A 57,671-nucleotide genomic window follows, 5' to 3' on the forward strand; every position below is an offset into this window, starting at 1 on the left:
GCCGAGAGATCCGCGCCGACGAAACCCAGCACCAGGACCTGCTCTGGGCCAGCAAGGGAGGGGGCGGCAACTTCGGTGTCGTCACCGCGATGGAGTTCCAGCTGCACCCGGTCGGTCCGATGATCATCGGGGGGCTGATGGCCTGGCCCGCTGCTCGTGGACCCGAGGTGTCGCGGGTCTTCCGCGACTGGGCGAACGACGCTCCGGAGGAGCTCGGCCCCGGTCTGGTGATTCTCACCGGGCCGCCGGAGGAGTTCGTCCCGCAGCACCTGCAGGGCCAGCCCCTGATCGCGATCGCGCTCTGCTGGACCGGGGACGAGGCGACTGGTGCGGAGTTGCTCCACGTCGTGCGCGAACTGTCACCTGAGATCGACCTGGTCGGCCCGAGGCCCTACGCGGAGCTGCAGTCGATGATCGACGACCCGCCGGGCTTCCGGCAGTACTGGAGCGCCGACTATCACGACTCCTTCCCTGACGACGCCCTCGACGTCTTCCTCGACGCGGGCGCACGCCGTGCATCGCCGATGACGCAGCACCTGCTGCTCCCGTGGGGCGGCGCGCTGGCGCGCGTCGACGATGACGCCACACCGTTGAGCCAGCGCTCGGCGCGTTGGGTGAGTCATCCCTTCGCGACCTGGGAAGACCCTGCCGACGACGCCGCCAACATCGCGTGGGTCCGCGACTACCGGCAGGCGAACGCCCCCTTCACGACCGGAGGCGTCTACCTCAACTTCATCGGCGACGAGGGTGACGAGCGCATCAAGGCGGCTTTCGGCGCCGAGAAGTACGAGCGACTGGCACAGATCAAGTCCGAGTACGACCCCGGCAACGTCTTCTCCGGCAACCAGAACATCCGCCCCACAGTGCCTGCCTGACCACCGCGCACGCTGGCAATCCGGCTCCGAGCTCGAGCGGTGACACACCCAGTCACGCGCCAGTGGAATGGCGGTGCCGGTTGCTTCCGCTTGGTCACTTCGGTGCCGAAGGCGGGACTTGAACCCGCACGCCCTTTCGAGCAGAGCATTTTGAGTGCTCCGTGTCTGCCATTCCACCACTTCGGCTTGCCGAACATTGGGTTCAGCGGCTTGCCGAACCTCAGTTCAGCGGGCGGCCACGTCAGCGGCCTCGGAAAGGATAGCGGTGCGGTGCGCCCGGACCACAAAGCGGCCGGGTTTTCGACCGCGGACGATCAGGGACGGTCAGGCGCGGGCTCCGCACCCTGGTGAGCAGACGGCATACGGAACAGAGCGTTTGCCTGTCGTCCGGCGGCAGGCGCCTCGCCGGCCCAGCTGCTCAGTCGGCGAGGTCCTCGTAGGCCGGGGCCACCTTGTTGATGGCGTCACCCATCTTGTGGACGCGCAGCGCGTTGGTCGACCCGGGGATGCCGGGAGGCGAACCGGCGACGATGACGACGAGGTCGCCCTCCTTGGCGCGGCCGCTCGCGAGCAGCGACTTGTCGACCTGCTGGGCCATCTGGTCGGTGTGCCGGGCCATGGGGACGAGGTAGGTCTCGATGCCCCAGGCCAGCGCCAGCCGCGAGCGGGTGTGCGGCTCGGGGGTGAACGCGAGCATGGGGATCCGCGGGCGGATGCGGGACATCCGCTTGGCCGTGTCGCCGGACTGGCTGAAGGTGATGAGGAACTTGGCCCCGAGCAGCTCGCCGATCTCGACGGCAGCCGCAGCCACCGCTCCGCCCATGGTGTGCGGCTTGGTGCCGAGCGGTCGGATCCGCTCCAGGCCGTGCTCCTCGGTGCTCTCGATGATCCGGGCCATGGTCTGCACGGCGATGATCGGGTAGGCACCGACGCTGGTCTCCCCCGACAGCATCAGGGCGTCCGCGCCGTCGAGGACGGCGTTGGCGGCGTCCGAGGCCTCCGCGCGGGTGGGGCGCGGGTTCTCGATCATCGACTCGAGCACCTGGGTGGCCACGATGACCGGCTTGGCGTTGCGCCGCGCGATCTCGATGGCTTCCTTCTGGACGATCGGCACCTCCTCCAGCGGCAGCTCGACACCGAGGTCTCCGCGAGCGACCATCACGCCGTCGAACGCCTCGATGATCTCGACCAGGTTGAGCACGGCCTGGGGCTTCTCGATCTTGGCGATGACAGGGAGCCGGACGCCGACCTCGTCCATCACGGCGTGGACGTCGTCGAGGTCCGCGGCGGAGCGCACGAAGGACAGGGCGATCATGTCGGCGCGCAGCCGCAGTGCCCACCGCAGGTCTTCCTTGTCCTTCTCGGACAGCGCCGGCACGGAGACCGCGACGCCCGGCAGGTTGATGCCCTTGTTGTTGGACACCGTGCCACCAACGGTGACCACGCAGCGGACGTCGGTGTCGGTGACCTCGACAGCCTGCAGGCCCACCTTGCCGTCGTCGATGAGGAGGGCGTCCCCCGGGCTCACGTCACCGGGCAGACCCTTGTAGGTCGTGCCGACCTCCGACGCCGACCCGTCGACCTCACGGGTCGTGATGGTGAACTCGGCGCCGTTGACCAGCTCCACCGGACCGTCCTTGAACCGCGTGGTACGGATCTTGGGACCCTGGAGGTCGACGAGGATGCCGACCGCGTGACCGGTCTCGTCACTGGCCTTCCGGATCTCCTGGTAGATCTTCTCGTGGTCGGCGTACTCGCCGTGGGAGAGGTTCAGCCGGGCAACATCCATACCCGCGTCGACGAGCTCGCGGATGCGCTCGGGAGTGGAGACTGCGGGGCCGAGGGTGCAGACGATTTTGGCGCGGCGCATGGCATCGACCCTATCGGTCGCCCACCCCCGAACGTGACCCCGGTCACCCTGCGGACACGGTGCGCGGCGCAGGCGGGGAGGTATGCCGCGTGGGCGGCGCCCAGCCCCGCCGAACCTGCACTTCTGGCCACCCATGTCAGGTCAGCCGGCCAGATCTGGCCCGGGACCTGGCACCGGTGGCCAGAAGTGGGAACGTCAGACGACCAGCGGGCGGTCGTTCGGGTTGATGGGGCGTGGCAGGGCGGTGTCGCCCGTCAGGAACCGGTCGACTCCGGCTGCGGCCGAACGACCTTCGGCGATGGCCCACACGATGAGCGACTGTCCACGACCGGCATCCCCGGCGACGAAGACACCGGRCACGGACGACATGTAGTCCTTGTCGCGCTTGACGTTGGACCGCTCGTCGAGCTCGACCTCGAGCTGCTGCACGACACCCGGGCCCTCAGGCCCGAGGAAGCCCATGGCCAGCAGGATCAGCTGGGCCGGCAGCACGCGTTCGGTGCCCTCGACCTCCTCGAACCCCTTGTCTCCCATGCGCACGTCGACGACCCGGATGCCCGACACCTTGCCATCCGTGCCGATGACCTCCTTGGTCGAGGCGGCATACACCCGGTCGCCGCCCTCCTCGTGTGCGGAGGCGACGCGGAAGAGCATCGGGTAGGTCGGCCACGGCTGGCCCGCGACCCGCTCCTCCCCCGGCTGCGGCAGGATCTCGAGGCTGGTGACCGAGCGAGCACCCTGGCGGTGCGAGGTGCCGATGCAGTCGGCCCCGGTGTCGCCACCCCCGATGACGATGACGTCCTTGCCCTCGGCGGTGACCTGTCCCTCGACGGTCTCGCCGAGCGCCACGCGGTTGGCGGGCGGCAGGAAGTCCATCGCCTGCATGACACCGTCGAGCTCGCGGCCCGGGACCGTCAGGTCACGCGGCACCGTCGCCCCGATGGCGAGGACCACCGCGTCGTAGCGGTCACGCAGCTGCTTGCCGGTGACGTCGCCGCCGACGTCGACCCCGCTGCGGAAGCGGGTGCCCTCGGCCTCCATCTGGGCGATCCGACGGTCGAGGACGGACTTCTCCATCTTGAACTCGGGGATGCCGTAGCGCAGCAGACCGCCGGGCTTGTCGGCACGCTCGTAGACCGCGACCGTGTGGCCGGCGCGCGTCAGCTGCTGGGCGGCGGCCAGACCGGCAGGTCCGGAGCCGACCACGGCGACCGTCTTGCCCGAGAGCCGTTCGGGGGCCTGGGGCTGGACGTAGCCGGCGTCGAAGGCGCGGTCGATCGTCGTGACCTCGATCTGCTTGATCGTCACGGCGGGCTGGTTGATGCCGAGGACGCAGGCCGTCTCGCACGGCGCCGGGCAGAGTCGACCCGTGAACTCGGGGAAGTTGTTGGTGGCGTGCAGCCGCTCGATGGCCTCGCGCCAGTCGCCCTTCCAGGCCAGGTCGTTCCACTCCGGGATGAGGTTGCCGAGCGGACATCCGCTGTGGCAGAACGGGATCCCGCAGTCCATGCATCGTCCGGCCTGGCGCTGCAGCTGTCCGAGCTCCTGCTCCTCGTAGACCTCTTTCCAGTCCCGGATGCGCACGGAAACGGGCCGGCGGGCCGGCAGCTCACGCTCACGCGTCTTGAGAAAACCCTGGGGGTCAGCCACGGGAGGCCTCCATGATCCGCTCCCAGACCTCGGAGCCGTTGACGTCGAGTCCCTCCGCCTCAGCGGCGGCGCGCACGTCCAGGACGCGCTGGTAGTCGCGCGGCAGGACCAGGGTGAAGCGCGAGCTTGTGGTGTCCCAATCCTCCAGAAGCCTTGCGGCGACAGGCGATTCGGTCCACTCGACGTGCTTGGCGAGCAGTTCGCGCACGACCTTCTCGTCGTCGGGCCGCAGGGCAGACAGGTCGACGAGCTCGGTGTTGACCCGACCGGGATCGAGGTCCAGCACGTAGGCCACTCCCCCAGACATGCCTGCCGCGAAGTTGCGACCGGTGGGTCCGAGCACGAGGACAGTGCCCCCGGTCATGTACTCGCAGCCGTGGTCGCCGACGCCCTCGACCACCGCGGTGGCACCGGAGTTGCGGACGCAGAAGCGTTCGCCCACGAGACCTCGCAGGTAGAGCTCGCCGGTGGTGGCGCCGTAGCCGATGACGTTGCCGGCAATGACGTTGGCCTCGGCCTGCAGCGGGGCAGCGCGGTCGGGACGGACCACGATCCGGCCACCCGACAGACCCTTGCCGACGTAGTCGTTGGCGTCCCCGAGCAGGCGCAGGGTGACACCGCGCGGGACGAACGCACCCAGCGACTGACCTGCCGAGCCCCTGAGGGTGAGGTTGATCGTGTCGTCGGGCAGACCCTCGGGGTAGGCCTTGGTGACCTCGTGGCCGAGCAGCGTGCCGATCGTGCGGTTGACGTTGCGGACCGCGACGTCACCCGTGACCCGGGTGCCGTCGTTGAGGGCTTCGCGGGCGATCGTGATGAGGTGGTGGTCGAGTGCCTTCTCGAGCCCGTGGTCCTGCGTCGTGGTGTTGCGGCGGGCCGAGCCGTCCGGGCTCTCGACGTCGGCGAAGATCGGCGACAGGTCGAGGCCTGCTGCCTTCCAGTGGTTGACCGCGCGGCTCGCGTCGATGGCCGACACCTGGCCGACGGCCTCCTCGATGCTCCGGAAGCCGAGTGCCGCGAGGTGCTCGCGGACCTCCTCGGCGACGTACTCGAAGAAGGTCTCGACGAACTCGGGCTTGCCCGAGAACCGGGACCGCAGCTCGGGGTTCTGGGTGGCGATGCCGACCGGACAGGTGTCGAGGTGGCAGACGCGCATCATGATGCAGCCGCTCACGACCAGCGGGGCCGTGGCGAAGCCGAACTCCTCCGCGCCGAGCAGGGCGGCGATGACGACGTCTCTACCGGTCTTGAGCTGACCGTCGCACTGCACGACGATGCGGTCGCGCAACCCGTTGAGCACCAACGTCTGCTGGGTCTCGGCGAGGCCGATCTCCCAGGGACCGCCGGCGTGCTTGAGCGACGTGAGGGGCGACGCGCCCGTCCCACCGTCGTGTCCGGAGATCAGCACGACGTCGGAGTGCGCCTTGGAGACGCCGGCGGCGACGGTGCCCACGCCGATCTCGGACACGAGCTTGACGTGGATCCGGGCCTCGGGGTTGGCGTTCTTGAGGTCGTGGATCAGCTGGGCGAGGTCCTCGATCGAGTAGATGTCGTGGTGCGGCGGCGGACTGATCAGGCCGACCCCCGGCGTCGAGTGCCGCGTCGTGGCGATCCACGGGTAGACCTTGGGACCGGGCAGCTGGCCGCCCTCGCCGGGCTTGGCGCCCTGCGCCATCTTGATCTGGATGTCGCCAGACTTGGTCAGGTAGAGCGACGTCACGCCGAACCGTCCTGAGGCGACCTGCTTGATCGTCGAGCGGCGCTCGGGGTCCATCAGCCGGTCGACGTCCTCGCCACCCTCGCCGGTGTTGGAGCGACCACCGAGTCGGTTCATGGCGATCGCCAGCGTCTCGTGGGCTTCCTGGCTGATCGAGCCGTAGGACATCGCCCCGGTGTTGAACCGCTTGACGATCTCGCTGATCGGCTCGACCTCGTCGATCGGGATCGCGGGGCGGGGCGACGCTCCGCCGAGCGTGAAGAGGCCGCGCAGCGTCATCAGCCGCTCGGACTGCTCGTCGATGCGCTCGGTGTACTGCTTGAAGATGTCGTAGCGCCGCTGCCGCGTCGAGTGCTGCAGCCGGAACACGGTGTCGGGGTCGAACAGGTGTGGCTCACCTTCGCGCCGCCACTGGTACTCGCCGCCGACGCCGAGCTTGCGGTGCGGGAGCCGCACCCCGTCAGGAGGGTATGCCGCGGCGTGCCGGGCCGCGGTCTCCGCGGCCAGGACGTCGAGCCCGACTCCACCAAGCTGGCTCACGGTGCCGGTGAAGTAGCGGTCGACGAGCTCCTGCGACAGGCCGAGCGCCTCGAACACCTGGGCGCCGCGGTACGACGCGACGGTCGAGATCCCCATCTTGGACATCACCTTGAGCACGCCCTTGCCGAGCGCCTTGATGAGGTTCTTGACGGCCTGCTCGGGAGTCACGCCGTCGATCGCGCCGGAGCGGACCAGGTCCTCCACCGACTCCATGGCGAGGTACGGGTTGACGGCTGCCGCGCCGTACCCGACGAGCAGGGCGACGTGGTGGACCTCGCGGACGTCGCCGGCCTCGACGACCAGACCCACCAGGGTGCGGGTCTTCTCCCGGATCAGGTGGTGGTGGACCGCAGAGGTGAGCAGCAGCGAGGGGATCGGCGCGTAGTCGCGACCCGAGTCACGGTCGGACAGCACCACGAACCGGGCGCCCTCGGCGATCGCCGCGGACACCTCCGCAAAGATCTCCTCGAGGCGCGCCGTCATCGCAGCCGCACCGCCGGTCACGTCGTAGAGCCCCCGCACCACGTGGGTGGCGTAGCCGGGCAGGTCGCCGTCGGCGTTGACGTGGACGATCTTGGCCAGCATGTCGTTGTCGATGACCGGGAACGGCAGGACGACCTGGCGGGCGTGGGCCGGACCGGCCGCCAGGGCGTTGCCCTCGGGACCGATCACGGTGCCGAGCGAGGTGACGAGCTCCTCGCGGATGGCGTCGAGCGGCGGGTTGGTGACCTGGGCGAAGAGCTGGGTGAAGTAGTCGAAGACCAGCCGCGGGCGGTCCGACAGCACCGCGATCGGGGTGTCGGTGCCCATCGAGCCGAGCGCCTCTCCCCCGGTGCGGGCCATCGGGGTGAGCAGGATCTTGAGCTCCTCCTGCGTGTAGCCGAAGGTCTGCTGGCGGCGGGCGACCGACGCCGCTGTGTGCACGATGTGCTCGCGCTCGGGCAGGTCGTCGAGGTGGATCAGACCCGCGTGCAGCCACTCGTCATAGGGGTGCTGGGCGGCGAGCTGGGACTTCACCTCGTCATCGGAGACGATGCGACCGTGCTCGGTGTCGACCAGGAACATGCGTCCCGGCTGGAGGCGGCCCTTGCGGACCACGCGGGTCGGGTCGAGGTCCAGGACCCCGGACTCGGACGCCAGCACGACGAGCCCGTCGTCGGTCACCGAGTAGCGGCCGGGGCGCAGTCCGTTGCGGTCGAGCACCGCGCCGATGAGCGAGCCGTCCGTGAAGGTCACGCAGGCGGGGCCGTCCCACGGCTCCATGAAGGTGGAGTGGAACTCGTAGAAGGCCCTGCGGGCCGGGTCCATCTCCTCGTTGTTCTCCCAGGCCTCCGGGATCATCATGAGGACCGCGTGCGGCAGGGGGCGGCCACCGAGGTGCAGCAGCTCCAGCGCCTCGTCGAAGGACGCCGAGTCGGATGCCTCCGGCGTGCAGATGGGGAACAGCCGCCCGAGGTCACCGGGGATGACATCGGACTCGAGCTGGCTCTCGCGGGCGCTCATCCAGTTGCGGTTGCCCTTGACGGTGTTGATCTCGCCGTTGTGGGCGATCAGCCGGTAGGGGTGCGCCAGCGGCCAGCTGGGGAAGGTGTTGGTGGAGAATCGCGAGTGGACCAGCGCGAGCTGGGTCTCGAACCGTCGGTCGGACAGGTCGGGGAAGAACGGCTCGAGCTGGCCCGTGGTGAGCATGCCCTTGTAGACGAGGGTGCGACACGACAGCGACGGGAAGTAGACCTCGGTCTCGCGCTCGGCGCGCTTGCGCAGGCAGAAGGCGAGGCGGTCCAGGCCGAGGCCGACCATCCGGCCCACCGCCGCCGACACGAACAGCTGGCGGAAGAACGGCATGCAGTCGCGCGCCGCCTGGCCGACCAGCTCCGCGGCCACGGGGACGTCACGCCATCCCAGGACGGTCAGGCCCTCCTCGGCCGCGAGCTCCTCGATCCGGGCCTCGATCCGGGCACGCTCGGTCTGGTCGCCGGGCAGGAAGGCGATGCCCACGGCATACGCACCCTGGACGGGGAGGTCGAAGTCCACGACCGCGCGCAGGAAGGCGTCGGGAACCTGCGTGAGGATGCCGGCGCCGTCGCCCACGAGCGGGTCGGCGCCGGTGGCGCCGCGGTGGTCGAGGTTGCGCAGCGCGGTGAGCGCGTGGTCGACGATGTCGTGACCTGCGCTCCCCCGCATCGTCGCCACGAGGGCGACACCGCAGGCGTCGTGCTCGAACTCACGGCGGTAGAGGCCCGTGTCGGCAGGCTGGGCGGAGAAGCGCGCAGGAGTCACGTTCGGGTCACCGTCCTTGGGGGGAGAAGTGCGTTGTGGAACCCAAGTTGGGCACACCAGGTCACGCGCGTGGACGGCCTTGGCCACGGCTGCAGGAAGGATAGCCCGAGTGCCGTTTGTCCCGCCATGTGAGCGCCCTCATTCCGTATGCTGAGATGGCACCGTACGCCGAAGCGCCACCTCGCGGCGCCTCCCGAACCAGACGATGGCGACGCCGATCAGGAAGACGATGATGCTCGTCCACACGTTGACGCGCGCGCCGAGGATCTTGTGCGCCGGGTCGCTGCGCATCAGCTCGAAGACGATCCTGCCCAGGGGGTAGCCCACGACGTAGAGGCCGAACAGCTGTCCCTTGCGCAGCGCCCAGCGACGGTCGGCCAGCACGAGCACCATGGCGAGCAGCAGGCACCACAGGGACTCATAGAGGAACGTGGGCTGGTAGGTGCCGAGCACCACCGCCTTGCCACTCGCGTCGCGCACGGCGTGACCGGCCGACTGGTCCCACTCGTGGATGGTCAGCCCCCACGGGACGTCGGTCGCGCGGCCGTAGAGCTCGTTGTTGAACCAGTTTCCCCACCGGCCGAGGGCCTGCGCCACCGCCACTCCCGGTGCGGCGGCGTCGATGTAGTCCAGGAACGGCACACCGTGGCGGCGCGCGCCGATCCAGCCTCCCAGCGCCCCGAGCGCGATGGCGCCCCAGATGCCCAGGCCGCCCTCCCAGATGGCGAACGCCTTGAGCGGGTGGCCCCCCTCGCCGAAGTAGGGATCCGGGGTGGTGATGACGTGGTACAGGCGACCACCGAGGATCCCGAACGGGACGGCCCAGGCCGAGATGTCGACGGCCTTCTCCTTGGCGTGACCGCGGTCCACGAGCCGCCGCCCGGTGATCCAGACGGCCACGACGATCCCCGCGAGGATGCACAGGGCATAGGCCCGGATCGGGAACGGGCCGAGGTGCCAGACTCCCGAAGTCGGACTGGGCAGGAAGTGGGGCACCACTGGAGGCTATCCAGTCAGGGGCGCGGGTAGTACGGCAGGTCGGGATACAGATCGGCCAACGCCGTCGCGAGGCAGTCTCTTCCAGCGTCCACGCGCGCCCCTCGAGCCTGCCCGTGCACCGCGCCCACCACGCCACCGAAGTCGGTGACGCCACGCACGGCGTACCCGCGCCGAACCATGCACTCCCCGACAGCGGACGCCAGTCGCGGCTCCATGTGAGGCGGCGTATCGGCTGCGTACACGGCCGAGACCGGGAACCAGTGGCTCTCCTCGCAGGCGTCGACCCTCTCGGCCTCGCCCTGGCTCATCACGCCGGTCGTCGGAGCCGAGGTCGCCGTGGTGGTCGCCGTGGTGGTCGCCGTGGTGGTCGCCGTGGTGGTCGCCGTGGTGGTCGCCGTGGCGCCGGCCCGCGCATAGGTGAAGATCCGAGTCGTGGTGGTGACCGGGTCCCAGACCGGTGTCGTCACCGCGAAGCCGGCTGCCCGCAGGCACTGGGCATAGCCCTCCCAGGCACGCTCGACCTCGGCCCGTGAGACGCGGCCGTCAGCCAGGACGACCCGCTGGGGCGAGTCAGGATCCAACCCGTCGACGATCCGTCGAAGCTCCGACGGGCCGACGCGGTAGACGCTGGGGTCGCTGTAGGTCGCGACGGCACTCGCCTGCACCGAAGGCGACTCGTCCGCCTCCGGTCCACACGCACCGGTCAGTCCCACCAGGAGCACGCTCACCACCGACGCTCGCCAGGGCGCGGCTGCCGCCCTCGCGCGACGATGTCCGCGCGCCATCTAGAGGACGTAGTTGTACTCGGTGCCGCTCCATTTCTGCAGCGTGTGGGTCGACTTGATCTGGAACACCGAGTACCCGCCGCGCGAGATGTCCACCCCCGAACTGCACTGACCGAGGAGCGACGACTGGGTCACGAAGCTCCCGTTGGGCAGGGTGATCGTGGTCTTGGCCCGCTTGACGTACAGCAGGCAGGCTGTCCCGGGGACGTTCGTCGTGGCGTACGCGAAGGTCCCGCTCGTCCCACCGCTGCCGTAGAAGTAGTAGGTCGTGCGGTTGGCGTCGTCGCCGCGCCACGGGAACTTGCCCGACCCCAGCGCCTCGGCCGATGAGGCGTTGCCACACACGCACAGAATCGCCATCAGGGCAGCGCTGAGCGCGAGTCGACGGTTGGCCCTGCCTAGGTTCCCCATGTTCATAGTCATGGGTGAACCATAGCCATCGACTGGCTAGGTCTGCACAGGTTTCTGGAAAGTTCTACTGGGTGGCGGCCTTGACCTCGGCGGCCAGCTTGTCGCGCGTGAGGCCCGTGAGCTCGACGGCCTTGCCGTTGAGCTTGACCGTCGGCGTGCCGTTGACGCCGTCCTTCTCGGACTGGGTCTGCACGGACTCGACCCACTGGTTGTGCGACTTGGCTGTGTAGCACTGGTCCCAGCTGGTGAGGGCCGTGCTGCTCAGCCCGGCCTGGACGGCGAACTGCTTGAGCTGGGCGTCGCTGTAGCCGGCACCCTCCTTGGCGGGCTGACCCTGGAAGGTCGCCGCGTGGTACTGCAGGAACTTGTCGGCGTCGGAAGCACACGCGGCTGCGTTGGCCGCCCGGTTGGAGGAGTCGTTGCGCAGGTTGTCGTCGAGGAATGACAGCGGGTGGGCGACCAGCTTGATCTGGTTCGCCTTCACCATGTCCACGAGCTGCAGCCCGAAGATCTCCTCGAACCGCGCGCAGATCGGGCACTGGAAGTCCTCGTAGAGGTCCACCGTCGGCACGTTTGCGGGGGCACCGGGGTTGACGACGATCCCGGCGCCCATGGCGGCGACGTTCTTGGGCAGCGTCGAACCCCCGGCCGTCGTGGCCGCCTGCTTGTCCTGGCTGCCGAGGATGACCGCCGTGATGACCGCTGCGAGCACCACGACGACCACGACCGTGGCCACCACGATGCGGTTCGCGCCCTGGCCACCGCCCTTCCCGCCACCCTTGCTGCCGCTGCGGATCGGGCCCTGGGGCGCGGYCGCCTGGATCTTGGCCTTGCGGCTGGCGCTGCTGCTGGTCATGCGTGGGGCCTCTCGTGCTGCGGGTCAGGACGGTGCTGCTCGGTAGGCAGGTCACCCTCGTACTGGTCGGTCTCGTGCTCAGGCTCGTGCTGTTCGGGGAACAGGAACCGCTCGAGGCCGAAGGCCGTTCGTGGGCGCACCACGAGCCAGGCGGCGCACACGAGCAGCCCGACGTCGCGAGCGATCTCCTGGGGATACTGCGTCTGGGAGGCCGCGATGGTTCCCCCGTGGCCGAAACATCCGCAGTCGATCGACAGACCGCGCGCCCAGGCTGACGCGATGCCCGCGATGAAGACGACCATGAGCATGCCGCCCACCACCGCGCTGAACCGAGTGAAAAGCCCCAGGACCAGGAGCACCCCCACCGCGATCTCGAGGATCGGCAAGCCGTAACCGAGGTAGCCGGCGACGTCGTAGGGCAGCAGCTGGTAGGCCCGGACCGAGCGGGCCGACGTCTCGAGGTGGCCGACCTTCAGCAACCCGGCGACGAGGACGACGCCACCGAGGACCAGTCGGGCCAGCAGCCCCACGACATCGCGAAACCGCGGGTTGGACAGGAGCGTCACGGTCAGCGCCCGCTCCGGACGCCCTCGGCCAGCTCGCCGACCAGCGCCCGAAGGCTCGCGATCCCACCCTCGAGGTCGTCCGCCTCCGTGAGGCAGCGCACCAGGGCCGAACCCACGATGACGCCGTCGGCATAGGCCGCCACCTCGGCCGCCTGCGAACCGCCGGAGACCCCGAGGCCCACGCACACCGGCTTGTCGGTGACCGCCTTGGTGCGGCCCACGATCACCGCCGCGGCGTCTCCCATGGACGTCCTGGCGCCGGTCACACCCATGTGCGACACGGCATACACGAAGCCACGGCACTGCGCCGTCACGGCGGCGATGCGCTGCTCCGTCGAGCTCGGGGCGACGAGGAAGACGCGGTCGAGGCCGGTCTCGTCACTGGCCGCGATCCACTCGGCGCCCTCGTCGGGGATGAGGTCGGGGGTGATGATGCCGGCGCCGCCCGCTGCTGCGAGGTCGTGGGCGAACGCAGTGGGGCCGTGTCGCAGGATGAGGTTCCAGTAGGACATGACCAGCGGGGGGGCTCCCGCGTCCCGCACCGCGCGAGTGGCCGTGAACGCGTCGCTCACCCGGACACCGTGCTTGAGGGCCTGGTCCGCCGCGTAGGCGATGACCGGGCCGTCCATGAGCGGGTCGCTGTACGGGATGCCGACCTCGACGATGTCGACGCCCGCCTCGACCATCGCGACCATCGCCTCGATCGAGCCCTGCACCGACGGGTAGCCGACAGGGAGATAACCGACCAGGGCGGCGCGGTTCTCGGCACGGCACTGCTCGAGCACCTCGCCGACTCCGATGCCCGTGGTCGTGGGGCTCACAGCTGGGCCCTTCCGTCGCCCTCGGCCCGCGGTTCCTCGGCGGTGCCACGGGGGGTCGCCTCGCCCTCGAGGAGCCCGAAGTACTCGGCGGCCGTGTGCATGTCCTTGTCACCGCGTCCCGACAGGTTGACCAGAAGCAGTGCCTCGGGGCCGAGCTCGCGGCCGACCTCGAGCGCACCGGCGAGGGCGTGGGCCGACTCGAGCGCGGGGATGATGCCCTCGGTGCGGCAGAGCAGCTCGAACGCCTTCATCGTCTGGTCGTCGGTGGCGTAGCGGTACTCGGCCCGCCCGGTGTCGCGCAGGTGGGCGTGCTCCGGCCCGACGCTCGGGTAGTCCAGCCCTGCGGAGATCGAGTGCGACTCGAGCGTCTGTCCGTCGTCGTCCTGCATGAGGTAGCTGAAGGTGCCGTGGAGCACCCCCGGCGAGCTGGCCGCGAACCGCGCCGCGTGCCGGCCGGACTCGATGCCCGCTCCCCCGGCCTCGATCCCGATGAGCCGGACGTCGGCGTCGTCGATGAAGCGGTGGAAGATGCCCATGGCGTTGGACCCGCCACCCACGCAGGCGATGACGGCGTCAGGCAGCCGTCCGGTGAGGTCGAGCACCTGGGCCCGCGCCTCGACCCCGATGACCCGGTGGAAGTCGCGGACCATCTCGGGGAACGGGTGCGGTCCGGTGACGGTGCCGAGGATGTAGTGGGTGTTGCCGACGTTGGTCACCCAGTCGCGCAACGCGTCGTTGATGGCGTCCTTGAGGGTGGCGCTGCCCGTGGGGACGGCGACGACCTCGGCGCCGAGCATCCGCATGCGGGCAACGTTGAGGGCCTGCCGCTCGGTGTCGACCTTGCCCATGTAGATCACGCACTCGAGGCCCATCAGGGCCGCGGCCGTGGCCGTGGCCACCCCGTGCTGCCCGGCGCCGGTCTCGGCGATGACGCGCGTCTTGCCCATCCGCTTGGTCAGCAGCGCCTGGGCGAGGACGTTGTTGATCTTGTGGGAGCCGGTGTGGTTGAGGTCCTCGCGCTTGAGGATGATCCGGGCGTTCCCCGCGTGCGCGGCGAACCGCGGCACCTCGGTGATGATGCTCGGACGCCCGGTGTAGGTGCGGTGCAGTCGCTCCAGCTCGCCCATGAACTCGGGGTCGACCATGGCCTTGCGGCGGGCCTCGTCGAGCTCCTCCAGCGCCGGGATCAGCGCCTCGGGGACATAGCGGCCACCGAACTCGCCGAAGCGGCCCGGGCGGGCCAGGGGTTCGGGGGTCAGGTCGGTCATGATTTCTCGCTTCCGCGCTCGCTCCGCGCCTCACTCGTGCCTCGTTCGGGTGCTCGCTTCGCTGTCAGCTCGGTCATGGTGTGGCTCCTGCCGCGATGAGTTCGTATGCCGCGCGGCGGGGGTCGCTGCCCCGCACCAGTGCCTCGCCGACGAGGACGGCGTCGGCGCCTTCGCCTGCGAACCGGGCCGCGTCAGCGGGGCCGCCGATCCCCGACTCCGCCACCTTGACGCAGGTGTCCGGGATGAGGGGGGCGAGCCGACCGAACGTGTCGGGGTCGACCGCCAGGGTCTTGAGGTTGCGGGCATTGACGCCGACCACGGAGGCCCCGGCGTCGACCGCACGTCGCGTCTCCTCCTCGTCGTGGACCTCGACCAGCGCGGTCATCCCGAGGTCGCGGGCGAGGCCCTGCATGCGGACCAGTTCGTCCTGGTCGAGAGCGGCGACGATGAGCAGGATGAGGTCGGCCCCATGGGCCCGTGCTTCGTACAGCTGGTAGTCCTCGACCATGAAGTCCTTGCGCAGCACCGGGATCCGCACGGCCCTGCGCACGGCATCCAGGTCGTCGAGCGAACCGTTGAAACGCCGTCGCTCGGTGAGCACGCTCACGGCAGTGGCGCCGCCCGACTCGTAGTCGGCCGCGAGGCCTGCGGGATCGGCGATGGTCGCCAGGGCTCCCTTGCTCGGGCTGGACCGCTTGACCTCGGCGATCAGGGCCAGTCCGGGGCGGCGCAGGGCGGTCTCGGCGTCGAGCGCAGGGGCGGCCCGAGCCGCGAGCTGCTCGACCCGAGAGCGCGGGACGACGGCCTGTGCGGCGGCGAGGTCTTCGCGGACGCCGGCAACGATGTCGTCGAGCACGGTGGGCATGCCGACAGGCTATCCAGCAGAACTGGGTGGTCCCTGCCCGGGTCAGCCGGTGGACCGTACCGGTGGGCCCCGCCGGAGTGGCACCGCGCGGGTCGGGCAGGGCGTGTCGGCCGCGGCGCCCGCGCGCCCGTCAGTTGATGCCGACCTCGGGCTTCGTGCTGTCCGGGGCGTCAGGGCCGTTCACGGTCACCGCGCCGTACCCCGCCATCGACAGGACCTTGCCAGCCACGGCACCGAGGACGCAGATGACCAGGCCGATGACGAACAGCGGGGTGTTGGTCACCACCACCGCCAAGGACGCGACGGCAGACCCGACGAGGATGATGACGACGGCCGTCCAGGCCGCGACGCTGTGGCCGTGGTCTTCTTCGTGGATCTCGTGCTCTGCCATGGGGGTGGCTCCTGCTGGTCGTCGTGGTCTGGCGTGGGCTCGGCGCCCATTCTGTCAGGTGCTTGCGGCGTCGTCGCGCACCGTCGGGTCGTCGCCCGCGTCGAGCCGGTCCCAGTCGGTCGCCACCCGCTGCCCCCGGGCGCCCGAGGACGTGGACGGCGCCTCGTAGCGGGCCCCCAGCCCGCGCCACCTGCCCGCCCCGACCCAGCCCGCCACGGCTGCCACGACGAGCAGCACCGATGCCACGACGCAGAGCCATGGCCAGGCGGTCGCCGTGGCATGGGTCTCGATGGACCCGGTGCGCCCGGCCGCCTTCGCGGCGATGGCTCCGAGCGAGCTCTCTGGCGCCAGTCCGACCCGAGCCGCCACGAAGCCCTCGGCCGCACCTGCGAGGGCGAGCACGACGAGAGTGACCCGGCGGACCACGGGGCCACTGGTGGCGCTCGCGAGGGCAGCGGCGGCACCCACGAGCGCCAGGGCCACGACGCCGGAGGCGACCTCGCTGCCGGTGCCGGAGATGCGACTGGCTCCCAGGACGGCGTCGTCGACGGTGCCCCTCACCCAGATCCGGCCACCACTGGACAGCAGGACACCGGAACCGAGGAGGGCCAGCAGCACCACGGACAGCTTGGAGGTCAGGCGGGAAGAGCTCACTGCACGGTCCTCATGGCTGTGGCGGTGGCGACGGCACGGAGGGCGGCCGCCGCCTTGTTGACCGTCTCCTCGAACTCGGCCGTGGGCACGGAGTCGGCGACGATCCCGGCGCCCGCCTGCACGTGCGCGATGCCGTCCTTGATGACCGCCGTCCGGATGGCGATCGCCATGTCGAGGTCACCGTGGAAGTCGAGGTAGCCGACCACCCCGCCGTAGACCCCACGGCGACTGGGTTCGTAGTGCTCGATCAGGCTGAGCGCTCGCGGCTTGGGCGCGCCGGACAGGGTGCCCGCGGGGAAGGTGGCGACGAGGACGTCGTAGGCCGACTGCTCGGGGCGGATGTCGCCCACGACGGTGGACTCCAGGTGCGTCACGTGGGAGTAGCGACGGACGTTCATGAACTCCACGACGTCGACGGTGCCCGCCTCGCAGACCCGTTGCAGGTCGTTGCGCCCGAGGTCCACGAGCATGACGTGCTCGGACCGCTCCTTGGGGTCGGCGAGCAGGTCCTCGGCGAGCCGTTGGTCGTCCTCCGGAGTCTTGCCCCGCGGACGTGAGCCGGCGATCGGGTGGGTGATGGCCCGGCGACCGGTCACCTTGACCAGCGCCTCGGGCGACGAACCGACGACGTCGTATGCCGTGCCGTCACCGGCGGGGAGTCGCAGGAGGTACATGTAGGGACTCGGGTTGGACGAGCGCAGTGCACGGTAGACGTCGAGGGCATCCGCGCGACAGGGGGTCGAGAACCGCTGCGACAGGACGACCTGGAACACCTCACCTGCCCGGATGTCCTCCTTCGCCTTCTCGACCATCTCCTCGAAGGTGGCCTGGGTGATGTTGCTGCGCACCTCGTGGCTGGCTCGATGGAACTCGTCCCGGTCGACCGTCGCCACCGTGCTCGGCGCCGGCGCAGCGAGGTCCGCGGTCATCACGTCGAGGCGCGCCACGGCGTCCGCCCAGGCGTCCTCGACCCGCTCGTCGGTCGCGTCGTAGTTGACGGCGTTGGCCACGAGCAGCACGGAGCCGTCGGCGTGGTCGAGGACCGCGAGGTCGGTCGCCAGCATCATCGAGATCTCGGGCAGGCCCAGCTCGTCGGGAAGGCTGTCGGGCACCCGCTCCCAGCGCCGCACCGCGTCATACGTGATCGCACCGACCATGCCACCCGTGAGGGGCGGGAGGCCCTCGATCGGCTCGGTCGCGAGGACTGCGACCGTGTCACGCAACGCGTCCAGCGGGCTGCCGTCGGTGGGCACCCCCGCCGGCGGCTCTCCCACCCAGTGCGCCTGACCGTCCTTCTCCGTCAACGTGGCCCGGCTCGCCGCGCCGACGATGGAGTAGCGCGACCAGACTCCGCCGTGCTCGGCCGACTCGAGCAGGAAGGTCCCCGGGGCATCCTTGGCGAGCTTGCGGTAGAGGCCGACGGGCGTCTCGGCGTCGGCCATCAGCCGGCGCACGACCGGGATGACCCTGCGGTCCTTGGCCAGGATCTGGAAGGTCTCGAGGCTCGGCCAGGTCGCGCCGAAGGACAGGTCAGGGCTGACGTCGGTCACGGCTCCCCCACCCGGGCGTCGAGGTCACCGGCGTCGAAGCAGGTCCGGTCGCCCGTGTGGCAGGCGGCGCCCACCTGGTCGACCCGCACCAGCAGCGCGTCGCCGTCACAGTCGAGCGCCACCGAGCGCACGTGCTGCACGTGACCGCTCGTGTCACCCTTGCGCCAGTACTCGCCCCGGCTGCGGGACCAGAACGTCACGCGCCCCTCGTCGAGGGTGCGGCGCAGCGCCTCGTCGTCCATCCAGCCGAGCATGAGCACCTCACCGGTGTCGTGCTGCTGGACGATGGCAGCCACGAGCCCCTGCGCGTCCCGCTTGAGACGCGCGGCGATGGCGGGGTCGAGCACTGCGGGCGAGGTCACCCGGCCATTCTGCCGTGCCGGTCCCCCACGCCGTGGGGGTGCCCACGCCGCGAGCGCCTCCTGCATCCTCGCCGTCGGGCAACAGACCTCAGGCGCGGCGCGCGACGAGGTGCCGGCGTCCGGTGAGGAGCGCCGCCCCGTAGAGGACAGCCACCACGACGAGCAGGGTGTTGAAGCCGAAGATGAGGGCGAGGTACTCCAGTGCGCCACCCACCATGGCGCCGAGGAGGTTGGCGCCGAAGGCGACGGTGCTGGAGCCAGCGCCCTTGAACCGCACCGCGAACAACAGGTTGGCGATGAAGATCGGCAGGAAGGCGATGGTCACGCCGGCCAGGAACCGTGGCACCAGCGACAGGTCGAGCAACGCGTCCTGCGGGATCAGCCAGGCGGCCGCGAGCGCGGCCAGCAACGCGGCATACAAGCGGATCGGGCGACGGATGGTGACGCGGCGGGCAACCTCGATGGCCGCCAGGACGCTGAGCAGCACGCCGGCGAAGACCGCGGCGTTCACCGCCCACGTGGTGCCGAACAGCAGCGCGAACTGGACGACGTTCTTGGTCTCCAGCAGCAGGAACGCGGCGCCCATGAAGAACAGGTCGACGTAGGGCCGCATCGTCCGCAAGGGCCCGGCGACCGTGCGCACCGCGATCACGGAGGCCAGCAGGACGAGTCCGAGCATCCAGAGGTAGAAGGACGGGATCGTGCGAGACCCGAGGTAGGGGAACGGGCGGTCGTCGACGGAGGGCTCGAGGGCGGCGGCACGCGGTGTCCAGGTCGTGGTGCACCCCCCGGTGCTGGCGTCCTTGCGCAGCGTGAGCACGGCCTGCTGGCGTGGTCCGTAGCTCGGCCCGAGCTGTACGCACGGGGCCGCGTCGTAGACGGTGCGCACGGTGTTGGCGTAGCGGTCCAGCAGCCACGGCTCGTAGTAGTTGTACATGGCGAACGTGCCGTCGGGCTTGAGGAGCGAGCGCGCCTGTGCGAGCGCCTGCGTGGTGAAGAGGTAGTTCTCCAGCCGCAGCGCCGACTGGCCGGTGACAATGGTCGCCGAGTCCGGGAGCGCCAGCAGGATGAGGTCGTAGCGGCGGTCGGTGCGTTCCATGAACGCGCGGCCGTCATCCACGTGGGTGCTCACCCGTGGGTCGGAGTACGGCCGGTCAGGGTGGTGGTCGCGACCGAGCTGCATGATCGCTGGGTCGATCTCGACCGCGTCGACGCGTTTGGCGCCCTGCGCCAGGGCCACCGCGACGTCGTTGCCGGTGCCCGCGCCGACGACGAGCACGTCGTCGCGCGAGCCGGCATACGTGTAGGGGTAGAGGTAGAACGGCGAGTCCCGCCGGATGTCAGCCACCGGGAGCGCGGTCTGGAGCGGCGTGTTGTTGACCTCGACCCGGAACAGGCCTCCGGCGAGCTCGGTGGTGTGGATCTTGTAGTAGGGCGACCACTGGAAGGTCCCGACCACCGACTCGGCGCCCAGCATCAGCACGAGCGCGCCGAGGGCGATGGCGGGCCATCGCCGCAGCAACCGCAGTCGACGTCCGAGCAGCACGACGAAGACCGCCACCCCGACGAGTCCCCAGCCGAGTGGCGGCAGCCGCAGGAACGACAGGGCGGCGAAGCACGCGATGCCGGTCAGGCTGCCGACGACGTCGAGCCGGTAGGCCTCCAGCGGCTCGAACCTGGCAAAGGTCCGTGCCACCTCCTGGGCCAGCGCCATGAGCGTCGCCACGGTGAGGACGAAGATGACGGTCAGGCTGACCCAGCGTGGGAGGGGCGACAGGTCGAAGAGGCCCACGAGCTGCCACCGCCCGCCGCGCCCGGTCCCCGTCCGGACCGGGAACGCGAGGACGAAGCCCACCAGCGCCGCGAGGAGGACCGGTGCCAGCGGGAAGAGGTCGCGTCCGGCCCTGGCGCGCAGGAAGCCCAGTCCGATGCCGAGGAAGCTCGCCAGCAGGACGAAGTTGGTCATGTGGACGAGGTACAGGTTGTTGGACGACGTCCACCGGATGAGGGCCAGCTCCACGAACAGCATGAGCGCGCTGGCAAGAACGAGTCTGGTGCGATCGCCGGGACTGGGGATGCGCGGCATGCCCTTGATGGCCCGGACCTCCACGGCTGCCGCCTCACTGGCGTGTCCCAGCTCCCGTTCGTGCTCCTGCTGCATGCTGTCCCCCTCGTATGCCGGTCGGCACTGACCGAGGGAACCGTAGCAACAGGGGGTGGCCCGGTCAGCCGCGTTGCTGCGCCGCCCACGAGGCGTGCAGGGCGGCATACACCCCGTCCTGCTGGACGAGGTCTCGGTGTGGGCCGCGCTCCACTATGCGTCCACGATCCACCACGATGACCTCGTCGGCGGCCTCGGCCGTGGAGAGCCGGTGGGCGATGGCGATCGAGGTGCGGCCGCGCGTGAGGCCCTCGAGCGCCCGCTGGAGACGCACCTCCGTGGAGGGGTCGACGGCGGACGTGGCCTCGTCGAGGACGAGCAGGTCCGGGTCGGCGAGGTAGGCGCGAGCCAGGGCCACCAGCTGTCGCTCGCCCGCGGAGAGCGACTCACCGCGCTGCCCCACCTCGGTGGCCAGGCCCTGCGGCAGGCCGGCCAGCCAGGCGTCGAGCCCGAGCTCGGTGAGGGCCAGCTTCACGTCCTCGTCGGTCGCGTCGGGTCGCCCGAACCGGACGTTCTCGCGCAGCGTCGCGTCGAAGAGGAACCCCTCCTGGGGCACCAGCACGACGCGCTCTCGGAGCGAGGAGAAGCGCACGTCGCGCAGGTCCACGCCGTCGATGCGCACGGTGCCCTCGGTGGGGTCCATCAGGCGGGTGAGCAGCTTGGCGAGGGTCGACTTCCCCGAGCCGGTCTCGCCCACGATCGCGACGCGGCTGCGGGGTCCGATGGCGAGGTTGACGTCGTGCAGGACGGTGTCGGCGCCGGGGTAGGCGAAGGACACGGCGTCGAAGTCGACCGCGATGGGTCCGCGCGGTAGCACCTGCCCCTCGTCACCGGGGTCGKCGACGTCGGCGGGCGTGTCGATCACGCCGATCACTCGCCGCCACCCGGCCACGGCGTTCTGGAGCTCGTTGAGGATCTCGGTGGCCTGCTGCACCGGCTGGGTGAACAGGTTGACCAGGAAGAGGAAGGCGAGCAGCTGCCCGAGCGTCAGGTGGCCGGCGGCAGCCTGGATGGTCCCGACGACGAGCACCACGGCCAGGGTCAGCCCCGCGACGAGCTGCCCCGAGGAGAAGGCCACCACCGAGCGCACCTGGGCCCGGATCGACGCGCTCCGGTGCGCCTCGATGGCGCCGTCGATGCGGTGCGCGGTGCGCTCCTCGACGCCGTAGGCCCGGATGGTGGCCGCCCCGACGACCGACTCCGAGACCGCCGCGAGCAGGTCGCCGACACGCTCGCGCACGACCGTGTAGGCGCGGCCGACGATCGTCTGGAACCGCCGGATGACGAACAGCAGCGGCACGAAGCAGAGCCACACGACCCCGGTCAGCAGCGGGCTGTAGTAGAACATCAGCCCCGTCGCGACGGCGATCTGTCCCAGGCTGAGCACGAGGATGATGCCGCCGAACTGGACGAACTGGCTGATGGTGTCGACGTCCGAGGTGACGCGGCTGACCATCGAACCCCGGCGCTCGGTGTTCTGGGTGAGCATCGACAGGTCGTGGATGTGCCGGAAGGCCTTGAGCCGCAACGACGCCAGCCCGGCCTCGGAGGCCTTGAAGAGGCGCACGTTCACGGCATACGCGCTCAGGGCCGTGGCCGCGACCGCGATCAGGGCGAACAGCACGTAGCGGGTCACCAGCCCGGGGTCCGGACCGTCCTTGCCGAGCAGTCCGTGGTCGGTCGTCTGCTGGACCACGAACGGCACCACGATCCGCCCGACGGTCGTGATCGCGGCGAGCCCGAGGGTGACCCCCAGCCCGCGGCGGAGCTCGGGCGACAGGTCGAGCCCGCGACGCAGGGTCGCCATGGTCCCCAGGGACGAGGTCGTGTCGATGGAGGTGCTCACGCCGACGCCCCTTCCTCGTCGGCGGCGAGGGCCGCGCGCTCGGCCGCCTCGCGGGCGTAGGCCGTGACAAGTCGCTGGTAGCCCACGCACCGCTCCTCGAGCTCGCGATGCGTGCCGTGGTCGACCACCCGACCGCCTTCGACGTAGACGATCTGGTCGGCGAGCGTGATCGTCGACATCCGGTAGGCGACGACGAGGACCGAGGTGCCCGAGCTGGACCGTCGCAGGCCGGCCAGGATCGCCTGTTCGACCGCGGGGTCGACCGCACTCGTGGCGTCGTCGAGGACGAGCAGCTGGGGCCGGCGGATCACGGCCCTGGCCAACGCGATCCGCTGGCGTTGACCGCCGGACAGGGAGGTGCCGCGCTCGCCCACGCGGGTCTCGATGCCCAGGGGCAGGTCCTTGACGAACCCCGTCGCCTGCGCGACCTCGAGCGCCTCCCACACCTGGTCGTCGGTGTAGTCGCCGCCCAGCGCGACGTTGCCGCTCACCGTGTCGTCGAACATGAACGTCTGCTGGGGCACCAACGCCGCAGCCGCGGAGACCCCGCCGCGCGCGATCTCCCGCAGGTCGAACCCGTCGAGGGTCACGTGGCCCCGGTGCGGGTCGACCAGGCGCAGCGTGAGGTTGGTCAGGGTCGTCTTGCCCGAGCCGGTCGGCCCGACGAGGGCAACCGTCGACCCGGCCGGGACCTCGAGCGAGACGCCGTGGATGGCCTGGAAGGTGCCCTCCTCACCGGCCTCGTCGACGATGTCGTAGGAGTAGTCGACCCGCGTCAGCTGGGCGTGCGAGGAGTCGCGACGCGGCAGCTCCGTGTCACCGAAGGCCAGCTCACCGCGCGCCTTGAGGACTGCGTCGACGCGGTCCCAGCCGACCACCGTGCGTGGGAGCTCTCCGAGCACCCAGCCGAGGGCGCGGACGGGGAAGGCCAGCACCGAGATGAGGTAGGCAACCTGGACGACCGCTGCGGGCGTGAGGGCACCCGACGCCACCTGGTGGGCGCCGACGGCGAGGACGGCGAGCGTGCCCAGCGTCGGGATGGACTCGATGACGGGGTCGAAGGTCCCCCGTGTGCGGCCGACCTCGACGTTGGCCCGCTGCAGCCGCCGGGTGACCTCCTCGAACCGGTCGGACTCCTGCTGCTCGCGCCCCATCGACTTGACGATCAGCGCGGCCTCGAAGCTCTCGTGGGCCACTTCGCTGACCTCGGCGCGGAGCTGCTGCGCCCTGGAGACCCTCGGTGACATGGCCCGCTGGAACACCATGTTGGCGAGGAACAGCAACGGGAAGACGGTCAGGCCGATGATGGCCATCACGGGGTCGACGAGCACCATCTGCACGATGCCGGCCACGAGCATGACGATCACGCCGATCGCCATCGGCAGTGGAGCGAAGACGTTCCACGTCGCCTCGACATCGGCGTTCGCGTTGGACAGCAGCTGCCCGGAGGGGTGCCGGTGGTGCCAGGCGAGCGGGAGCCGGAGGTACTGCCGCGTCACCTCGCGGCGGAACCCGGCAGCGACGTTGTACATCGTGTAGCCCGCAGCGATGCGTCGGATCACGACCCCGACGACGTTGATGACCACGACCCCCGCGATCCACCCGAAGATCGTCCACAGCTGGGCCGCGGTGGCGTGCCCTGCGGCGACGGCCGGCTGGACCTGCTCGCGCGTCACCTTGCCGATCGCCCAGGCCGTCAGGACGGTCATTACGCCGTAGAGCGTGCTCCCGGCCACCGCCAGCGCGAACCACCGTGGCTCGCGGCGGATCCCCACCCCGACGATCCGCAGGCTGCGCAGCAGCGACGGGGAGGCGTCGACGGGCGCATCGACAGGCACAGCGGTCCTCCGGGAGATCGCGAGTGGTGGGGCGAAGGATCACCCTCTCACGCGGCAGGCATGATGACAGTCATGACCCACCTCGCCCGGCTCGAGCGCGACGCCCTGTGTGACACCTTCGTGACGACGGGACCGGACGCGCCGACCCTCTGCTCCCCCTGGACGACGGCCGACCTCGCGGCCCACCTCGTGGTGCGCGAGCGCCGACCCGACCTGGCGCCGGGCATCTGGGTCCCCGCCCTCGCCTCACGGCTCGAGGACGGTATGGCCGAGTACGCCGCCAAGCCGTGGGACGAGCTCGTCGACCTCGTCCGTTCAGGCCCTCCGGCCTGGTCCCCGACCCAGAACAGCCGAGTCGACAACGCGGTCAACCTCGTGGAGTTCTTCGTCCACCACGAGGACGTCCTGCGCGGTGACGAGCAGGTGGGACCTCGCAGGGAGCTGACCGAGCGTGAGAGCCGCGCCCTCTGGAAGACCTTGTCCCGCATGGGCAAGCTGTTCTTCCGCCGCAGTCCGGTCGGGGTCGTCCTCAGCACCCCGGAGGGCAGGACCCTCCATGCCAAGGACACGACCGACCTCGGCACGGTCGTGATCGAGGGTCACCCGTCCGAGCTGCTCCTGGCGGCCTACGGTCGCCGCCGTGTGGCCGCGCTCGAGGTGACCGGCAGCGACGCCGCCATCGAGGCCCTGTGGGCCGCCCCTCTCGGCCTGACCTGACCCACCGGGCGACGGAACCCGGTCAACGCACCGGTATGCCGCCCTCCCGGAGGGCGTCCTTGACCTCACCGATGGTGAGCTCACCGAAGTGGAAGACGCTGGCGGCCAGCACCGCGTCGGCCCCCGCGCGGACCGCGGGGGCGAAGTGGTCGACCCGTCCTGCTCCTCCACTGGCGATCAGGGGGATCCGCACCGCTCGCCGGACCTGCTCGATGAGCTCGAGGTCGAAGCCGTCCTTGGTGCCGTCGGCATCCATCGAGTTGAGCAGGATCTCGCCGGCGCCGAGCCCGGCCGCGCGGGAGCACCACTCGATCGCGTCCAGCCCCGCGCTCTGGCGACCACCATGGGTGGTGACCTCGAAGTCCGTGGTGGTCGAACCGGAGTCGTCGCGGCGGCGGCGGACGTCGGCGGACAGCACCAGCACCTGCGAGCCGAACCGCTCCGCCACCTCGGAGATGAGCTCGGGACGGGCGATCGCCGCGGTGTTCACGCCCACCTTGTCGGCACCGGCGCGCAGCAGCCGGTCCACGTCGTCCACGGTGCGCACTCCCCCGCCGACGGTCAGCGGGATGAAGACCTGCTCCGCGGTGCGACGCACGATGTCGTAGGTCGTCTCGCGGTTGCCGCTGCTGGCGGTCACGTCGAGGAAGGTGAGCTCGTCGGCGCCCTGCTCGCCGTAGGCCTTCGCCAGCTCGACGGGGTCGCCCGCATCGCGCAGGTTGGCGAAGTTGACCCCCTTGACCACGCGGCCGGCGTCCACGTCGAGGCACGGGATGACACGGGTCGCAACACTCACTCGGCGAGCGTAGCGATCTAGTCTGGAACACATGCCCAGCGACCAGATAACGGAAGCAGTCGCGGTCATCGTCACGCTGGTCGACGCCAGCGAAGCCCTCTGCGGCACAACACACCTCATCTGCATCGACGGACCCAGTGGCGCAGGCAAGACGACCTTGGCGAGCTCCGTCGCGGCCGCCCTCGCCGCGCCCACGGTGCACATGGACGACCTCTACCCCGGCTGGGACGGGCTGCGGGCCGGCACGCAGCGGGTCCAGGAGTGGATCGTGCGGCCGCTCACCGAGGGGCTCCCGGCCCGCTACCGGCGCTGGGACTGGGCCACCCACAGGTATGCCGAGTGGGTGCAGCTGCCGTCGTCGGAGGTCGTCGTGCTCGAGGGTTGCGGTTCCGGCGCCCTGCCCGCGGGGAAGTCGGCGTCCGTGCTGGTCTGGGTCGAGGCGGAGGAGTCCGTGCGCAAGGCGCGTGGCATCGCCCGCGACGCCGGCTTCGCGCGGTACTGGGACGGCTGGGCCGTCCAGGAACGCCGCCTCTACGAGGCGGACCGCACCTGGGAGCGGGCCGACCTGTTCCTCGACACGACCCTGGACCGTCGGCAGCAGCTCAGCCGCTGACCCCTCGGTGCCACGCCCGGTCCCCGCGTCGACGCCTTGGTGAGCAGGCGGCATACATAATCGGGACATGGAACCGGCAGACATGATGGCGGCCGTCACCACGTCCATGGACGACCGCACTGGTCGTTCGCTGGACGAGTGGGTGGCGCTGGTGCGCGAGTCCGGCCCCGACCCCCTGGACCAGCGGGCCGTCCGTGCCTGGCTGAGGGACGTGCACGGCGTCCCCCAGAACTCGCAATGGGCCATCGCCGACGCCGCCGCCACGGGCGCGGGCTGGCAGCGTCCCGACGTCGACGGCTACACGGACGCCCTCTACAGCGGGTCGAAGGCACACCTGCGTCCGATCCACGACGCCATCATGACCCTGGCCGAGGCCCTCGGCGAGGACGCCAGGCGTGAGGGGCGAGGCACCTACATCCCGGTCGTCCGCAAGACCCAGTTCGTCGCAGTGGCACCTGGTCCGCGAGGCACCGTGCGGGTGGGTTTCCGCTTCCGCGGGAACGCACCCGAGGACGAAAGACTTTCTCCCGCCAAGGGCTTTGCGCAGGCCACCCACTGGCTCCACCTGGCTGCCGACGCCGACGAGGACGACCTCCGCTCGCTGGAGCCCTTGCTCGAGGCGGCCTACCGCCAGAACGGCTGACGTGCCGAGCGCCGACCTCTCCCGCGCTGCCGCCCGCTCGCGCAGGGAGGCCCGTGCCCGCACCGACCGGCTGCTCAGCCGGATGTTCTTCATCGTCCAGTGCGGCCTCGGAGCCGCCACCGCCTGGTGGGTGGCCAGCTCCCTCCTCCACCACGACCGGCCGTTCTTCGCGCCGGTGACGGCGATGATCTCCCTGGGGATGTCGTTCGGCCAGCGACTGCGCCGGGTCACCGAGGTGATGATCGGCGTGGCGGTCGGCGTCTTCATCGGGGACGTCTTCGTGCACTTCTTCGGGTCGGGGTACTGGCAGATCGTGGTCGTCGTGGTGCTGGCGATGAGCGTGGCCGCCCTTCTCGGAGGCGGCATCCTCCTGATCACCCAGGCCGGCGTCCAGTCGGTCATCGTCACCACCCTGGTGGCGGGATCCGGTCAGGCGTTCACCCGGTGGCTCGACGCCGTGGTCGGCGGTGTCGTCGCCCTGCTCTTCACCCTGGTCGCCCCCGCCTCTCCCTTGCGCAAACCCCGGCAGCAGGCCGCGCTCGTCGTCCACGAGATCGGCGAGATCCTCGCCGACACAGCGCGTTCACTGAGGGGCCACGACTCCGACCTCGCCTCGGCCACCCTCGCGCGCGCCCGTGACTCCGAGTCGATGCTCGACGAGGCGAGGGCGCTGTCCGCCGAAGGGGTGGCGGTCGTCCGGCTGTCGCCGTTCCGGCGTCGCCACCTCCCCGGCGTGCAGGCCATCGCCGACCTCCTCGAACCCCTCGACCGCGCCATCCGCAACCTGCGGGTCCTGGTCCGCCGCGCCGCGATCGCGACCTGGCGTGATGAAGAGGTCCCCACGGCCTACCTGCGGCTGCTGGACGCCCTCGCCGAGACGAGCGAGGACATCTCCCGCGAGCTGGGCGAACGTCGACTGCCCACCAACGCGCGCGTCGGGTTGCAACGGATCGGTGAGGCGAGCGCAGTCATCGACCCGTCCGCAGGATTGTCCGGTGAGGTGATGCGCGCCCAGATCCGGTCGATGGTCGTCGACCTGCTGATGCTCACCGGGATGCCGCTCACCGAGGCTCGCGACCTGGTCCCTGAGTCGATGTCGACCGGCCCGGAGGACGACTGAGCGGGGCTGCGAGACTGGCGGCGATGTCTTCCCGTCGCAGCCCCCACCTGCCCCCGGTCTGGCTGATGGCCCTGGCGCTGGTCGCCGTGGCTGCCAACCTGCGGACCGCCATGGCCAGCGTGCCACCGCTCACCGAGTCGATCGCGGCCGACCTCGGCCTGTCCAACACCGCTCTGGGCGCCCTCACGACCCTGCCCGTGCTGTGCATGGGCATGTTCGCACCGTTCGCGCAGCGCATCGCCGCCCGGCTGGGCGCCTCGGCCTCCATCGAGCTGTCCATCGCCTGCGTGGCAGCAGGACTCGGGCTGCGGTTCGCGGGCGGCGCCACCTGGCCGCTGTATGTCGGGACCTTCCTCGCGGGGGTCGGCATCGCCATCGGCGGCACGCTGCTCCCGGGCCTGGTCAAGGAGCTTTTCCCCCCGGAGCGCGCCGGGCTGGTCACCGGTCTCTACATGCTGGCGATGATGGGTGGCGCCGGCGCGTCGTCCGCCCTGTCGGTGCCGCTCGAGGGGTGGCTGGGGTCGTGGCCGGCCGCCCTCGGCTCCTGGTCCGCGCTCGCCCTCGTCGGGGTGCTGGCCTGGGTCCCGGTGCTGAGGGGGCATGCCCGGCACCGTGCGGCGAACCCGCCGGTCGTGGCCCACGCGCGGCTGCCCTGGCGAGACGTCACCGCCTGGCTCGTGGCGGGCTACCTGGCGGTGCAGTCCGTCGAGTTCTACTCCACGCTGGCCTGGCTCGCGCCCTCCTACACCGCGCGCGGCTGGGACCCGACCCACGCCGGCTACCTGCTGTCGGTCTTCACGGCCGCCCAGCTCGTCTCCGGGCTCGCAGCGCCCGCCCTGACCGACAAGATCACCGACCGCCGAGTGCTGCTGTTGTCGGCTGCGGCGCTCGGGCTCCTGGGGCAGTCCGGGCTGTGGCTCGCCCCGACGGCGGCCCCCTGGGTCTGGGCCACGGTCCTGGGCTTGGGGCAGGGTGCCTCCTTCGCCCTCGGGCTGGTGCTGATGGTCGACTACGCGGGCACGCCCGCTGCCAGTGGGCGGCTGGCCGGGATGGCGTTCTTCGTCAGCTACACCATCGCGTCGTTCGGGCCGGCCACCATGGGAGCCGTGCGCGACGTGTCGGGATCCTTCACCGCGGTCTGGGGTGCGCTGACGATCCTGATGCTCGGCCAGGTCGCGTTCTCCGCGCTCCTGCGACCTGGGCTGCGCAAGGTCGACTGACCGGGTCAGCCCAGGGTCGCGTCGGGTCAGTCCGGGTCAGTCCGGGTCAGTCCACGGTCACGTCGGGGCTGGTGGCCGATGGTCCCAGGGCCTGGACGAGGGCGGCCAGCCGCCCTGCCTCCGTGCGCGCGAACTCCGAGTCGGCCTTCTGGATCGCCATGACGGCCAGGGTGTCGGTGTCGGACAGCGCGATGGTCACCCACGGGTCCCCACCGGAGAACCGCACGTCCACGATCTCCTGCCAGTCCACGGTGCGCGTGGTGAACAGGTTGCGCACCGTCAGGGACTCACGCGTGGGCACGGCCCTGATCGAGGCGAACCGCCACAGCAGCACCGCGATCGCGACCCCGACGGCGGCGAAGAAGAACCTGTCACCAGTGCGCCACGTCCCACCCTGCGCAGGCCCTGGCAGCAGCACCGCGATCACGCCGAAGACGACGACGGTGGCAGCGGCGAACGCATAGGCGACGGAGCGTCCCCGCCGCGCCCGGAAGACCGCAAAGGCAGCTTGCTCGTCCGCACTCGCGGCTCGACCCGAAGGGGTCACGGTGGTCACAACCGGCAGGCGGCGATGTCGGTCACCAGGATCGCCCGCGCCCCGAGGTCGTAGAGCTCGTCCATGATGGCGTTGGTCCGAACCCGCGGGACCATCGCCCGCACGGCGGCCCAGTCCTTGTTCTGCAGGGCCGAGACGGTGGGCGACTCCAGCCCGGGGGTGATCGCACAGGCGGCCTCCACGAGCTCGACCGGCACGTCGTAGTCGAGCATCACGTAGTGGCGCGCGGTGACCACCCCGGTGAGGCGACGGCGCAGCACGTCCACGGCTGCCGTCTCGTGCGAGCCCTCGCGACGGATGAGGACGGCTTCGCTGCGCAGGATCTCCTCGCCGAAGACCTCGAGCCCCTGCTGCCGCAGGGTCGTGCCGGTCTCGACGACGTCGGCGATGACATCGGCGACGCCCAGCGTGATGGCCGTCTCGACGGCTCCGTCCAGACGCACCACCTCGGCGCTGACGCCCTGGTCGGCGAGGTGCTTCCCGACGAGCCCCGGATAGCTCGTCGCCACCCGATGACCGGAGATCTCGGCGACGCTCGCGCAGGTGCCGGGCTTCGCGGCATACCGGAAGGTCGAACCCCCGAAGCCGAGCGTCATGACCTCGATCGCCCCGCTGCCCGCGTCGAGCAGCAGGTCGCGGCCGGTGACGCCGCAGTCCACGGTGCCCGACCCGACGTAGACGGCGATGTCACGGGGACGCAGGTAGAAGAACTCCACCTCGTTGTCCGTGTCGGTGAGGACGAGCTCCTTGGTGTCACGACGCGTGCGGTACCCCGCCTCGCGCAGCATCTCGACCGCGGGCTCGGACAGGGAACCCTTGTTGGGCACAGCAATTCGCAGCATGTCCGTGAGGTCCTTTAGAGGTGGGCGTAGACGTCGTCGAGGGTGATGTCAGAGGCGACCATGAGCACCTGGAGGTGGTAGAGCAGCTGGCTGATCTCCTCGGCCGCCCGGTCCTTGCCCTCGTGCTCGGCAGCCATCCAGACCTCGGCCGCTTCCTCCACGATCTTCTTGCCGATCTCGTGAACGCCGGAGTCCAGCGCGCGCACGGTGCCCGACCCCTCGGGTCGGCTCACCGCCTTCTCGGCCAGCTCGGCATACAGAGCGTCGAAAGTCTTCACAGGCCAAGGGTACGGGGAGCGAGGGCGCCGAGGGCGACCGCGGTCGCCACTGCGGCCATCGCCGCCTCGTGGCCCTTGTCCTCGCTGGATCCGGGCAGCCCGGCACGGTCGAGCGCCTGGGCGTCGTCGTCGCACGTGAGCACACCGAAGCCGATGGGGACCCCGGTGCGGACACTGACCTGAGCCAGCCCGTGCGTCACCCCCGAGCAGACGTAGTCGAAGTGCGGTGTGCCACCGCGGATCACGACACCCAGCGCGACGAGGGCGTCGTATGCCGGCGCGAGACGCGCGCACGCAACGGTCAGCTCGACGGTGCCCGGCACCCGGACGAGGGGAACATCCTCGACCCCCGCCTCCGCGAGGGCACGCTGGGCTCCCGCGACGAGTCCGTCCATGACCTCGGTGTGCCACGAGGCCGCCACGATGGCGACCCGGAGGCCCGACCCATCGGCGGTGAGGGCGGGAGCGCCGTGGCCGCTCACGCGCTGGCTCCCTGGTCGCTCGCGTCRACGACGAGGTCGTGGCCCATCCGATCGCGCTTGGTCCGCAGGTAGGCACGGTTGGCGGGGTTGGGCGCGATCGACAGTCGTTCGACGGCCGCGACCTCGATCCCGTAACCCTGTAGCGCCTGGACCTTGGCCGGGTTGTTGGTCAGCAACCGCACCGCGCCCAGACCGAGCGCGCTGAGGATGGCGGCCCCGGCGGCATACTCCCTGCCGTCGATGGGCAGGTCCAGCTCGAGCTGGGCGTCGACGGTGTCGAGCCCGGCGTCCTGCAGGGCGTAGGCCTGCAGCTTCGAGACGAGCCCCACACCACGCCCTTCGTGTCCCCGCAGGTAGACGAGCACGCCACCCTCGGCGGCGATTCGCTCCATGGATCGCTCGAGCTGGGGGCCGCAGTCGCACCTCAGCGAGCCGAACGCGTCGCCGGTGAGGCACTCGGAGTGCAGTCGCACCAACGGGTTCGGGCCCGTGGCCCCTCGCGGGCTGACCAGCGCGACGTGCTCGTCACCGGTGAGCTTGTCGCGGAACCCGATCGCCGAGAACTCGCCGTGCCTCGTGGGCAAGGTCGTCTCGGCGAGGGTCTCGACGCGGTCGTGCAGCTGCCGCCAGGCGATGAGCTGCTCGATCGTGATGACGGGGACGTCGTTGACCGCTCCGGTCGCGAGCACCTCGGGCAGGCGCATCATCGTGCCGTCGTCGTTGACGAGCTCGCCGATCGCACCGACCGGCGCCAACCCCGCGAGCCGGCACAGGTCCACGGCGGCCTCGGTGTGGCCGGGCCGCTCGAGCACACCGCCGGGCTTGGCACGCAGCGGGATCACGTGGCCGGGCCGGACGAACGAGTCTGCCGTCGACGACGGGTCCGCCAACAGCCGGATGGTCTGAGCACGGTCGGCCGCACTGATGCCCGTGGTCACGCCTGCTGCGGCGTCGATGCTCACTGTGTAGGCGGTGCGGAGCGGGTCACGGTTGTCGGCAACCATCAGCGGCAGCCCGAGCCGGTCGGCCGTCTCGCTCGTGATCGGCGCGCAGAGGTAGCCGCTGGTGTGCCGGATCGTCCAGGCCAGCCAAGCGTCCGTCAGGGTCTGCGCGGCGAGGATGACGTCGCCCTCGTTCTCGCGGTCCTCACTGTCGGTGACCAGCACCGGACGCCCTTGCCGCAGCGCCGCGAGGGCCGCCTCGATGCTGGCCAGACCGATCATGCCGACACCTCACTCAGCTCGGGAGCGGGGTCGCGCTCCTCACGGGAAGCCTTGAGCCAGACGAAGAAGCCGTAGATGACCAGGCCGCCGTAGACGACGAACAGGATTGCCGTCGGGTAGTACTTCGAGTGCCAGAGCAGGGGCACCCCGACGAGGTCCACCGYGATCCACGCCAGCCAGAAGTCGTTCCAGCCGCGGGCCATCGCGTACGTCGCCACCATCGAGCCGACGAAGATCCAGGCGTCGCACCAGAAGTACCAGCGTGGCGCCGGCCAGCCCGCCCCGATCACCGAGAACACCCACTGGAAGACCAGCACGCCCGCGGCCGCCGCCACGAGGTAGGCCGTCCGCTCCTGGATCGTCGCCCAGCGCGGTGTGATCGCGGCGGCGGACGCGTCACGTCGCGCCTTGCGCTGCTCGCTCCACCGCCACCAGCCGTACACGCTGGTCAGGATGAAGAAGACCTGCCGGCCGGCCTGGCCGAACAACGGCTGCTGCGCCTGCGCGTCGAAGGTCGCACCGATGAACACCGTGAACAGCAGCACGTTGCCGACGATGCCGATCGGCCAGGCCCAGACGCGGCGTCGCAGGCCACCGATGGCGGAGGCGAAGCCGAAGGCGTTGCCCACGATCTCGCGCCACGTGATGGGGTGGCCGGCGATCGTCAGGTGCGCCTCGTAGAGCCGACTGAAGATGTTCATGCGGAGGTCTCCTTGGAGGTGAGCAGGCGTTCGACGTATTTGGCGAGGACATCGACCTCGAGGTTGACGATGTCGCCGACTTCCTTGTGTCCCAACGTGGTGAGGGCGAGCGTGGTCGGAATCAGGGAGACGCTGAACGTCACGTCGTCGACGGAGGAGACCGTGAGACTGACGCCGTCGACCGTGATCGACCCCTTTTCGACGACGTAGCGGGCCAGTGCGTTCGGCAGGCCGAACTGCACGACCTCCCACCGGTCCCCGGGCGTGCGCGCGAGGATCCGGGTGGTGCCGTCCACGTGGCCCTGGACGATGTGGCCACCGAACCTGCTCGAGGCCGCCATGGCCCGCTCGAGGTTGACCGGGTCGCCGGGGCTGAGTGTGCCGAGGCTGCTCCTGTCGAGGGTCTCGGCCATGACGTCGACGGTGAACTGCTCGGAGTCGTGGTCGACGACGGTCAGGCAGACGCCGTTGACGGCGATCGAGTCGCCGTGCGCCGCATCGGAGGTGACGAGTGGTCCGGCCACCGTCAGTCGGGCCGAGTCGGCGCCGGCGTCGAGCGCGACCACGCGGCCGAGCTCTTCGACGATTCCCGTGAACATCAGCGAGTTCCCTTCAGTGATGCCGTGATCCGCACGTCGTCACCGATCAGGGTGATGTCGGTGGGCTGCAGGCGGAGCGCATGGTCGATCGACGTGATCCCCAGGTCGCTCACCGACGGGCGGCCGCGTCCCAACAGGACCGGCGCCACGTAGGCCACGAGCTCGTCGATCAGGTCGGCGGCCATGAAGGCTGCGGCGACCGTGGGGCCGCCCTCGAGCCAGAGGTGGTGCACCTCGGCCCCGGCGAGCGCCGACAGGACGTCCTTGGGATCGCGCGTGCGCAGCTGCCACGTGGGGGCCGCGTCGTCGAGGACCCGGGCATCGGCTGGCAGGTCGCGCTCGCCCATCACCACGCGGATCGGCTGCTCCGGGTACAGCGAGCCGTCGGGGCGGCGCGCGGTCAGCTGCGGGTCGTCGAGCAGCGCCGTGCCGGTGCCCACGAGAATCGCCCCACTCCGGGATCGCTGCTCGTGGACGTCGGCCCGGGCGGCTTCCCCCGTGATCCACTGGCTCGTCCCGTCGGCTGCTGCGCTGCGGCCGTCGAGGGTGGTCGCGAGCTTCCAGGTCACCCATGGGCGCCCGGTGGTCACCAGGTGGGTCCAGGTCGCGTTGAGGGCCTGTGCCTCGTCTGCCAGGAGGCCACCCTCCACCGCGACACCCCGCCTGCGCAGCCACTTGGCCCCGCCGGCTGCGGCCGGGTTGGGGTCGGTCTGGGCGTACACCACGCGAGCCACGCCCGCGGCATACAGGGCGGTAGCACAGGGCTGGGTGCGCCCGCTGTGGTTGCAGGGCTCCAAGGTGACGTAGGCGGTGCACCCGGCGGCGCGCTCCCCCGCGGCGCTCAGGGCGTCGGCTTCGGCGTGGGGCGTCCCCGCACCGCGGTGCCAGCCGGCTGCCACGACGTTGCCGGCGGCGTCCGCGAGCACGCACCCGACGCGAGGGTTGGGGTTGGCCCGGGGACCGTGGGCGGCCAGCCCCAGGGCACGGCGCATCATCGCCGTGTCGCCCGCGGATTGCTGAGTCACTGTCCTGCCCTTGCTCGAAACCGTCTCGGTTGAGCTCCGGGGGGCGTGCAGGCTGGCCTGCTGCTGGCGAGAATTCGGGCCGCAGGGTCGGCAACTGCCGCACTGCGAACCCACTGGTCCCGCTGTCGCGTGCTGCCTACCATCCGGACTTTCACCGTCGGTCTGGGAGTTCCACCCAGTCAACCGGCCGCTGGCTGCGGTCGGGTCGCGGACTGTCACCGCCGGTTCGGAATTACACCGACCCCGGAGCACGTCAGGTTCCAGTATGCCGCAGGGCGGCGGGGTGCGCGCCGCCCGGTCCGCGTGACGGTCCTCACGAACGTCCGGCCGGCCGGCCCGCGGGTACACCACATCGGCCGAAGAGCCCACGCACGTCGGCGACCGTGAGATTCCGTGCCCATGACGGATTGCCGGTGGCGCATTCGTGAAGGAGGGCCGAGGTAGCAGGAGCCCGCTACCACACACCTCTGACATCGATCGAGAACGAGATGGCTTGCGCCACAACGGAATTGGTTGTGGATGGCCTTGATCGCACATTCGAACACGTGTACGATAGGGCCATGTCGTCGAGTTCGATCGCCATGGAGCGCGGAGAGGTCCAGCAGGACCTCTGGACCCGCACGGCGATGGTGGCCGGGCGGCTCAACCGGGCGCACGCCGAGCTCGTCGACATCGCTGCCGAGCTGATCGAGGGTGGTCATTGGGGTGATGGCGGTTTCCGCTCCCCCGAGCACTACTTCACGGTCCGAGCAGGGCTGTCCCCCGCGCACGCCCGCGACGTCGTCGCCGTCGCCCGACGACGCGCTGAGCTTCCGGACGCAGCCGCGGCCGTCAGCGCTGGTGAGCTGTCGCTCGACGCGGCAGCAGTCGTGGCTCACCACGTGCCGGCCACCCACCAGGCGTCGATGACCCACCTGGCCAGGCACGCCACGGTCCCCCAGCTGCGACGGGTCGTGGGCCGACACGCGTTCCACGACCCGGCAGCCGAGGTGGAGTCCGCGTCACCCGAGTCCGCGTCACCTGACTCCCCGCCGGATCCGGTCGCGCTCGACCACCCGAGCGGCCGGAAGAGCGAGTCCGAGCGTCGTGCGTGTGCCAAACCCGAGATCTCCATGCACTACGACCGAGATGGCCGGTTCCAGCTCCGCTACAGCGCGCCCGCGACGATCGGAGCGCTCGTCGAACAGGCCGTCAAGGAAGCCAAGGACGCCCTGTTCCTCCAGCAGCGGGACGGTGACCGGGCGGCCACCGCCGACGCTGCGACGCCAGACCCGACAGCGACAGATCCAGCAGCGGGGCACCCTCCGGCGGAGGACCCTCTGGGGGCGGACCCTCTGGGGGCGGACCCTGTGGCTGTGGACCCTGTGGCTGTGGACCCTGTGGCGGGTGTGAGTGAGCCCCGCGCCACCCGGCCCACCTACGCCGATGCCCTCGCGGAGATCGCGCACCGGTCCTTGGCCGGCGTCGCCTCCACGAGCCGCGCCAGCCACTACCGCGTCTACGTCCACCTGGACACGGACGGCGCCTGGATCAACGGCGGCAGCGCCATCCCGACCCGGCTCGTCGAGCGGTTCCTCAGCGATGGCGTCCTCCAACCGGTGTGGGAGACGCAGGGGCGGCCGATCAGCGTCGGCCGGACGATGCGCATCCTCCCCCGGCGCTCACGCAGGCTGATCGAGGACCGCGATCGCGGATGTCGGTTCCCAGGATGTACCGCCACTCGGTTCGTCGAGATCCACCACCTCGCCGAGTGGGCCGAGGGTGGTGCCACCGACGACGACAACCAGATCAGCCTCTGTCCGTTCCACCACGACGCCATCGATCGGGGAGACTTCACCATCACCGGTGACCCCACTCGCCACGATGGGCTCGTCGTCGTGAATCGGTACGGGCACCGGTTGCGACCCCCGGGGCCTGACGAGCTCGCGCCACCTGACGTGGGCTCGCGCGAGCGCGACGACAGGGCCACGACCTACCGACCGCCGTCGGGAGAACGAGCTTGCTGGGCCGAGATCGAGATTCCCTCCGATCGCGAGCTCAGGGACACCTTCACGCCACGACTGCGCCTGGTCGTGGGCGCACCCGAGAGGTCAGGTGCCGGCCCAGCAGTGGTCGAGCGTGACCCCTTCGACGCGATCCGCCGCTGGGACGAGTCCGGCTGACGGCTCGACGACACCGCCGGCACTCTCAACGCCACCCCCGGGACCGTCTACGACACCGCCGGAACCCTCAACGACACCGCCGGGACCGAGGGGTATGCCGGTCAGCTCAGTGGGCGTGGGTCGTCGCCAGGGCGCGCAGCTCGTCCACGGCCGCGGCTGCGTCCTCGGCACCGTAGACGGCCGACCCGGCGACGAACACGTCGGCTCCTGCTTCGGCGCACTCCTCGATGGTCTTGGCCGACACTCCCCCGTCGACCTGCACCCAGACCTCCCCACCGACGCGCCGGACCGCCTCGCGGACCTGGGCAACCTTCGACATCTGGTCCGCCATGAAGGACTGCCCCCCGAAACCCGGCTCCACCGTCATGACGAGCACCATGTCCAGGTCGGGCAGGAGGTCCTCGTAGGGCGCGAACGGGGTGCCCGGCTTGATGGCCATCCCCGCCCGGGCACCCAGGGCGCGGAGGTTCTTCGCCAGGGCGCGCGGGTCGCGAGCGGCCTCGATGTGGAACGTCACGGACGCGCCACCCGCCTCGGCGTACATCGGGGCCCACCGGTCGGGGTCGTCGATCATCAGGTGGCAGTCGAGCGGGATCGGGCTCACCTTCGCGAGGGCCTCGACGACAGGCAGGCCGAGGGTGAGGTTGGGCACGAAGTGACCGTCCATCACGTCGACGTGGGCCCAGTCGGCATTGGCGATGCGACCCAGCTCGCTCTCGAGGTTCGCGAAGTCGGCGGACAGGATGCTCGGCGAGATCTGCACGGCGCCAACCCTATCGGCGTGGCATCGTCCGAACGGATGGGCCCAGCATGACCACGGGACGCACCGCCGTGTCGGCCTGCACAATCGGCCCCATGCGGGCACTCGGGGGACTCGGGACGCTCGAGGGACTCAGGGCGCTCGGGGCGCTCGAGGGACTCGGGGCACTCGGGGCGCTGGGCATCGTGCTGCTCACGCTCTCCGTTGCAGCCGTCGGCTGGGCTGCGGTCACCGACCGGATTGCCAGACGCATGCTCGCCGACATGAACCGCCTGCTCCTGCTGGGCCACCATGGACAGGTCCTGGACCACCCTCAGCCGCCTTGGCCGTACCGGGTGGCAGGGAACCGGGTCCGCGCCACGAGTGCCTTGCTCACCGGGCTGTACGCCCGGACCCTGCAGCTCCTCGACCACCCGGTGCTACCCGCTCGACTGCGACCCAGCCTCGGGGACATGGACCTGATGCTGCGCGGTGGCGCGCTGATCGGGCTCGGTCGCTACCTTGACGCTGCTGCTGTTCTCGGAGAGAACCCGACCCCTGGGATCGTCCGCCACCTGCGCGCGCAGGTGGCGATGGAGACGGGCGACGACGTGGTGGCGCTGCGCCTTCTCGCCGTCCCCGACGCTGATCCCGACGAGGACGCCGGACGCCGTCGCATCCTCGGCGAGCTGCACATCCGGCGCCAGCGACTGGTCGAGGGCGAGGCCCTCGTGCGCGAGGCCCAGAGGCTGTACCTGGGTTCCGAGCTGGCTGCGCACGAGGTCGACGCCGGCTACTGCGAGCTGCACCTCGGGCAGGCAGCGCTGCACCGCGGAGACGGTGGCGAGGCGGTCCGAAGGATCAGTACCGCCAGGGAAATGCTCACGATCAGGCCGGACAACGCCCCGGGGATCGCACTGGTCGAGCTGAACCTCGCGGAGGCACACGCCCTCACGGGCGACGAGCGCGCGGCCGACGCGGCCCTGACTGCAGCGCGGGGCCACGCCCAGACCATGGCCTCGCCGGCTGTCGACGCGGCCCTCGAGCGAGCGATCGGCATGGTCGGCGTCCACCTGGCGCGACCGGACGCCGGCACGCACCTTCGTCGAGCCAGGGCGATGCACGAGGCCCTTGGAGAGCGCCCCCAGGTCGACGTCATCGACGAGGTCCTCCGCCGCCTCGGCACGTACAGCTGACGTCCGCGCGGCTCTGGCTACGCCGCCTGCCGACCAATGCTGGGCCGACCCTGCCGACCAATGCTGGGCCGACCCTGCCGAGGAGTGCTGCCCCCGGCCTACGCTGCCTGCTGACCGAGCGCGTCGGCCAACAGCGCCAGGGTCGCCTCGCGGGCCGGGGCGAGGCCCGCGGGCGTGCCGACCACGGCTCCGGCGACCGGGTGCACCATCACCTCGTCGACGTCGTACTCGGCGGCGAGGGCGGTGAGCTCCTCGGCGACGGCATCCGGGGTGCCCACGACCCACCGCTGACGCATCTCGGCGGCAAGGCTGCGGTGGCCGTCCGCGATGCCGGACTCCTCTGCCTGCTCGACGAGCGGCTGAGGGGTCAGTGGCCCGCCGGACCGCAGCGCCACCATCGATGCGAGGTTCGGCAGGGTGAGTCGCTCGGCGTCGGCCTGGGTGGGCGCCACCACGACGTTGACCGTGAGGAAGGTGCGTGGCTCGGGGTGCGCGGCCGAAGGGGTGTAGCCACTGCGGTAGAGGTCGAGGGCCGCCGCCGTACCGCGCCCCGAGAAGTGGTGCGCGAAGACGTACGGCAGGCCGCGCTCGGCGGCCAGGCGCGCCGAGTAGTCGGACGATCCGAGCAGCCAGACGTCAGGTGCCGAGGCTGCGCGGGGAGTGGCGTGCAAGGGGTGGACCTCGCCGCCGACCCTGATGCCGACACCCCCCGGGGACATCAGTGCGATGACGTCGTCGACGTACTGGGGGAACCGCTGGACCGCGTCCTGGTCGACGCCGCCGGCGCCGTGCCGCAGGGCGTAGCTGGTCACCGGGTCGGTGCCGGGGGCACGTCCGATCCCGAGGTCGATGCGCCCCGGGTGCGCTGCCTCCAGCAGGGCGAACTGCTCGGCCACGACCAGGGGTGCGTGGTTGGGCAGCATGACCCCACCTGAACCGACCCGGATCCGCTCCGTGGCCGCGGCCACCATCGCGATGAGGACCGGCGGGTTCGTCGCCGCCACGGCGGGCATGTTGTGGTGCTCGGCCAGCCAGTAGCGGCGGTAGCCGTGGCGGTCGGCAACCCGGGCCAGTGACCTGGTCGCGGCCAGCGCGTCACCCGTGGTCTGGTCGCTGCGCACGGGCACGAGGTCGAGAACGGACAGCGCTGGTGTGATCACCTGAGGGCCAACCGGCTGCCACGGACCGCTATTCCGGGGGCGTCTGCGCACCATCCTGACCTCGGGGAGGTCCGTCAGCGCACCAACCGGATCTCGGGAAGGTTGGGGAACCGGTCGTCGACGTAGGTCGCGCCGTCCGGTGCGAAGCCGTTCCGCGCGTAGAAGGCACGCGCTCGTGGGTTGTCGCGAAAGACCCAGAGCTCTGCGGGCTCCTGTCGCCCGAGCACGGCGTCGAGGAGCAGTTGGCCGAGGCCGGTGCCGAGTCGTGACGCGGCGACGTAGAGCGCCCACAGCTCCGCCGGCCGGGTGCTCTGCGGTCGCCCGGCCGGGTCCCGGGAGGGTCCGCCGGCCACGAGTCCGCAGATCGTCTCGCCCTCGACCGCCACGAGGCGTTTCGTCCCCTCTGGCGTCGGGGCAGCCAACAGGTCCCGCCAGCGCTCGACGGCGTCGTCGACGGTCCACGTGGCGAAGTAGCCCTCGGGCAGGACCGCACCGTAGGTGTCCACCCAGGCCTGGTGGTGCATGGCGCCCACTCCGGGCGCGTCCTCGGTGCGCATGGGGCGCAGTGTCACCGGCATGACGTCGACCCTAACCACACCGCCCTGAGCGCAAGGACCTCTGCGCTCCGGTCATCCCTTCTTGCGCAGCAACGCCAGGAACATGCCATCGGTGCCGTGCACGTGCGGCCACAGCTGCACCGTCGGGCCGGTTCCGGGGACGTCCACGACAGCGCCCTCGGTGTCACGGACGAAGTCGCGGGCGTCGAGTAGCTCGACATCCGATCGGCGCTTGGTCACGTCACCCACGACGAACGACGTCTCGGCCAGGTGGGGGCTGCAGGTGGCGTACGCGACGACTCCCCCGGGCGCCGTGGCGTCGATGGCCGAGGCGAGCAGCTCGCGCTGCAGCTTGCCGAGGTCGGCGAGGTCCGCGGGGGTTCGCCGCCATCGTGCCTCGGGGCGGCGACGTAGGGCGCCCAACCCGGTGCACGGAGCATCCACCAGCACGCGGTCATAGCGACCGGGCTCGTCCTCGCCGAGGGTGCGACCGTCCCCGGTGCGCACCGTGACGGTTCGACCTGCCTGCTTCGCCCGCGCGATCGCGGGACGCAGCGTCTGACGGACCAGGTCGGTGCGGTGCTCGCTGACCTCGTTGGCGGTGAGGTCTGCGCCGGCCTCAACGGCCAGACCCGCGAGCAGGCCCGCCTTCCCCCCTGGACCGGCACAGAGGTCCAGCCACTGTTCGGTCCCATCGGTCTCGACGGGCACGGCTGCCAGGGCCAGGGCGACGAGCTGTGAGCCTTCGTCCTGGACCGCAGCCCGTCCATCACGCACCGCGGGTATGCCGCCCGGGTCACCTCCGTCGAGGATCGCACCGACCGGTGAGAGCCGGGAGGCGGTGGCGCCGCCGTCCACGAGCTCGGCCACGGTGGCCAGTCCCGGGCGTGCCACGAGGGACACCTTCGCGGCGGCGTTGTCCGAGGTCACCAAGGCCGTCAGCTCCGCGTCGACGGTGTCGGCGGTCGCGGCCCCATGACCGAGCAGGGCGGCCCGCAGCGCCTTGACGATCCACTCCGGGTGCGACTGCTCGACGGCCAACCGGGCTGTCAGGTCGCCAGTCGGCACGACCTCCGAGAGCCAGGCGTCGAGGTCACGTTCGCTGACCCGACGCATGACTGCGTTGACGAACCCCGCTGCGCCAGCCCCGTTGACCTTGCGCGCCAGCGCCACCGTCTCGTCAACGGCAGCGTGGGTGGGCACCCGCATGCCGAGCAGCTGGTGGACGCCGAGCCGCAAGGTGTCCAGGACATTGGGGTCGATCTTGGTCACCGGGCGCCCCGCCGCGACGCTGATGACCGGGTCGTAGAGCCCGTGCATCCGCACCGCGCCGTAGACGAGCTCAGTCGTGAACGCGGCATCTCGGCCGTTGATCCCCCTGTCGCGCAACACCTTCGGGAGCTCGAGGTTGGCGTAGGCCCCTTCAGCGACCGCGCGCAGGACCGTGTAGGCCGCGAGGCGCTGCGGGTCGCTGGTGCGGTTGCGTTCGCTGGGCCGTTGCGCAGAGCGCTCCCTGTCGCCGTGCGTCCGCTCGGGACGTTGACGACCCTTCGCGTTGCGGCGGCCACCATCGTCGTCCCGACGAGGTCCGCGTGGTCCTTGGTCACTCATGGCTGAACCGTTCTCCTGCCTCGATGCGGACCCCTCGCGCCCAGTCGGCCGCGGCCATCTGCTTCTTGCCGTGCGGACGGACGTCACCGAGCCGGACCGGCCCACCGGCGGTGCCCACGTGGACCTCGCGCTTCCCGGCGGCGACTTCTCCCGGTGCCAGCCGTGGCCCGGCATACCCCTCGTCGAGGTGGACGGGCAGCAGCCTGACACGTTCCCCACGGAAGGTGGACCACGCACCCGGCGCGGGGGTGCACCCACGCACCTGCCGGTCCACCGCAACGGCCGGTCGGTCCCAGCGCACCCGTGCGTCCTCGACATCGATCTTGGGCGCCAGGGAGACTCCGTCGACCGCCTGTTGCACGGGAGTCAGGGCGCCGTCGGCAATGCCGTCCATGGTCGCGACCAGCAGGCCGGCACCCCCCTCGGCGAGCCTGCCGAGCAGGTCACCCGCGGTGTCGCGCGGGCGGATCCGCTCCGTCATCAGCCCGAAGACCGGCCCCGTGTCGAGGCCCGCCTCGATGAGGAAGGTCGAGGCACCGGTCACCTCGTCGCCGGCCATCACGGCGTGCTGCACGGGTGCAGCCCCCCGCCACGCGGGCAGCAGGGAGAAGTGCAGGTTGACCCAGCCGTGCCGCGGGATGTCCAAGGCCGCCTGCGGGATCAGGGCGCCGTAGGCCACCACAGGGCAGGCGTCCGGCGCCAGCGCCCGCAGTCGTTCGAGGAAGTCGGGGTCCCGCGGACGGTCGGGGGTCAGCACCTCGATGCCGAGCTCCTCGGCCCGAAGGCGGACCGGCGACTTGACCACACCGCGACCACGGCCGGCGCGGGCGTCGGGACGCGTCACCACGGCGACGACCTCGTGCGGCGAGGCGACCAGGGCCTCGAGCGACGGCACCGCCGGCTCGGGTGTGCCGGCGAAGACCAGCCGCATCACATCCCCCGGCCGAAGGTGGCGTGCGGGCTGACCTTGACGACGGGAGCGTCGCCACCGGCCCACTGCGCCTCGCGAATCGCCTTCATCGCGGCCTTGCGCTGCTCGCGGTCCATCCGGTCGATGAACAGGATCCCGTCGAGGTGGTCGGTCTCGTGCTGCAGGCACCGGGCCAGCAGCTCCGACCCCTCGATGACCACGGGCTCACCGAACTGGTTGAACCCCTTGGCCACCGTCCGCATCGCCCGAGGCGTCTCGAACCTCAGGCCCGGGAACGACAGGCAGCCCTCTTCGCCGTCCTGGAGCTCGGTCGACAGGTCGAGGTCGGGGTTCACGAGGTGGCCGAGCTCACCGTCCACCCAGTACGTGAACACCCGCAGCCCCACCCCGATCTGCGGCGCGGCGAGTCCCGCCCCGGGGGCGTCGATCATCGTCTCGGTCAGGTCCTTGACCAGCTGCCGCAGCTCCCGGTCGAAGTCGACGACGGGCTCGGCCGGGGTGCGCAGGACCGGGTCGCCGAAGAGGCGGATGTTCTGGATCGACAACGCACGTTCCTGGGGTTGGTTGAGCATGGCTGGGGTTGGACCCTATGGCTGGGCCGGGCGAAAGTGGCTGCCAGTGTATGCCGCGTGCGCGCGGCCGCTGGCACGGCTCAGGTGGCGGGGTCGCGCGGGTCCATCCGGACCTGGATGCTGGCCTTCTCCTTCCGGGCGCTCCGCACGGCCTTCATCGCCACCAGGGCCGCCGCCAGGTCGGGGCGCTGCTCGAGCGGGGCACGCAGCAGGACGCGGACGGAGTCGTCGGTCACCGGCAGCGGACCGAGCTGGTCCACCTCGGTCGGCAGGTGAGCCAGCCGCAGGGCGGCCTCGAGAGCGCGGCGGTCACCGGTCAGGGCTGCCATCGCCACCGTCGGGGGCAGGGAGAGCTCCTGGCGCTCCGCGAGCTCCCGGGCAGCGAACCACGCGGGGTCCCACCGGACCAGCGCCTCGACGACCGGCAGCGTCGTGTGGGTGGGGGCACCGCACAGCACCAGCTGGCCACCTGCTCCCGCACCACGCGTCAGGGCGCCGGCGGCCAGCCACCGACGCAACGCCTCCTCCCCCGCATCCAGGGTGGGGCGGTCGAGGCTGGCCCAGGCGTCGAGGAGCAGGCACGCGGCATACCCACCGTCGGCCACGGGTTCGGCACCCGGTGTGGCGATGACGAGGGACGGCGCGGCGGCCACCCGGTCGAGCACGGCACCCGCCCCGGAGGTGTGCACCGGCACCCCGGGGAACGCCCTGCCCAGCTCCTCGGCCGTCCGACGTGCGCCGACCACCGACGAGCGCAGCTCGCGCCCTCCGCAGTGCCGACACTCGAACCGCCCGACCCCTCGTCCGCACCAGCGACAGGCCGGCTCGGCCTGGCGGGAGCCCAGGGCAACGGGGCCTGCGCAGTGGGCGCATCGCACGGCGGTCCGACAGGTCTGGCACGACAGCGAGGGGACGTAGCCGCGGCGGGGCACCTGCACGAGCACCGGGCCGGACTCGAGGGCGGCCTTGGCGGTCCGCCAGGCGATGGAGGGCAGGTGCGCCGAGGCCGCCGCCGCATCACGCTCGACCTCGACCCCTTCGCCGGCCACCTGCACCCGGGGGGCAGCACTGCGGAGGCCACCGCCCGTGATGGTCCGCAGCTCGCCGGAGTCGACGAGCCGCTGCACGGCCACCGTCCGCGTGAACCCTCCCGAGAGGACCGCGGCTCCCTCGACGGCCGCGCGCGTCAGGAGCACGTCGCGGACGTGGGGGTAGGGCGACCTCGGCTCGTCCAGCAGGTCGTCACCGTCGTCCCACCACGCCACGAGCCCGAGGTCGCGCACCGGCGCGAACGCGGCCGCCCGCGTGCCCACGACCACGGACACGTGCCCACGCAGGACCTTGAGCCACGCGGTGTAGCGCGCCTGGGGTCCCTGGTCGGCCGTGAGCCGCACGTGCCGCCCGGGGCCGAGCGCCTCGGTGAGGGCCGCGTCCACGCGCCTGACGTCGCGGTGGTCCGGCACCACGAGGACACTGCCCCGCCCGCCGGCGAGGGTCGCGGCCGCGGCGTCCGCCAGGGCGCGGGGCCAGTCCTGCGACGGGTCCGAGCTGGGCGCGGCCAGCCACGACGCCGCCGGCGACTCCCCCGTCGCCAGTCGCGAGAGGTATGCCGGCCCCGCGGCATACCTGCCCCAGGCGCCTCCCGGACCGCTCACGTCGGGGAGGGGATCGGGGGTGGGGGCCTCCAGCGCAAGCGCCTTCTCGGCCGCGGCGTGCCGCGGGGGCACCGCGAGCCGGAGCACGTCGCCGAGCGAGCCGGCGCAGCGCGCCGCGACCGCCGTGGCGACGCCGAGCTGGGTCGGCCGCAGCACCGGCTCCGGCGACACGACCCGGCGGATCGGCGCCAGCCGTCCCTCGTGTTCGGCGGCGGCGGCGCGGGCCACGACGAAGCCGTCGAGGTCCTGCCCGGCGAAGCGCACCTTGACGCGCGTGCCGGGCACGGCGGTATCGGACAACGTCTGCGGGACGAGGTACTCGAACGGACGGTCGAGGTGCGCCAGGCCCGTGTCGACGACGACCGAAGCCACCGGGTCCGTGGACGCGGTGGCTTCGGTGCGAGGCGTGCGGGTCCGGGGCAGGGTGGAGCGGATCAGCTCCAGCTGCTCGGTCTCGCCCTCCTGTCCGCTCACGGGAGCGAACCTAGCGGAGGGGGCCGTCAGTCCTTGACGGCCTTCTGCAGTGCGTCGATGCGGTCGGTGCGCTCCCACGTGAAGGGGTTCTCCACGTGGCCCGCCTGGGTGCGGCCGAAGTGGCCGTAGGCCGCCGTCGGCTTGTAGATCGGGCGCAGCAGGTCGAGGTCCTGGACGATAGCGCCCGGGCGCAGGTCGAAGACCTTCGAGATCGCGGCCTGGATCTTGTCGACGGGCACGCTCTCGGTGCCGAAGGTCTCGACGTAGAGGCCGACCGGCTGGGCCTTGCCGATGGCGTAGGCGACCTGGACCTCGCAGCGGCGGGCCAGCCCTGCGGCGACGACGTTCTTGGCGACCCAGCGCATGGCGTAGGCGGCCGAGCGGTCGACCTTCGACGGGTCCTTGCCGGAGAACGCGCCGCCACCGTGGCGGGACATGCCGCCGTAGGTGTCGACGATGATCTTGCGACCGGTGAGCCCGGCGTCGCCCATCGGGCCGCCGATGACGAAGTTGCCGGTCGGGTTGATCAGCGTGCGGTAGTCGGAGAGGTCGAGCTCGGTGCCCTCGTCGGCCAGCTCGGCCAGGACGGGCTTGATCACGTGCTCGATGATGTCGGGCGCGAGCAGTCCGTCGAGCGAGATGTCCTCGGCGTGCTGGGTGGACAGGACGACCGTGTCGAGCCTGACGGCCTTGTCGCCGTCGTAGCCGATGGTCACCTGGGTCTTGCCGTCAGGGCGCAGGTAGGCGACCTCGCCGCTCTTGCGCACGGTGGTGAGGCGCTCGGCCAGCCGGTGCGCGAGGTGGATCGGCAGCGGCATCAGCTCGGCGGTGTCCTCGCAGGCATACCCGAACATCAGGCCCTGGTCGCCCGCCCCCTGCTTGTCGAGCGGGTCGACGCCACCGGTGCGGTTCTCGTACGCCGTGTCGACGCCCTGGGCGATGTCGGGGCTCTGCTGGCCGATCGAGACCTCGACACCGCAGGAGGCGCCGTCGAAACCCTTGGTGGAGGAGTCGTAGCCGATGCCGAGCACCGTGTCGCGCACGATCTTGGGGATCTCGACGTAGGCCTCGGTGGTGACCTCGCCAGCCACGTGGACCAGGCCTGTCGTCACCATCGTCTCGACCGCGACCCGGCTGCCCGGGTCCTGGTCGAGCATGGCGTCCAGGATCGCGTCGGAGATCTGGTCACAGATCTTGTCCGGGTGGCCCTCGGTGACGGACTCGGASGTGAACAGGCGWGCGGACACTCATTTCTCCTTTGGAGCAGCGAATGCTGACGATGCTGGGCGCTACGGCGACGGGCCGCGCGACCCCGAGAGTCTACCTAGGTCAGAGGATCTCCTGGACGGCGTCCCACACTACGGCGGCGACGAGCTCCTTCGAGGCCGGTCCGGCGTCGGTGACGTGGCTGGACCCCAGCCGCAGGATGTGGATGGTGTTGTCGTCCTGGCCGAAGGTCTTGTCGGCGCCCACCTCGTTCACGACGAGCAGGTCGCAGCCCTTGCGAGCCAGCTTGTCGCGGCCGTGCTCGAGGACCCCGCCCTGGGCGTCCCCGGTCTCGGCGGCGAAGCCGACGATCACGGGGCTGGCCTCCTCACCGCGCGACTCCACGAGACCCGCGAGGATGTCGGGGTTGCGAACCAGCTCGATGGTCGGCGCGGACTCCGCCTCGGGGCCACCCGGGACACCGAACTCCTTCTTGATCTTGGCCTCCGTGTAGTGCGCCGGCCGGAAGTCGGCCACGGCAGCAGCCATCACGACGACGTCGGCGTCCTTGGCAGCCACCTCCACCGCCGCCTGCAGCTCGAGCGCGGTGGAGACCGGCACCACGGTCACGCCCGTCGGTGCGGGCAGGGACGTGTTGGCGGCGAGCAGGGTCACGGTCGCTCCACGCCGGGCGGCCACCACGGCGAGGGCGTAGCCCTGCTTGCCCGAGCTGCGGTTCCCCAGGAACCGCACCGGGTCGATCGGCTCCCGAGTCCCTCCCGCAGTGATGACCACCTTGCGGCCGGCGAGCTCGGATGTCGTGGCAGGAGTCCCACGATCGGTGTGGGGTGCGGGGTGGGCGAGGATCCGCTCGCACACGGCATACAACGTCTCGGGCTCGGGGAGGCGACCCGGCCCCGTGTCGGCGCCGGTGAGGCGCCCCGACGCGGGCGGGATGATGTGTATGCCGCGTTCGGCGAGGGTGGAGATGTTGGCCTGGGTGGCCGCGTGGTCCCACATCTCGGTGTGCATCGCCGGCGCCATGACCACGGGGCAGCGGGCTGTCAGCAGGACGTTGGTGAGCAGGTCGCCGGCCAGGCCGTGCGCGGCCTTGGCCAGCAGGTCGGCCGTGGCGGGCGCGACGACGACCAGGTCGGCGGTCTGCCCGAGGCGCACGTGCGGCACCTCGTGCACCGAGTCCCAGACCCCGGTGTGCACGGGCTTGCCGGACAGGGCCTCCCACGTGGGGGCTCCGACGAACTGGAGCGCCGACTCGGTCGGCACCACGGTGACGTCATGGCCCGCCTCGGTGAACAGGCGCAGCAGCGAGCACGCCTTGTAGGCCGCGATCCCGCCGCTGACACCCAGGACGATGCGCGCCATGGCGCCCCTGTCCCCCGCTCTCGTCCGGCCCGTGTCCGGGCTCAGCTCTCGATCGGCTCGGAGGTGACCAGGCCCTCGTTGATCTCGCGCAGGGCGATCGACATCGGCTTCTCGTGGACCTGGCTGTCGACGAGCGGGCCTACGTTCTCGAGCAGGCCCTCCTGCAGCTGGCTGTAGTACGCGTTGATCTGGCGGGCGCGCTTGGCCGAGTAGATGACCAGGGCGTACTTGGAGTCGGCCTTGGTGAGCAGGTCGTCGATCGGCGGGTTGGTGATGCCGATCGGGTTGGCGACGGTTCCAGACACGGGGTACTCACTTCTGTTGGTAGATGCAGCTGTTGATCAAGGGCAACTGTCGGGTCAGTGCGATCGCATCAATGATACGAGTTCTTCCGCCGCACGACGAACGTCGTCGTTGACGATGGTCACGTCGAACTCGTCCTCGGCGGCCATCTCGACCTTCGCGGTGTCGAGCCGACGGCCCCGCTCCTCCGCGTCCTCGGTGCCGCGACCGACCAGCCGGCGCACGAGCTCGTCCCAGCTGGGCGGGGCGAGGAAGACGAACAAGGCCTCGGGCATGGTGTCCCGCACCTGCCGGGCGCCCTGGAGGTCGATCTCGAGCAGGGTCATCCGGTGCTCACGCAGCGCCCGCTCCACCGGAGCGCGCGGGGTCCCGTAGTGGTTGCGACCGTGCACGACGGCCGACTCCAGGAGCTCACCGGCCTGCTCCATCCGCGCGAACTCGGGCTCGTCGACGAAGTGGTAGTGGACGCCCTCGACCTCACCCGGCCGTGGCCTGCGGGTGGTGGCGCTGACCGAGAGCCAGACCTCGGGGAAGTTGTCGCGGACATACGACGACAGGGTGCCCTTGCCGACGGCGGTGGGTCCAGCGAGGACGACGAGCCGCCGGGGGCGGTCCTCGCCGACGGAAGCGGTTCGGCTCACGCCTCGTCGAAGCGGGTGAGCAGCGCGGAGATCTGGTTGGCACCGAGGCCGCGGACGCGCCGGCTCTCGGAGATGCCGACCTCCTCCATGATCTGGCGGGCACGGACCCGGCCCACGCCCGGCATCGACTCGAGCAGCGCCGAGACCTTCATCTTGCCGACGACCTCGTTGGCCTTGCCGTCGGCGATGACCTCCTTGAGCGAACCCTGGGCATACTTCAGCCGGTTCTTCACCGCAGCTCGCTCGCGGCGGGCGACGGCAGCCTTCTCGAGGGCCGCCGCACGCTGCTCCGGGGTCAACGGGGGAAGGGCCACGGTGGTACTCCTTGCGCAAGCGGTTCGGCACGGGTTCGTGTCTGGGTGATCTCTTCCGACTCTAGCAACCGCGCCGCCGGGTTTCCCGTCGAGGCTCCATGGCGCCGGTCACAGCAGGCGGAGCCGAGTGTCCCCACCGCCGCTCGGTGCGCCCGGCGCCGTGCTCAGCCGGAGCGCTCAGCGCAGGGAGGGCTGAGCACCGGAGGGCTCAGCGCAGGAGTGCCGCCAGGGACTCGTTCGTGCGGACGGCGCGGTCGCGCAGTGCCGCCACGTCGGGCCCGGCACTGAGGACGTCACGACTGCTGGCGGGCAGCACGTTGGGCAGGGCGTCCCCGAACACGCGCCGCAGGTCCTCGCTCGTGCCGCCCTGGGCCCCGACCCCGGGCGCGAGCAGCGGTGCGGTGGCACCAGCGAGGTCGAGACCGAGCTCCTGGACCGCAGAGCCGACGGTCGCCCCGACCACGAGGCCCACGCTTCCGAGCTCGCCACGCTCCCGGGCCGCGGCGTTCTCGCCTCCCGCACCGGCCACCATCGACTCGGCGACGCTGACGTCGCGCAGCCGGGCGTGCTGGACCGTGCGGCCCTCGGGGTTGGACGTCAGCCCCAGGACGAAGACACCCCGTCCGGTCTGGGCCGCGAGGTCGAGAGCCGGCCGCAGGGACTCGAACCCCAGGTACGGGCTCACCGTGACGGCATCGGCGGGCGCCACCGCGTCCTTGCCGAGGTAGGCCTCGGCGTAGGCCGCCATGGTCGAGCCGATGTCGCCGCGCTTGGCGTCGAGGATCACGAGCGTGCCCGCCTCACGCAGGGCGAGGATGGCCCGCTCCAGGATGGCGACCCCTCGCGACCCGAACACCTCGAAGAAGGCCGACTGCGGCTTCACCACCCCGACGTGCCCGGCAAACGCCTCGACGCACGCGTCGGTGAAGGCGGCCAGCCCGTCGACGTCGTACCCGAGTCCCCACGACTCGACCAGGGCGCGGTGGGGGTCGATCCCCGCACACAGGGGGCCATGACTGTCCATCGCCCCGCGCAGCCGTTGTCCGAACGTCAACTCCGTGATGGTCACGCCAACCTCCCGTGGGCCACACCGACTGCATCGGTGAGCCGCTCGAATCCCTTGTCCTGCAACAGTTCTGCCAGTTCACGACCCACTCGCACGGGTGCGCTGGGGTCGTTGAACGTGGCGGTGCCCACCTGCACTGCGCTCGCACCGGCCGCGACCAGCTCAAGGGCGTCACGCCCCGTGCGCACTCCCCCGACCCCGATGATCGGCACCGTCGGGAGGCGCCCCTCGAGCATCGCGGCCCGGGTCTGCCAGACGGCCCGGACGGCCACCGGCCGGATCGCGGGACCGGACAGGCCGCCCGTCACCCCCGCCACCTGCGGCCGCAGCCGGTCGGTGTCGATGACCATGCCCAGCAACGTGTTGATCATGGTGAGCCCGTCGGCACCCGCCTTCACGCAGGCCTGGGCCACGCCGACGATGTCGGTCACATCGGGAGTGAGCTTGGCGAAGATGGGGATGTCCCGCGGCAGCTGCTCGCGCACGAGCGCGACGACCTTGGCACTGGCCATGGGGTCGCACGCGAACACGAGGCCGCGGTTGGCGACGTTCGGGCAGGAGATGTTGACCTCCACGCCCACGACCGCGTCGAAGGCGTCGCTCGCCCGCAGGGTCGCCGCCACGTCGGCGAACTCGCCGCTGGTGTTGCCGGCGATGGAGACCAGGGTCCGGGCCCCGACCTGCTTGAGCCAGGCAAGGTCCTTGTCGACGAACGCCGAGATTCCCGGCCCCTGGAGCCCGATCGAGTTGAGCATCCCGGCGGGCGTCTCGGCCATCCGCGGCGTGCCGCGCCCCGACCGAGGGTCGGCCATCACCGACTTGGTGACGAACGCGCCGAGCTCGCGGATGTCGAAGAACCGCGCCAGCTCGCGACCGTTCGCAGCACACCCCGAGGCCGTCATCATCGGGCTCGGCAGCGTCACCGATCCGAGCCGCACCGACATGTCGACCGTCATCAGTGGCCACCCACCCGGGGTGCGCCGACCGTGTCGGCGGGCACCCGGCATACCCCGTCGGCGAAGGCGTCCCACCGGACGCGGTCACCGCGGAAGACCGGCCCCTCCACGCAGGACCGCACCATCCGGGTGGCCCCGTCGTTGCCCGTGACGGGCATGACGCAGGTCATGCACACGCCCACGCCGCACGCCATGGACTCCTCCACCGCCACCTGGGCGACCGCACCCTCGGCGGCGGCGACGTCCGTGATCGACCTGAGCATGCCCATCGGACCGCAGCCGTAGACGACCGACGCGCCGGTGCGCCGGATGACCTCCGGCAGCACGTCGGAGACCCAGCCCCTGGTGCCGGCCGAACCGTCGTCGGTCGTCACCGAGACACCGTCGGCGTACCGACGTGCCTCGACGACTCCGAACAGCTTGGACTCGGTGGCGGCCCCGAGGACCATCTCGACGTGGCAGCCCCGCGCGCGCAGCGCCTCGGCCAGCCAGAACAGCGGCGCGCTGCCGTAGCCGCCTCCGACGAGCACACAGGCCACCGGCTCCTTGGGCAGCGGGAAGGGGCGGCCGAGCGGTCCGACGATGTCGACCTCGTCGTGGGCGCGCAGCGTGCTGAGCCACCGCGTGCCCGGCCCGACGGCCGAGATCACGACGTCGACGGTGCCGCCGTAGGTGCCCGACGGGCTGACCTTGTGGATCGAGAAGCACCGGCGCAGCAGGGTGGCGCTGGTGTCGCCACCCACCGCGAGGGCCACGAACTGACCCGGGTGGGCCAGCTCGGCCAGTCCGGGGGCCACGAAGGTGAGGTGGTGGTACGCGCCGACGCGTCGGGTCGCGATCAGCTCGCCGGTCACCTGCACGACGCCACTGCCCTGCGAGGTATGCCGCGTGGTCGCCGCGCTCACGCGGTCCCTCCCGCCCCGATGCCGGCACCGGGGGCCGGGCTGCTCGACCGGAGGGGCCCCTTGCCGGTGCCCGTGTCGTAGAGGTCGAGGTCGCGGGCGTGCTCCTGCAACGGCTTCACGGTGAAGACTCCGTGCATCTGCGCCTCGATGCCCTGCACGGCCGCCGCCAGCTCCTGCACGGTGGTGACGATCGGCTTGTCCATCGACGTCGTGGCGGCGCGGATGGCGTAGCCGTCGGCCCGGGCGTTGGGACCGCTCGGGGTGTTGACGACCATCGCGATCTCTCCCGCGAGGATGAGGTCGACGATGCTCTCGTCACCGGCCGTTCGCTCGCTGTGCTTGTGGACCACCTCGGACGGGATCCCGTTGCGCCGCAGCACATCCGCGGTGCCCGTCGTGGCGACGATGGTGAAGCCGAGGTCGGCGAGGCGCTTGACCGGGAAGATCATCGCGCGCTTGTCGCGGTTGGCCACCGAGACGAAGATCCTGCCTTCGCGCGGCAGCCCGGAGCCGGCCGCGAGCATTCCCTTGGCGAACGCCGTCCCGAAGTCCTGGTCGATGCCCATGACCTCACCGGTCGAGCGCATCTCGGGGCCGAGCAGGCTGTCGACGACCTGGCCGTCGCGGGTGCGGAACCGCTTGAAGGGCAGCACCGCCTCCTTGACGGCCACCGGTGCGTGGGCGGGCATCGAGCCGCCGTCGCCGTGCGGCGGCAGCAGGCCCTCCTCGCGCAGCTCCTTGATGGTGGCGCCCAGCATCACGCGCGCGGCAGCCTTGGCGACCGGCACCCCGGTCGCCTTGGCCACGAACGGGACGGTGCGGGACGCGCGGGGGTTGGCCTCCAGGACGTAGAGGATGTCCTGGGCCAGGGCGAACTGGACGTTCATCAGGCCGCGCACGCCGATGCCCTCGGCCAGCTTGAGGGTCGCCTCGCGGACGCGTTCCAGCTCGGCCACACCCAGCGTCACCGGCGGCAGGGTGCAGGCCGAGTCGCCGGAGTGGATGCCGGCCTCCTCGATGTGCTCCATGATCCCGCCGAGGTACATGTCCGTGCCGTCGTAGAGCGCGTCCACGTCGATCTCGATGGCGTCGTCGAGGAAGCGGTCCACGAGGACGGGGTGCTCGGGGCTCGCCACAGTGGCCCGGGTGACGTACGTGGCCAGGGTCTCGTCGTCGTAGACGATCTCCATGCCGCGCCCGCCGAGGACGTACGACGGGCGAACGAGGACGGGGTAGCCGATCTCGCGGGCCACCTCCACCGCCTCGGCGGCGCTGTAGGCCGTGCCGTGCTTGGGTGCCGGCAGCTGGGCCTCGGCGAGGACGCGCCCGAAGGCACCGCGGTCCTCGGCGAGGTCGATGGCCTCGGGGCTGGTGCCGACGATGGGAACGCCGGCCTCCTTGAGCGCCTTGGCGAGACCCAGCGGCGTCTGGCCGCCGAGCTGGACGATGACACCCGCGACCGGGCCGGCCTGCTGCTCGGCGTGCACGACCTCGAGCACGTCCTCGAGGGTCAGCGGTTCGAAGTAGAGCCGACTGCTCGTGTCGTAGTCGGTGGACACGGTCTCGGGGTTGCAGTTGACCATCACCGTGTCGTAGCCGGCATCGCGCAGGGCGAAGCTGGCGTGGACGCACGAGTAGTCGAACTCGACACCCTGCCCGATCCGGTTGGGACCACTGCCGAGGATGAGCACGGCGGGCTTCTCCCGCGGCGCCACCTCGGTCTCCTCGTCGTAGGTGCTGTAGTGGTACGGCGTCGTCGCGGCGAACTCTGCCGCGCAGGTGTCGACCGTCTTGTAGACCGGGCGCACCCCCAGGGCGTGCCGCACGCCGCGGACGACCGCCTCCGGCATACCCCGCAGCGAGGCGAGCTGGACGTCGCTGAAGCCGTGCCGCTTGGCCAGCCGCAGGAGCGTCGGCGTGAGCTCGGGCGCCGCGACGACCCGGTCGGCGATGGCGTTGATCAGCGCCATCTGGTCGAGGAACCACGGGTCGATGCCGGTGGCCTCGTGGACCTCCTCGACGGACAAGCCACCGCGCATCGCCTGCTGGACCGTGACGATCCGCCCGTCCGTGGGCGTCTTCGCGGCGTGCAGGAAGGTGCGGGCCTGGTCCTCGCTCGGGGTCGGGCCGTCCCAGTGGAACGTGCTGTCCTTGCGCTCCATCGACCGCAGCGCCTTCTGCAGGGCCTCGGTGAAGTTGCGGCCGATCGACATCGCCTCGCCCACCGACTTCATCGTGGTGGTCAGGGTGGGGTCGGCGGCCGGGAACTTCTCGAACGCGAACCTCGGCACCTTGACGACGACGTAGTCCAGGCTGGGCTCGAAGCTGGCCGGCGTCTCGCGGGTGATGTCGTTGGGCACCTCGTCGAGGGTGTAGCCGATCGCCATCTTCGCGGCGATCTTCGCGATCGGGAAGCCGGTGGCCTTCGAGGCCAGCGCGGACGACCGCGACACCCGCGGGTTCATCTCGATGACGATGATCCGGCCGTCGACGGGGTTCACCGCGAACTGGATGTTGCAGCCGCCGGTGTCGACGCCCACCTCACGGATGATGGCGATGCCGATGTCCCGGAGGCGCTGGTACTCCCGGTCGGTCAGGGTCAGTGCAGGGGCCACGGTGATGGAGTCACCCGTGTGCACGCCCATCGGGTCGAGGTTCTCGATGGAGCAGACCACCACGACGTTGTCGACGTGGTCGCGCATCACCTCGAGCTCGTACTCCTTCCAGCCCGTGATGGACTCCTCGAGGAGCACCTCTGTCGTCGGCGAGTACTGGAGGCCGTCGCCGGCGATGCGCCGAAGGTCCTTCTCGTCGTAGGCGAAGCCGGACCCGAGGCCGCCCATGGTGAACGACGGACGCACGACGACGGGATAGCCGAGCTCGGTTGCGGCAGTGAGGCATTCGTCCATCGTGTGGCAGATCGTGGACTTCGCCGACTCGGCCCCGCAGCGCTCCACGACGCCCTTGAACTTCTCGCGGTCCTCGCCGAGCTGGATCGCCTCGACATTGGCGCCGATGAGGGGGCAGTCGTACTTCTCCAGGACGCCGGACTCGTGCAGGGCGATCGCACAGTTGAGGGCGGTCTGGCCGCCCAGGGTCGCGAGCACGGCGTCCGGTCGCTCGCGGGCGATGATCGCCTCGACGATGTCAGGGGTGATCGGCTCGACATAGGTCGCGTCGGCGAACTCCGGGTCGGTCATGATCGTCGCCGGGTTGGAGTTGACCAGGATCACCCGGATGCCCTCCTCGCGCAGCACCCGACAGGCTTGCGTGCCGGAGTAGTCGAACTCACAGGCCTGACCGATGACGATCGGCCCCGAGCCGATGACGAGAACGCTCTTGATGTCGTCGCGCTTGGGCATCAGGCGCCGCTCCCCTTCTTGTCCTGCATGAGTTTTACGAACCGGTCGAACAGGTAGCCCGCGTCGTGCGGACCGGCGGCCGCCTCCGGGTGGTACTGGACCGAGTAGGCAGGCAGGTCAAGGCATTCCAGCCCCTCGACCACGTCGTCGTTGAGGCACACGTGCGACACCCTGACCCGTCCGTATGCCGTGCCGTCGGCTTCGTCTGCGGGCGCGGCGACCGCCTCGTCCAGGGGGGCGTCGACGGCGAACCCGTGGTTGTGGGCCGTGACCTCGACCTTGCCGGTGCTGCGGTCCATCACCGGCTGGTTGATCCCCCGGTGGCCGTACTTCAGCTTGTAGGTGCCGAAGCCCAGCGCCCGCCCGAGCAGCTGGTTGCCGAAGCAGATGCCGAAGAACGGGATCCGCGCGTCGAGCACCTGGCGCAGGACAGCCACCTCGGCGTCTGCGGTCGCAGGGTCGCCGGGTCCGTTGGAGAAGAACACGCCGTCGGGGCCGCTCTCCCCCACCGCGCGGATGTCCTCGATCGTCGAGGAAGCCGGCAGGACGTGGACCTCGATGCCGTGCTGGGCCATCAGCGTCGGCGTCATGGCCTTGATCCCGAGATCGAGGGCGGCCACGGTGAACCGTCGCTCCCCGACCGCCGGCACGACGTAGGTCTGCTTCGTGCTCACCTCGGCGGCCAGCGCGGCGCCCTTCATCAGCGGAGCCCGCTGGACGGCGTTGACCAGCTCGGTCAAAGGCAGCCCGGCCCGCTCACCGGAGAAGATGCCGACCCGCATCGCGCCCCGTTCGCGCAGGTGCCGGGTCAGCGCGCGGGTGTCGATCCCGCTGATTCCCACCACTCCCTGGTCGACCAGTGCATCCTCCAGCGACCGCTGGGAGCGCCAGTTGGACGGGCGCAGGGCGGGGTCGCGTACGACGTAGCCCGCCACCCAGAAGCGGTCCGACTCGTTGTCGTCGTCGTTGACCCCCGTGTTGCCGACGTGGGGAGCCGTCATGACGACGACCTGCCGGTGGTAGCTCGGGTCGGTGAGGGTCTCCTGGTAGCCGGTCATCCCGGTGGAGAAGACCGCCTCCCCCACCGTCTGACCGGTGGCGCCGTAGGTGTCGCCCCGGAAGATGCGCCCGTCCTCGAGGACGAGTACCGCGGGGGCCCTGTCAAGAGCAGGGTCCAGGTCGAACCCGTGTGCAGCGGCGCTCATGATGTCGTCTTTCCTTCGGTCTCGGAATCGGTGGGCGCCTCGTCCGGCTGGGTCGTCCCGGCACTCTGACTCGGGTCAGGTTGGTCCCCGGTGTGCCACCACAGGGCCGACTCGACGCGTTCGACGTCCGCCTTGAACCGGGGCAGGAAGCCG

Annotated in this window: 53 protein-coding genes, 1 tRNA gene and 1 riboswitch (1 of these 55 running past the window's edge); of the genes, 8 read left to right on the forward strand and 46 right to left on the reverse strand. The window is 70.9% G+C overall.

Features of this window, described 5'->3' with window-relative positions:
- Positions 1 to 875: FAD-binding oxidoreductase (locus tag AC1DVZ_RS04775; protein ID WP_477617032.1), on the forward strand; the 875-nt coding region annotated here is incomplete at its 5' end.
- Between the two features lie 103 nt (positions 876 to 978).
- Here the strand turns inward: AC1DVZ_RS04775 and AC1DVZ_RS04780 are convergent.
- The 19 genes from AC1DVZ_RS04780 to AC1DVZ_RS04870 all read right to left on the reverse strand — a co-directional run bounded on the left by AC1DVZ_RS04780 (position 979) and on the right by AC1DVZ_RS04870 (position 24,305).
- Positions 979 to 1,061, reverse strand: a tRNA-Leu gene (locus AC1DVZ_RS04780).
- A gap of 232 nt (positions 1,062 to 1,293) precedes the next feature.
- On the reverse strand, positions 1,294 to 2,745 hold the full coding sequence (gene pyk / locus AC1DVZ_RS04785) for a pyruvate kinase (protein WP_477617033.1): 1,452 nt from the start codon (positions 2,743 to 2,745) through the stop codon (positions 1,294 to 1,296).
- A 195-nt stretch (positions 2,746 to 2,940) separates the two neighbouring features.
- Positions 2,941 to 4,395, reverse strand: coding sequence for a glutamate synthase subunit beta (locus tag AC1DVZ_RS04790; RefSeq protein ID WP_477617034.1), 1,455 nt, complete (start codon positions 4,393 to 4,395; stop codon positions 2,941 to 2,943).
- Positions 4,388 to 8,932 (reverse strand): glutamate synthase large subunit, encoded by a 4,545-nt coding sequence (gene gltB, locus AC1DVZ_RS04795; RefSeq protein WP_477617035.1) that lies wholly within the window; start codon positions 8,930 to 8,932, stop codon positions 4,388 to 4,390. The genes AC1DVZ_RS04790 and gltB overlap by 8 nt, the downstream gene beginning before the upstream one ends.
- Before the next feature lie 138 nt (positions 8,933 to 9,070).
- Complete coding sequence (gene lgt / locus AC1DVZ_RS04800) at positions 9,071 to 9,928, reverse strand: prolipoprotein diacylglyceryl transferase (RefSeq protein WP_477617036.1); 858 nt, start codon at positions 9,926 to 9,928, stop codon at positions 9,071 to 9,073.
- Positions 9,929 to 9,945: 17 nt separating this feature from the next.
- Positions 9,946 to 10,659 (reverse strand): hypothetical protein, encoded by a 714-nt coding sequence (locus AC1DVZ_RS04805; RefSeq protein ID WP_477617037.1) that lies wholly within the window; start codon positions 10,657 to 10,659, stop codon positions 9,946 to 9,948.
- A gap of 57 nt (positions 10,660 to 10,716) precedes the next feature.
- The gene (locus AC1DVZ_RS04810; RefSeq protein ID WP_477617038.1) at positions 10,717 to 11,139 is read right to left on the reverse strand and encodes a hypothetical protein; all 423 of its coding nucleotides are present in this window, start codon (positions 11,137 to 11,139) and stop codon (positions 10,717 to 10,719) included.
- Positions 11,140 to 11,191: 52 nt separating this feature from the next.
- Complete coding sequence (locus AC1DVZ_RS04815; RefSeq protein ID WP_477617039.1) at positions 11,192 to 11,983, reverse strand: DsbA family protein; 792 nt, start codon at positions 11,981 to 11,983, stop codon at positions 11,192 to 11,194.
- On the reverse strand, positions 11,980 to 12,549 hold the full coding sequence (locus tag AC1DVZ_RS04820; RefSeq protein WP_477617040.1) for a DoxX family protein: 570 nt from the start codon (positions 12,547 to 12,549) through the stop codon (positions 11,980 to 11,982). The genes AC1DVZ_RS04815 and AC1DVZ_RS04820 overlap by 4 nt, the downstream gene beginning before the upstream one ends.
- 2 nt (positions 12,550 to 12,551) lie before the next feature.
- A complete protein-coding gene (trpA, locus tag AC1DVZ_RS04825; RefSeq protein ID WP_477617041.1) occupies positions 12,552 to 13,370 on the reverse strand; it encodes a tryptophan synthase subunit alpha in 819 nt (272 codons plus the stop codon).
- Complete coding sequence (gene trpB / locus AC1DVZ_RS04830; RefSeq protein WP_477617043.1) at positions 13,367 to 14,638, reverse strand: tryptophan synthase subunit beta; 1,272 nt, start codon at positions 14,636 to 14,638, stop codon at positions 13,367 to 13,369. Before trpB ends, trpA begins: the two co-directional genes overlap by 4 nt.
- 73 nt (positions 14,639 to 14,711) lie before the next feature.
- The gene (gene trpC, locus AC1DVZ_RS04835; protein ID WP_477617044.1) at positions 14,712 to 15,503 is read right to left on the reverse strand and encodes an indole-3-glycerol phosphate synthase TrpC; all 792 of its coding nucleotides are present in this window, start codon (positions 15,501 to 15,503) and stop codon (positions 14,712 to 14,714) included.
- Between the two features lie 130 nt (positions 15,504 to 15,633).
- Positions 15,634 to 15,894 (reverse strand): HGxxPAAW family protein, encoded by a 261-nt coding sequence (locus tag AC1DVZ_RS04840; RefSeq protein WP_477617045.1) that lies wholly within the window; start codon positions 15,892 to 15,894, stop codon positions 15,634 to 15,636.
- 54 nt (positions 15,895 to 15,948) lie between these two features.
- Positions 15,949 to 16,548, reverse strand: a complete 600-nt coding sequence (locus AC1DVZ_RS04845; protein ID WP_477617046.1) for a Trp biosynthesis-associated membrane protein — start codon at positions 16,546 to 16,548, stop codon at positions 15,949 to 15,951.
- On the reverse strand, positions 16,545 to 18,098 hold the full coding sequence (locus tag AC1DVZ_RS04850; RefSeq protein ID WP_477617047.1) for an anthranilate synthase component I: 1,554 nt from the start codon (positions 18,096 to 18,098) through the stop codon (positions 16,545 to 16,547). The genes AC1DVZ_RS04845 and AC1DVZ_RS04850 overlap by 4 nt, the downstream gene beginning before the upstream one ends.
- The gene (gene hisI, locus AC1DVZ_RS04855; RefSeq protein ID WP_477617048.1) at positions 18,095 to 18,460 is read right to left on the reverse strand and encodes a phosphoribosyl-AMP cyclohydrolase; all 366 of its coding nucleotides are present in this window, start codon (positions 18,458 to 18,460) and stop codon (positions 18,095 to 18,097) included. Before hisI ends, AC1DVZ_RS04850 begins: the two co-directional genes overlap by 4 nt.
- Positions 18,461 to 18,548: 88 nt before the next feature.
- Entirely contained in the window at positions 18,549 to 20,621 is a 2,073-nt protein-coding gene (locus AC1DVZ_RS04860; RefSeq protein WP_477617049.1) for a spermine/spermidine synthase domain-containing protein, read from the reverse strand.
- Between the two features lie 64 nt (positions 20,622 to 20,685).
- Positions 20,686 to 22,428 carry an ABC transporter ATP-binding protein gene (locus AC1DVZ_RS04865; protein ID WP_477617105.1) on the reverse strand — a complete coding sequence of 581 codons (1,743 nt, stop codon included), beginning with the start codon at positions 22,426 to 22,428 and terminating at the stop codon, positions 20,686 to 20,688.
- A gap of 35 nt (positions 22,429 to 22,463) precedes the next feature.
- Positions 22,464 to 24,305, reverse strand: a complete 1,842-nt coding sequence (locus AC1DVZ_RS04870; RefSeq protein WP_477617050.1) for an ABC transporter ATP-binding protein — start codon at positions 24,303 to 24,305, stop codon at positions 22,464 to 22,466.
- A gap of 72 nt (positions 24,306 to 24,377) precedes the next feature.
- Between AC1DVZ_RS04870 and AC1DVZ_RS04875 the strand changes: the two genes are divergently transcribed.
- Complete coding sequence (locus AC1DVZ_RS04875) at positions 24,378 to 25,022, forward strand: TIGR03085 family metal-binding protein (RefSeq protein WP_477617051.1); 645 nt, start codon at positions 24,378 to 24,380, stop codon at positions 25,020 to 25,022.
- Between the two features lie 22 nt (positions 25,023 to 25,044).
- On the opposite strand, the gene hisF is transcribed toward AC1DVZ_RS04875, so the two are convergent.
- Complete coding sequence (gene hisF, locus AC1DVZ_RS04880; protein ID WP_477617052.1) at positions 25,045 to 25,818, reverse strand: imidazole glycerol phosphate synthase subunit HisF; 774 nt, start codon at positions 25,816 to 25,818, stop codon at positions 25,045 to 25,047.
- Between the two features lie 31 nt (positions 25,819 to 25,849).
- Here hisF and AC1DVZ_RS04885 point away from each other — a divergent pair, with 31 nt between their 5' ends.
- The 4 genes from AC1DVZ_RS04885 to AC1DVZ_RS04900 all read left to right on the forward strand — a co-directional run bounded on the left by AC1DVZ_RS04885 (position 25,850) and on the right by AC1DVZ_RS04900 (position 29,414).
- Positions 25,850 to 26,431: a nucleoside/nucleotide kinase family protein gene (locus AC1DVZ_RS04885; RefSeq protein WP_477617053.1), complete on the forward strand. Its 582-nt coding sequence runs from the start codon at positions 25,850 to 25,852 to the stop codon at positions 26,429 to 26,431.
- A 67-nt stretch (positions 26,432 to 26,498) separates the two neighbouring features.
- Positions 26,499 to 27,074: a DUF5655 domain-containing protein gene (locus AC1DVZ_RS04890; protein ID WP_477617054.1), complete on the forward strand. Its 576-nt coding sequence runs from the start codon at positions 26,499 to 26,501 to the stop codon at positions 27,072 to 27,074.
- Between the two features lies 1 nt (position 27,075).
- The gene (locus AC1DVZ_RS04895) at positions 27,076 to 28,194 is read left to right on the forward strand and encodes an FUSC family protein (RefSeq protein ID WP_477617055.1); all 1,119 of its coding nucleotides are present in this window, start codon (positions 27,076 to 27,078) and stop codon (positions 28,192 to 28,194) included.
- A gap of 23 nt (positions 28,195 to 28,217) precedes the next feature.
- Complete coding sequence (locus AC1DVZ_RS04900) at positions 28,218 to 29,414, forward strand: MFS transporter (protein ID WP_477617056.1); 1,197 nt, start codon at positions 28,218 to 28,220, stop codon at positions 29,412 to 29,414.
- A gap of 46 nt (positions 29,415 to 29,460) precedes the next feature.
- On the opposite strand, the gene AC1DVZ_RS04905 is transcribed toward AC1DVZ_RS04900, so the two are convergent.
- From AC1DVZ_RS04905 to ribD, 8 genes are read right to left on the reverse strand one after another with little or no spacing between them, the layout of a single operon-like run.
- Positions 29,461 to 29,970 (reverse strand): PH domain-containing protein, encoded by a 510-nt coding sequence (locus tag AC1DVZ_RS04905; protein WP_477617057.1) that lies wholly within the window; start codon positions 29,968 to 29,970, stop codon positions 29,461 to 29,463.
- The gene (hisG, locus tag AC1DVZ_RS04910) at positions 29,967 to 30,812 is read right to left on the reverse strand and encodes an ATP phosphoribosyltransferase (RefSeq protein ID WP_477617058.1); all 846 of its coding nucleotides are present in this window, start codon (positions 30,810 to 30,812) and stop codon (positions 29,967 to 29,969) included. Before hisG ends, AC1DVZ_RS04905 begins: the two co-directional genes overlap by 4 nt.
- 14 nt (positions 30,813 to 30,826) lie before the next feature.
- On the reverse strand, positions 30,827 to 31,090 hold the full coding sequence (locus AC1DVZ_RS04915) for a phosphoribosyl-ATP diphosphatase (protein ID WP_477617059.1): 264 nt from the start codon (positions 31,088 to 31,090) through the stop codon (positions 30,827 to 30,829).
- Complete coding sequence (gene ribH / locus AC1DVZ_RS04920; RefSeq protein WP_477617060.1) at positions 31,087 to 31,572, reverse strand: 6,7-dimethyl-8-ribityllumazine synthase; 486 nt, start codon at positions 31,570 to 31,572, stop codon at positions 31,087 to 31,089. The genes AC1DVZ_RS04915 and ribH overlap by 4 nt, the downstream gene beginning before the upstream one ends.
- Positions 31,569 to 32,795, reverse strand: a complete 1,227-nt coding sequence (ribB, locus tag AC1DVZ_RS04925) for a 3,4-dihydroxy-2-butanone-4-phosphate synthase (protein ID WP_477617061.1) — start codon at positions 32,793 to 32,795, stop codon at positions 31,569 to 31,571. The genes ribH and ribB overlap by 4 nt, the downstream gene beginning before the upstream one ends.
- On the reverse strand, positions 32,792 to 33,496 hold the full coding sequence (locus AC1DVZ_RS04930) for a nicotinamide mononucleotide transporter family protein (RefSeq protein ID WP_477617062.1): 705 nt from the start codon (positions 33,494 to 33,496) through the stop codon (positions 32,792 to 32,794). The genes ribB and AC1DVZ_RS04930 overlap by 4 nt, the downstream gene beginning before the upstream one ends.
- Entirely contained in the window at positions 33,493 to 34,095 is a 603-nt protein-coding gene (locus AC1DVZ_RS04935; protein WP_477617063.1) for a riboflavin synthase, read from the reverse strand. The genes AC1DVZ_RS04930 and AC1DVZ_RS04935 overlap by 4 nt, the downstream gene beginning before the upstream one ends.
- Positions 34,095 to 35,120: a bifunctional diaminohydroxyphosphoribosylaminopyrimidine deaminase/5-amino-6-(5-phosphoribosylamino)uracil reductase RibD gene (gene ribD, locus AC1DVZ_RS04940; protein ID WP_477617064.1), complete on the reverse strand. Its 1,026-nt coding sequence runs from the start codon at positions 35,118 to 35,120 to the stop codon at positions 34,095 to 34,097. The genes AC1DVZ_RS04935 and ribD overlap by 1 nt, the downstream gene beginning before the upstream one ends.
- A 126-nt stretch (positions 35,121 to 35,246) precedes the next feature.
- A riboswitch (FMN riboswitch) is annotated at positions 35,247 to 35,375 on the reverse strand.
- Positions 35,376 to 35,680: 305 nt separating this feature from the next.
- Here ribD and AC1DVZ_RS04945 point away from each other — a divergent pair.
- Positions 35,681 to 37,282 carry an HNH endonuclease signature motif containing protein gene (locus tag AC1DVZ_RS04945; RefSeq protein ID WP_477617065.1) on the forward strand — a complete coding sequence of 534 codons (1,602 nt, stop codon included), beginning with the start codon at positions 35,681 to 35,683 and terminating at the stop codon, positions 37,280 to 37,282.
- A 106-nt stretch (positions 37,283 to 37,388) separates the two neighbouring features.
- Here the strand turns inward: AC1DVZ_RS04945 and rpe are convergent, their stop codons facing one another.
- Positions 37,389 to 38,045, reverse strand: coding sequence for a ribulose-phosphate 3-epimerase (rpe, locus tag AC1DVZ_RS04950; RefSeq protein WP_477617066.1), 657 nt, complete (start codon positions 38,043 to 38,045; stop codon positions 37,389 to 37,391).
- A 92-nt stretch (positions 38,046 to 38,137) separates the two neighbouring features.
- Between rpe and AC1DVZ_RS04955 the strand changes: the two genes are divergently transcribed.
- On the forward strand, positions 38,138 to 39,217 hold the full coding sequence (locus tag AC1DVZ_RS04955; protein ID WP_477617067.1) for a hypothetical protein: 1,080 nt from the start codon (positions 38,138 to 38,140) through the stop codon (positions 39,215 to 39,217).
- A gap of 98 nt (positions 39,218 to 39,315) precedes the next feature.
- On the opposite strand, the gene AC1DVZ_RS04960 is transcribed toward AC1DVZ_RS04955, so the two are convergent.
- The 17 genes from AC1DVZ_RS04960 to AC1DVZ_RS05040 all read right to left on the reverse strand — a co-directional run.
- Positions 39,316 to 40,377: an LLM class flavin-dependent oxidoreductase gene (locus AC1DVZ_RS04960; protein WP_477617068.1), complete on the reverse strand. Its 1,062-nt coding sequence runs from the start codon at positions 40,375 to 40,377 to the stop codon at positions 39,316 to 39,318.
- A gap of 74 nt (positions 40,378 to 40,451) precedes the next feature.
- Complete coding sequence (locus AC1DVZ_RS04965) at positions 40,452 to 40,955, reverse strand: N-acetyltransferase family protein (RefSeq protein WP_477617069.1); 504 nt, start codon at positions 40,953 to 40,955, stop codon at positions 40,452 to 40,454.
- A 51-nt stretch (positions 40,956 to 41,006) separates the two neighbouring features.
- On the reverse strand, positions 41,007 to 42,545 hold the full coding sequence (locus AC1DVZ_RS04970) for an RsmB/NOP family class I SAM-dependent RNA methyltransferase (protein ID WP_477617070.1): 1,539 nt from the start codon (positions 42,543 to 42,545) through the stop codon (positions 41,007 to 41,009).
- Entirely contained in the window at positions 42,538 to 43,476 is a 939-nt protein-coding gene (gene fmt / locus AC1DVZ_RS04975) for a methionyl-tRNA formyltransferase (protein WP_477617071.1), read from the reverse strand. Before fmt ends, AC1DVZ_RS04970 begins: the two co-directional genes overlap by 8 nt.
- Positions 43,476 to 44,048 carry a peptide deformylase gene (def, locus tag AC1DVZ_RS04980; protein WP_477617072.1) on the reverse strand — a complete coding sequence of 191 codons (573 nt, stop codon included), beginning with the start codon at positions 44,046 to 44,048 and terminating at the stop codon, positions 43,476 to 43,478. Before def ends, fmt begins: the two co-directional genes overlap by 1 nt.
- Positions 44,049 to 44,128: 80 nt before the next feature.
- Positions 44,129 to 46,177, reverse strand: a complete 2,049-nt coding sequence (locus AC1DVZ_RS04985) for a primosomal protein N' (RefSeq protein ID WP_477617073.1) — start codon at positions 46,175 to 46,177, stop codon at positions 44,129 to 44,131.
- Between the two features lie 26 nt (positions 46,178 to 46,203).
- Positions 46,204 to 47,424 (reverse strand): methionine adenosyltransferase, encoded by a 1,221-nt coding sequence (gene metK / locus AC1DVZ_RS04990; protein ID WP_477617074.1) that lies wholly within the window; start codon positions 47,422 to 47,424, stop codon positions 46,204 to 46,206.
- 82 nt (positions 47,425 to 47,506) lie between these two features.
- On the reverse strand, positions 47,507 to 48,766 hold the full coding sequence (coaBC, locus tag AC1DVZ_RS04995) for a bifunctional phosphopantothenoylcysteine decarboxylase/phosphopantothenate--cysteine ligase CoaBC (protein WP_477617075.1): 1,260 nt from the start codon (positions 48,764 to 48,766) through the stop codon (positions 47,507 to 47,509).
- A 41-nt stretch (positions 48,767 to 48,807) separates the two neighbouring features.
- Positions 48,808 to 49,071: a DNA-directed RNA polymerase subunit omega gene (gene rpoZ, locus AC1DVZ_RS05000; protein WP_477617076.1), complete on the reverse strand. Its 264-nt coding sequence runs from the start codon at positions 49,069 to 49,071 to the stop codon at positions 48,808 to 48,810.
- Positions 49,072 to 49,125: 54 nt separating this feature from the next.
- Positions 49,126 to 49,710, reverse strand: a complete 585-nt coding sequence (gene gmk, locus AC1DVZ_RS05005) for a guanylate kinase (RefSeq protein ID WP_477617077.1) — start codon at positions 49,708 to 49,710, stop codon at positions 49,126 to 49,128.
- On the reverse strand, positions 49,707 to 50,024 hold the full coding sequence (mihF, locus tag AC1DVZ_RS05010) for an integration host factor, actinobacterial type (protein ID WP_179420118.1): 318 nt from the start codon (positions 50,022 to 50,024) through the stop codon (positions 49,707 to 49,709). Before mihF ends, gmk begins: the two co-directional genes overlap by 4 nt.
- A gap of 208 nt (positions 50,025 to 50,232) precedes the next feature.
- On the reverse strand, positions 50,233 to 51,087 hold the full coding sequence (pyrF, locus tag AC1DVZ_RS05015; RefSeq protein ID WP_477617106.1) for an orotidine-5'-phosphate decarboxylase: 855 nt from the start codon (positions 51,085 to 51,087) through the stop codon (positions 50,233 to 50,235).
- A gap of 2 nt (positions 51,088 to 51,089) precedes the next feature.
- Positions 51,090 to 52,046: a dihydroorotate dehydrogenase gene (locus tag AC1DVZ_RS05020; RefSeq protein ID WP_477617078.1), complete on the reverse strand. Its 957-nt coding sequence runs from the start codon at positions 52,044 to 52,046 to the stop codon at positions 51,090 to 51,092.
- A complete protein-coding gene (locus tag AC1DVZ_RS05025; RefSeq protein WP_477617079.1) occupies positions 52,046 to 52,951 on the reverse strand; it encodes a dihydroorotate dehydrogenase electron transfer subunit in 906 nt (301 codons plus the stop codon). Before AC1DVZ_RS05025 ends, AC1DVZ_RS05020 begins: the two co-directional genes overlap by 1 nt.
- On the reverse strand, positions 52,948 to 56,313 hold the full coding sequence (gene carB / locus AC1DVZ_RS05030) for a carbamoyl-phosphate synthase large subunit (protein ID WP_477617080.1): 3,366 nt from the start codon (positions 56,311 to 56,313) through the stop codon (positions 52,948 to 52,950). The genes AC1DVZ_RS05025 and carB overlap by 4 nt, the downstream gene beginning before the upstream one ends.
- Positions 56,313 to 57,518 carry a glutamine-hydrolyzing carbamoyl-phosphate synthase small subunit gene (gene carA, locus AC1DVZ_RS05035; RefSeq protein WP_477617081.1) on the reverse strand — a complete coding sequence of 402 codons (1,206 nt, stop codon included), beginning with the start codon at positions 57,516 to 57,518 and terminating at the stop codon, positions 56,313 to 56,315. Before carA ends, carB begins: the two co-directional genes overlap by 1 nt.
- Positions 57,515 to 57,671 carry the final stretch of a PH-like domain-containing protein gene (locus AC1DVZ_RS05040; RefSeq protein ID WP_477617082.1) on the reverse strand. Its footprint extends 467 nt past the window's final position, so 157 of the gene's 624 nt are visible here — the last part of the coding sequence; the start codon falls outside the window, past its right edge; it ends in the stop codon at positions 57,515 to 57,517. The genes carA and AC1DVZ_RS05040 overlap by 4 nt, the downstream gene beginning before the upstream one ends.

The organism is Pedococcus sp. P2_E5 (assembly GCF_056403895.1).

What these genes read in the sequence shown, in the direction of transcription:
- AC1DVZ_RS05020 (WP_477617078.1), bottom strand. Translation starts at nt 52,046, where the DNA reads ATGACGGTCGACATGTCGGTGCGGCTCGGATCGGTGACGCTGCCGAGC.
- trpB (WP_477617043.1), bottom strand. Translation starts at nt 14,638, where the DNA reads ATGACCGACCTGACCCCCGAACCCCTGGCCCGCCCGGGCCGCTTCGGC.
- AC1DVZ_RS04945 (WP_477617065.1), top strand. Translation starts at nt 35,681, where the DNA reads ATGTCGTCGAGTTCGATCGCCATGGAGCGCGGAGAGGTCCAGCAGGAC.
- AC1DVZ_RS04965 (WP_477617069.1), bottom strand. Translation starts at nt 40,955, where the DNA reads ATGCCGGTGACACTGCGCCCCATGCGCACCGAGGACGCGCCCGGAGTG.
- def (WP_477617072.1), bottom strand. Translation starts at nt 44,048, where the DNA reads ATGCTCAACCAACCCCAGGAACGTGCGTTGTCGATCCAGAACATCCGC.
- AC1DVZ_RS04955 (WP_477617067.1), top strand. Translation starts at nt 38,138, where the DNA reads ATGCGGGCACTCGGGGGACTCGGGACGCTCGAGGGACTCAGGGCGCTC.
- carA (WP_477617081.1), bottom strand. Translation starts at nt 57,518, where the DNA reads ATGAGCGCCGCTGCACACGGGTTCGACCTGGACCCTGCTCTTGACAGG.
- AC1DVZ_RS04970 (WP_477617070.1), bottom strand. Translation starts at nt 42,545, where the DNA reads ATGAGTGACCAAGGACCACGCGGACCTCGTCGGGACGACGATGGTGGC.
- AC1DVZ_RS04840 (WP_477617045.1), bottom strand. Translation starts at nt 15,894, where the DNA reads ATGGCAGAGCACGAGATCCACGAAGAAGACCACGGCCACAGCGTCGCG.
- trpC (WP_477617044.1), bottom strand. Translation starts at nt 15,503, where the DNA reads ATGCCCACCGTGCTCGACGACATCGTTGCCGGCGTCCGCGAAGACCTC.
- AC1DVZ_RS04900 (WP_477617056.1), top strand. Translation starts at nt 28,218, where the DNA reads ATGTCTTCCCGTCGCAGCCCCCACCTGCCCCCGGTCTGGCTGATGGCC.
- carB (WP_477617080.1), bottom strand. Translation starts at nt 56,313, where the DNA reads ATGCCCAAGCGCGACGACATCAAGAGCGTTCTCGTCATCGGCTCGGGG.
- pyk (WP_477617033.1), bottom strand. Translation starts at nt 2,745, where the DNA reads ATGCGCCGCGCCAAAATCGTCTGCACCCTCGGCCCCGCAGTCTCCACT.
- AC1DVZ_RS04890 (WP_477617054.1), top strand. Translation starts at nt 26,499, where the DNA reads ATGGAACCGGCAGACATGATGGCGGCCGTCACCACGTCCATGGACGAC.
- AC1DVZ_RS04935 (WP_477617063.1), bottom strand. Translation starts at nt 34,095, where the DNA reads ATGTTCACGGGAATCGTCGAAGAGCTCGGCCGCGTGGTCGCGCTCGAC.
- fmt (WP_477617071.1), bottom strand. Translation starts at nt 43,476, where the DNA reads ATGCGGCTGGTCTTCGCCGGCACACCCGAGCCGGCGGTGCCGTCGCTC.
- coaBC (WP_477617075.1), bottom strand. Translation starts at nt 48,766, where the DNA reads ATGGCGCGCATCGTCCTGGGTGTCAGCGGCGGGATCGCGGCCTACAAG.
- hisG (WP_477617058.1), bottom strand. Translation starts at nt 30,812, where the DNA reads ATGCTGCGAATTGCTGTGCCCAACAAGGGTTCCCTGTCCGAGCCCGCG.
- AC1DVZ_RS04810 (WP_477617038.1), bottom strand. Translation starts at nt 11,139, where the DNA reads ATGACTATGAACATGGGGAACCTAGGCAGGGCCAACCGTCGACTCGCG.
- AC1DVZ_RS04885 (WP_477617053.1), top strand. Translation starts at nt 25,850, where the DNA reads ATGCCCAGCGACCAGATAACGGAAGCAGTCGCGGTCATCGTCACGCTG.
- AC1DVZ_RS04875 (WP_477617051.1), top strand. Translation starts at nt 24,378, where the DNA reads ATGACCCACCTCGCCCGGCTCGAGCGCGACGCCCTGTGTGACACCTTC.
- AC1DVZ_RS04860 (WP_477617049.1), bottom strand. Translation starts at nt 20,621, where the DNA reads ATGCAGCAGGAGCACGAACGGGAGCTGGGACACGCCAGTGAGGCGGCA.